Below are 48,952 nucleotides of genomic sequence, written 5' to 3' on the forward strand. Positions count from 1 at the left end.
GCCCAGGCCCCGGCTGATCAGCCGCGGCTCGGGGCCGCGCTCAGCCCGCGACCCGCTCCGCGGTCGTGCTCGGCTGCCTGCTGAGCGCGGCCGCCGCCGCGCCGACGAGACCGGCGTCCGTGCCCATCAGCGCGGGCGCCACGGTCAGCCGCTGTACGAAGGACAGGGTGGCGTAGTCGGCCAGCGCCTTGCGGAGCGGCTCGAAGAGCACGTCCCCGGCCTTGCCCACTCCCCCGCCGATGACGGCGATGTCGATCTCGACGAGGGTCGCGGTCGCCGCGATGCCCGCCGCCAGCGCCTTCGCAGCGCGTTCGAACGAGGCCACCGCCACCGGGTCGCCCTCGCGCGCGGCGGAGGCCACCGCGGCGGCCGAGGTGTCACCGTCGGGCCCCGGCCGCCAGCCGCCCTCCAGCGCCCGCCGCGCGATGTTCGGACCGCTCGCGATGCGCTCCACGCAGCCGCGCGAACCGCACGGGCAGGGGTCACCGTCGAGGTCCACGCTGATGTGCCCGATGTGGCCCGCGTTGCCCGTGGGACCGGGGTGGAGCTGACCGTTCAGGACCAGCCCACCCCCGACCCCCGTCGAGACCACCATGCACAGGGCGTTGTCATGGCCGCGCGCCGCACCCTGCCAGTGCTCGGCGGCCGTGATGGCCACCCCGTCGCCGATCAGCTCGACCGGCAGGCCCCCGGTCGCCGCACGGACCCGCTCGACGAGCGGGTAGTCGCGCCAGCCCGCCACGTTCACCGGACTCACCGTGCCCGCGGAAGCGTCCACCGGCCCCGCGCTGCCGATGCCGACGGTCCCCGCCCGGCTCCACAGCGGTGACCCGGTCAGCTCGCCGAGCACCTCCTCGACGGCCCCCATCACGGTGTCGCCGTCCTCCTGCGCGGGCGTCGCGCGCTGCGCGCGCAGAAGAATGCGGCCGCGGCCGTCCACCAGCGCTCCGGCGATCTTGGTGCCGCCGATGTCGAGCGCGGCCACGAGGTCGGTGTGCATCAGTGTCAGTTCTCCCGGTGAACCTGGTGAAAGGGGCAGACCGGTCTCGCGATGGGGGCGCAGGCCGGAGAATGCGGTGGACAGTGTCTCCCGCATCTGACAACGTTGTCCAGGCTCTATGCTCGACGCCACATCCTCATACAACCCCATGGACCGACGCACCCCCGTGGACAACAGGACCCGTGGCCGACAGGGACCGCCGCGTGGACGACGGGAACCATGGACGACAGGACAGGACAGCGCATCGTGGCAGAGACCGCCCGCCGATCCGAGAACCGCTACGGCAACCGTCCGACCATGAAGGACGTGGCGGCACGAGCCGGGGTGGGCCTCAAGACGGTCTCGCGGGTCGTCAACGGTGAGCCCGGAGTCACTCCGGACACCGAGCGCCGCGTCCAGGAGGCCATCGACGCGCTCGGCTTCCGCCGCAACGACAGTGCCCGGGTGCTGCGCAAGGGCCGCACCGCGAGCATCGGCCTCGTCCTGGAGGACCTCGCCGACCCCTTCTACGGCCCCCTCAGCCGCGCGGTCGAGGAGGTGGCCCGCGCCCACGGGGCGCTGCTCATCAACGGCTCCAGCGCCGAGGACCCGGACCGCGAACAGGAGCTGGTTCTCGCCCTGTGCGCACGCCGGGTGGACGGGCTGGTGATCATCCCGGCCGGTGACGACCACCGCTATCTGGAGCCCGAGATCAAGGCGGGCGTCGCCACGGTGTTCGTGGACCGCCCGGCGGGACAGATCGACGCCGACGTGGTGCTGTCCGACAGCTTCGGCGGGGCCCGCGACGGCGTCGCCCACCTGATCGCCCACGGCCACCGCCGGATCGGCTTCATCGGCGACATGCCGCGTATCCACACCGCCGCCGAACGGCTGCGCGGCTACCGGGCGGCCATGGAGGATGCGGGCATACCCGTCGAGGACGACTGGATGTCCCTGGGCGTCACCGACCCGCAGCGAGTGCGGAAGGCGGCCGAGGACATGCTGTCCGGCCCTTCCCCCGTCACCGCGGTCTTCGCCGGCAACAACCGCGTCACCGTCACGGTCGTCCGTGTCATCGCCGAGCGCGGCCGGCCGGTCGCCCTCGTCGGCTTCGACGACATCGAGCTCGCCGACCTCCTCGAACCCGGCGTCACCGTCGTCGCCCAGGACGCCGCCGCCCTCGGCCGCACCGCCGCCGAACGCCTCTTCCGCCAGCTGGAGGGCACCCTCATCACCCCGGAGCGCATCGAACTCCCGACCCGTCTGATCACCCGCGGCTCGGGCGAACTGCCGCCCGCGGACTGAGCCGTGGCCGAGCCGGACCCGCGCACTCTCGAAGCGCTCGGCCTCGCCGAGGCACCCCGCGAGCACCCGCTGAGCTACCCGGGCGCCCGGCCCGAGGAGTCCGTACTCCTCGACGGGGACCGGCTGTTGCCGCTCACGCGCAGGGTGTACGAGGACCGCGCCCCGGTCCTCGCGGTCGGCTCCAACGCCTGCCCGGCCCAACTCCGGCACAAGATGGCGCAGTCCGGGGTGTCGGGCACGATCCCGATGGTGAAGACGCGGGTCTGCGGCCTCGGGGTCGGCGTCTCGGCCCATGTGAGTCCGATGGGGTACGTGTCCGCGTCGCCGTTCCACGCGCCCGGCGCCGTCGGTGAGTCGTTCCTCACGTGGCTGGACGCGGCGCAGCTCGCGGTGGTGGACACGAGTGAGGGCGTTCCGGTGGCCGAGGGGGCGTACGGCAGGGCGTGGCTGTCCGCCTCCGACGTACGGATCGAGCTGGACTCCGGTGAACTCCTGCCGGGCGCCTACGTGTACGTCAACCGCCGCGGAGTGCTCCACAACGGCTCCGGAGCACCTCGCCCGCACCCCGGCGAGCGCCCGCTGCTCGCCTCGCTGCTCGCCAGGTCGGCGCGGCTGCGGGAGCTTTTCGGGGTGACGCCGGAGGAGTTCTGCGCGCGGGCTCGCGGGGATGCCGCGCTCTGCGCTCGGGGCACCCGGCTGTTCGCCACGGAGGGGCTCACCATGGCTTCGGGGCTTGAGAGATACGCGTAGAGGGTCCGTCATCACAGTGCGGGCCGTATGTGGCTGGTCGCGCCCACGCGGCTCAGCCGCACAGCGTCACAGCCCCGCGCCCCTGAAAGCAGGGAGCTTCACTTCCCCGAGATGGTCAGGTCGCCGCGCCTTGGCACCGCGAAACCCTCCAGGTCGGCCCTCGTCAAGCCCGTCACCCTCGCCACCTCCGCGATGTCCAGGGCACCGCAGTCCAGGCCGCGCAGGAGGTAGCCGCCGAGGGCCTTGGCGGTGGCGGGCTCGTCCATGACGTCGCCGTCGGTGTGGCTGGCGTAGCGGGCGAGGCGGGCGGCGGCCTGTTCGAAGCCCTCGCGGTAGAAGGCGAAGACGGCGGCGTAGCGGGTCGGGATGTGGGCGGGGTGCATGTCCCAGCCCTGGTAGTAGGCGCGGGCCAGGGCGCGGCGGGTGAGGCCGTAGTGGAGGCGCCAGGCGTCGTGGACCTTCTCGGTGGGGCCGATCGGCAGGACGTTGGTGGAGCCGTCCGAGACGCGTACGCCGGTACCCGCGGCCGCGACCTGCATGATCGCCTTGGCGTGGTCGGCGGCCGGGTGGTCGCTGGCCTGGTAGGCGGCGCTGACGCCGAGGCAGGCGCTGTAGTCGAAGGTGCCGTAGTGCAGTCCGGTGGCGCGGCCCTCGGCGGCCTGGATCATCCGGGCGACGGTCGCGGTGCCGTCGGTCGCGAGGATGGACTGGCTGGTCTCGATCTGGATCTCGAAGCCGATGCGGCCGGGCTCCAGACCGCGCGCCTTCTCGAACTCCTCCAGGAGCCGGACCATCGCGGTGACCTGCTCGGCGTACGTCACCTTGGGCAGCGTCAGCACGAGTCCCGCGGGCAGGCCTCCCGACTCCATCAGGCCCGTCAGGAAGATGTCGAGCGTGCGGATGCCCCGGTCTCGTACCGGCGCCTCCATGCACTTCATGCGGATGCCCATGTACGGGGCGGCCGTGCCGTTCTCGTACGCCTCGGCGATCAGGCGGGCCGCGCGGGCCGCCGCCTCGTCCTCCTCGGCGTCCGGGCGCGGGCCGTAGCCGTCCTCGAAGTCGACCCGCAGGTCCTCGACGGGCTCGCGCTCCAGCTTGGCGCGTACGCGGTCGTACACGGGCCCGGCGAGGTCGTCGGTGAGACCGAGGACGGCGGCGAAGGACGCGGCGTCGGGGGCGTGCTCGTCGAGGGCGGCGAGGGCCCGGTCGCCCCAGGAGCGGATGGTGTCGGCGGCGAACACGTCGCCGGGGACGTACACGGTGTGGACGGGCTGCCGGGTGCCGGGGTCTCCGGGGTAACGCCGCGCCAGTTCGGCGTCGACCGGGGCGAGGGAGGCGCTGATCTCCTCGCTGACGGCGCCCGCGAGGCTCGTCGCCACGTTCTCCTGCTGGCCCTGACCCATCCCACACCCTCCAGTTTTCCGCTCCACGGAATCAATAATCCGTAGAGCGAAGTTATCCATGGTGCTCACCGATGGTCAACACCTGTCCACGGCATGGTCCGTCATGTGCACTCCCGCCCCACGCCTTCTTTCGCGTCGCGGGGCACACCCCTCATGCTGGCCCCGAGGGGAGGGGATCACACATGTCGAACACCCGCAGAGTGACGCGACGCATGGGTCTGCGGACGGTGGTGGCCGCCGCGGTCGCCGTACCCCTGCTCACCACGGCGACCGCCTCCGCCAGCCGGCGCGGCGGCCACCGTCTGGAGATCATGACGTTCAACCTGCGCTTCGCGAGCGCCGCCGAGCCCAACAGCTGGGCCGTGCGCCGCCCGGTGATGCGCGAGCTGTTACGCCGGGAGTCGCCCCACGTCATCGGCACCCAGGAGGGCATCTACCAGCAACTGCGTGACATCGATTCCGACCTCGGACCGCACTACGACTGGATCGGCACGGGCCGCAAGGGCGGCAGCCATGACGAGGCGGTGGCGATCTTCTTCGACACCCGCCGGCTGGCCCCGGTCGAGCACGACAGCTTCTGGCTCTCCGACACCCCCGAGCTGATCGGCTCGAACACCTGGGGCGCCGCCTTCCCGCGCATCGTCACCTGGGTCCGCTTCCGCGACCTGCGGGACGCACGGGAGTTCTATGTACTCAACACCCATCTGGACCACGCGAGTCAGCACGCACGCATGCGTGCCGCGAGTCTGATCTCCGAACGCGTCGCGCGCTTCGACCGCGCTCTGCCGCTCGTCGTGACCGGCGACTTCAATGCCGTCGCCCACCAGAACCCGGTGTACGAAGCGATGCTGGGCGCCGGGCTCGCCGACACCTGGGACGCGGCGGCCGAGCGCGGCACGCTCTACGGGACCTTCCACGGCTACCAGCCGTTGACGCCGGACGGCGACCGTATCGACTGGATCCTGGTCGGACCCGGGGTGACCGTGCACCGGGCGGCCGTCAACACCTTCGCGCTGGACGGTCAGTTCCCCAGTGACCATCTGCCCGTGCAGACCTGGCTGAGCCTGGCATGAGCGAGGCCCCCGTGACCGCGCGGGCGGTCTCGGGGGCCTCGTACGGCCGGAGCCGGACTCGATCAGCCCTTGCGGGTCTTGATCTCCTCGGTGAGCTGCGGGACGACCTCGAAGAGGTCGCCGACCACGCCGTAGTCGACCAGGTCGAAGATCGGGGCCTCGGCGTCCTTGTTGATCGCCACGATCGTCTTCGACGTCTGCATACCGGCGCGGTGCTGGATCGCGCCGGAGATGCCGGAGGCGATGTACAGCTGCGGCGAGACGGACTTGCCGGTCTGGCCGACCTGGTTGGTGTGCGGGTACCAGCCGGCGTCCACCGCGGCACGCGAGGCACCCACGGCCGCGCCGAGGGAGTCGGCGAGCGCCTCGATGATCGAGAAGTTCTCGGCGCCGTTGACACCACGGCCGCCGGAGACCACGATCGCGGCCTCGGTCAGCTCGGGGCGGCCGGTCGACTCGCGCGGGGTACGCGCGGTGACCTTGGTGCCGGTGGCCTTCTCGGAGAAGGAGACCGCGAGGGCCTCGACGGCGCCCGCGGCCGGGGCGGCCTCCACGGCGGCCGAGTTCGGCTTGACCGTGATGACCGGGGTGCCCTTGGCGACACGGGACTTGGTGGTGAAGGAGGCGGCGAACGCGGACTGCGTGGCCACCGGGCCCTCGTCGCCGGCCTCGAGGTCGGTCGCGTCGGTGATGATGCCGGAGCCGATGCGGACCGCGAGGCGCGCCGCGATCTCCTTGCCCTCGGCGGAGGACGGGACGAGCACGGCGGCCGGGGAGACGGCTTCGTACGCGGCCTGGAGCGCGTCCACCTTCGGGACGACCAGGTAGTCGGCGTACTCGGCGGCGTCGTGCGTGAGGACCTTGACCGCGCCGTGCTCGGCGAGCGCGGCGGCGGTGGCCTCGGCGCCGGAGCCGAGGGCGACGGCGACGGGCTCACCGATGCGGCGGGCCAGCGTCAGCAGCTCCAGGGTGGGCTTGCGGACGGCGCCGTCCACGTGGTCGACGTAGACGAGAACTTCAGCCATGGGACTTCTTCTCTCCTGCTTACGAAAGATGAGGGGCGGTCAGCGAGTGGAGGTTCAGCGAGCCTCGAACGGGCCTTTAGATGAACTTCTGGCCCGCGAGGAACTCGGCGAGCTGCTTGCCGCCCTCGCCCTCGTCCTTGACGATCGTGCCGGCCGTGCGCGCCGGGCGCTCGGTCGCGGAGTCGACCTTGGTCCAGGCACCCTCGAGACCGACCTCGTCCGCCTCGATCTCCAGGTCCTCCAGGTCCCAGGACTCCACCGGCTTCTTCTTGGCGGCCATGATGCCCTTGAAGGAGGGGTAGCGCGCCTCGCCCGACTGGTCGGTCACCGACACGACCGCCGGGAGGGAGGCCTCCAGCTGCTCGGAGGCGCTGTCGCCGTCACGGCGGCCCTTGACGACGCCGTCCTCGACGGAGACCTCGGAGAGCAGCGTGACCTGCGGTACGCCCAGGCGCTCGGCCAGCAGGGCGGGGACGATACCGGCGGTGCCGTCCGTCGAGGCCATGCCGGAGATGACCAGGTCGTAGCCGGCCTTCTCGATCGCCTTGGCGAGCACCAGCGACGTACCGATCGCGTCGGTGCCGTGCAGGTCGTCGTCCTCGACGTGGATGGCCTTGTCCGCGCCCATGGAAAGCGCCTTGCGCAGCGCGTCCTTGGCGTCCTCGGGGCCGACGGTCAGCACGGTGATCTCGGCGTCGTCCGCTTCGTCGGCGATCTGCAGCGCCTGCTCCACCGCGTATTCGTCGAGCTCCGAGAGCAGACCGTCCACGTCGTCACGGTCCACGGTCAGGTCATCGGCGAAGTGCCGGTCGCCAGTGGCGTCGGGCACGTACTTCACAGTGACAACGATCCTCAAGCTCACGCCGGCTCTCCTACTGCATCGTCATTTCTGGGCTGCCTTCTTTCAGGCAGCATAGGCGCCTGAAGCGGCCGATCCCGGTCGGGGCGGCCCGCGCTCCGAACGAAATATTACTCGTCAGTACACCCAGTTCCTGCCCACTAAGCAAGCGCTTTGAACTGTGACCTTGGCAACGCTGCGTAACCGACGAGTAGGACTCACCGGTAGGACCGGCGGGTAGCTTCAGTCGCGCAGGCCGTTGAAGCGTCCCTGGTGGTACAGCAGCGGGCGGCCCGCGCCCGACGGATCTCCGAGGACGACCTCGGCCAGCACGATGCGATGGTCCCCGGCCGGCACCCGCGTCACGACCCGGCAGACGAGCCAGGCCAGTACGTCGTCGAGGACGGGAACATCTTCCGGACCCTTACGCCAACGGGTGGGCGCGCCGAAGCGGTCGGCGCCGCTGCGGGCGAAGGTGGCGGCGAGTTCCTGCTGGTGCTCGCCGAGTATGTGGATGCCGACGTGGTCGGACTCGGAGATCGCGGGCCAGCTGGAGGCGCCGACACCGATACCGAAGGAGACGATCGGGGGCTCGGCGGAGACCGAGCTGAGCGAGGTGGCGGTGAAGCCCACGGGACCCGAGCCGCCCTGCGCCGTGATCACGGCGACACCGGCCGCGTGCTGCCGGAAGACGGAGCGCAGGAGGTCGGGTGAGGCGGGTTGCGCATCGGGAGAGGCGAGCCGAAAAGTGTCCAGGTCGGGCGTGGCCGTCATGGAGTCGTCCTTCTGCGAGTGGTGATGAGCAGGTCCGTAGGTGCTCAACAGACCGGACAGCGCGCACTCGCGGTGCGGGCCAGGTCCACGTGGACACGCTCGAAGAGAAGGAGTTCCGGGGGCATACGGTCAGGTTGACGATAGGTGGTGCGTGCAGTCAAGTACGTCCGGTCATCTGCGAGATGCCTCACCATGATCGCCACGGGTCAGACGGCCTCTCCCAGCGCCGCGATCACATCCGCCTTGCGCGGCTGTCCGGTCGCGCGCCGCACGATCCGTCCGTCGGCGTCGAGGACGAGCACGGTGGGGGTCTTGAGGATCTCGAGTTCGCGGACGAGTTCGAGGCGGTCCTCGGCGTCGATCTCCACGTGGTGCACACCCGGGACCATTCCGGCCACCTCGGTGAGCACCCGCCGGGTGGCCCGGCAGGGAGCGCAGAAAGCGCTGGAGAACTGGACGAGCGTGGCCCGTTCACCGAGTTCCTCCCCCAACTCCGCCGCGCCGAGCCGCTTTCCACCGTCACGCCCGCGCACTCTCACCCTCCCGCTCCGCCGCCGTTGCAGCGCTCCGAACGCGCTCGCCGCCGCGAGCACCACCACGCACACCAGAAGTCCGGTCATCTTCAGCACAAGCATTCACGAGACCGCAAAGATTCCCGGGTCCATGAACCGCCCTTCATACGGAATGCTTGATTCATGGACATTGACGCAAGAGGGCCGCGGTTCGGTGCGGCCGTGACGACCGTCGTACTGGCGGCCGTTCTGATCACCGGCAGCACCTGGCTGTTGGCCTGGCAGGTACTGGCGTTCGCGCTGGGCGCCTCGGGCGGCGTGGCGCGCTCTCCTTACGGCTGGCTGTTCCGGAAGGTCGTACGCCCCCGACTCGGGCCGCCGACACGGTTCGAGTCGCCTCAGCCGCCGCAGTTCGCGCAGGCCGTCGGGCTCGTGTTCGCGGTGGTCGGGCTAATCGGTTTCACGGCGGGACCCGACTGGCTGGGGTTCGCCGCGACCGGCTGCGCGCTGGCGGCCGCGTTCCTCAACGCGGCGTTCGGGTACTGCCTGGGCTGCGAGATGTACTTGCTCGTACGTCGGGTGACGGTACGCACCCAGTGACGGTGAGTTAGAAGTCCGAGGTCGATCAGGGGACACGTGACGAGGATCTCGCCGCATCGCGGCACCAGGACTGGCCACTCGTCCGTTCTTCGGGCACGATCTGCGCAATGCCGTAAACCTACGGCTGCGTAACTTTCCCGCCGGGAGACCCCTTCCCGAGCAGAGAGAAAGGGTCCACCCCGTCCATGGCAGAGCTTGTCTACCGTCCTGTCGTCGGTCTCGCCCAAGTGTTGTTCAAGGCCTGGGACCTCAAGATCGACTGCAAGGGATCGGAGAACATTCCGCGCTCGGGCGGCGCCGTGCTGGTCAGTAACCACATCAGTTATCTGGACTTCATCTTCGACGGTCTGGCCACCCTGCCGCAGAAGCGCCTGGTGCGCTTCATGGCGAAGGAGTCGGTCTTCCGGCACAAGATCTCCGGTCCGCTGATGCGGGGCATGAAGCACATCCCGGTGGACCGCAAGCAGGGCGAGACGGCGTATCAGCACGCGCTGGATTCACTGCGGTCCGGCGAGATCGTCGGCGTCTTTCCCGAAGCGACCATCTCCCAGTCCTTCACCCTGAAGAGCTTCAAGTCGGGTGCCGCGCGCATGGCCCAAGAGGCCGGCGTGCCGCTGATCCCGATGGCCCTGTGGGGCACCCAGCGGCTGTGGACCAAGGGCCACCCGCGCAACTTCAAGCGCAGCCACACCCCGATCACCATCCGGGTCGGCGAACCGGTGGAGGCCCCGCAGGACCAGTACGCGGGCGCCATCACCCGGCGGCTGCGCGAGGGTGTCCAGGACCTCCTGGAGGCCGCGCAGCGCGCCTACCCGGTCCGCCCCAAGGGCCCGGACGACACCTGGTGGATGCCCGCACACCTCGGCGGCACGGCGCCGACCCCTGAAGAGGTCAAGGCGGCCGAGGCCCGCTGAATCGTCACGCCGGGGCGTGGACGGTGCTCCACGCCCCGGGGCTGAACCTCTCCAGGAGTTCGGCGAGTTCGACCCCGTCGCACCGCGCCGCCTCGTCCGCGTCCGGGTGATGGGTGGCCGGTCTCAGAGTGCGCTGGGGAGCGTCTGCCAGAGGTACGGCCGGTCGGGTGCGGCCTTGAGGGCGCTCAGCACGACCGGGTGAGGTTCGGCGTACAGAACCGGATAGTCCAACTCGTCGAATTCGGGATCGGGCGTGAAGGCCAGCCGCTCGCCGTCCAGGGAGAACTGGGCGTCCACGCCCGGCTTGTTGCCGCGGGGGTCCTGCCGGTGCCAGGCGCCGTTGAACCGTACGGCGACGAGACCGTGCACCTCGTCGAACTTCTGGTAGCAGAACGCCGTCGGGATGTCCTCGGCTCGCAACAGCGCGGCCAGGGCGTGGGCCTTGGCGTAGCAGATGCCGGTGCGCCGCTCCAGCACGTCGGAGGCACGCCAGGTGACCCGAAGATCGCCGGAGTCCTGCGAGTGCGGGATGGTGTCGCGCACGAATTCGAAAGCCGCCCGCGCATAGGCATACGAGTCGCCGGCCCCCTCGGCCAGCCGCGCGGCCGTCTCCCGTACGAGCGGATGGTGATGGTCGATGACCTCGTCGGCGGCCAAGTAGGCAGACAGGTCGGCAGTGTTCTGGATCAGCTCCATGCCCGGAGAGCATAGGAATGCGGCCACCCGAGAGTCAATGACTTTTCAGATGGCCGCATATCTATGCAGACGCTGGCGCTCGGGTTACGCGTGAGCCATCTCCTCCTTGAGCGCCGCCACGAACCCGTCGACGTCGTCCTCGGTCGTGTCGAAGGAACACATCCAGCGGACGTCGCCCGCCGCCTCGTCCCAGAAGTAGAAGCGGTAGCGCTTCTGGAGCCGCTCGCTCACGTCGTGCGGGAGACGCGCGAAGACGGCGTTGGCCTGGACCGGGTGGAGGATCTCCACGCCGTGCACCGCGCGCACGCCCTCGGCCAGCCGCTGGGCCATCTGGTTGGAGTGGCGGGCGTTGCGCAGCCACAGGTCCTTGGCGAGCAACGCCTCCAACTGCACGGAGACGAAGCGCATCTTGGAGGCGAGCTGCATGGACAGCTTGCGCAGGTGCTTCATGTGACTGACCGCGTCCTGGTTGAGGACGACGACGGCCTCGCCGTACAGCGCGCCGTTCTTCGTCCCGCCGAGACTCAGGAGGTCGACGCCGACCGCGTTGGTGAACGTGCGCATGGGCACGTCCAGGGAGGCGGCCGCGTTGGCTATCCGGGACCCGTCCAGGTGCACCTTCATGCCGTGCGCGTGGGCGTGGTCGCAGATCGCGCGGATCTCGTCGGGCGTGTAGAGGGTGCCCAGTTCGGTGCTCTGGGTGATCGAGACGACCTGCGGCATCGCACGGTGCTCGTCGTCCCAGCCGTAGGCCTGACGGTCGATCAGCTCGGGGGTGAGCTTGCCGTCGGGCGTGGGCACGCTGAGCAGCTTGAGGCCGCCCATACGCTCGGGGGCGCCGCCCTCGTCGACGTTGATGTGCGCGCTCTCCGCGCAGATCACCGCGCCCCAGCGGTCGGTGACCGCCTGGAGCGCGACCACGTTCGCGCCGGTCCCGTTGAAGACCGGGAAGGCCTCGGCGGTGGCGCCGAAGTGGCTGCGGATGATCTGCTGGAGGTTCGCCGTGTAGTCGTCCTCGCCGTAAGCGACCTGGTGCCCGCCGTTGGCCAGGGCCACGGCGGCGAGCACCTCGGGGTGGACCCCCGCGTAGTTGTCGCTGGCGAAGCCGCGGACGGACGGGTCGTGGTGACGCCGGGCGTCGGTCTTCGCAGGGTTCACGGCTTCTCGGTCAGCCACAGACGGTTTCCGTTCACTTCACCGGCGGGCTGCGACCAGACGCCGGCGATGGCCTCGGCCAGATCCTCGACGTCCGTGAAGCCCGCGAACTTCGCGTTCGGGCGCTCGGCGCGCATCGCGTCGTGCACCAGTGCCTTGACCACCAGGATGGCAGCCGCGGAAGTCGCACCCTGCTCGCCCCCGGCCTTGCGGAAGTAGTCCGCCATGGCCAGCGTCCACGCCTCGGCGGCGGCCTTGGCGGCGGAGTAGGCGGCGTTGCCCGCGGTGGGCTTGCTCGCGCCCGCGGCGCTGATCAGCAGGTAGCGGCCACGGTCGCTGCGCTGCAACGCCTCGTGGAACGCGAGGGAGGTGTTCTGCACCGTGCGGATGAGCAGCAGCTCCAGGAAGTCCCAGTCGTCGAGGCTCGTCCTGGTGAAGGTCTCGCTGCCCCGCCAGCCGCCGACCAAGTGGACCAGGCCGTCGACGTGGCCGAAGTCCTTCTCGACGCGGGTGGCCCAGTCGCGGGTCGACTGGAGGTCGAGCAGGTCGACCGTGTCGCCGATGACGGTGGCACCGCCGTGCCCGTAGCGGGCCGCGTCCACGGCCTCCGCGAGCCGCTCCGGATCGTTGTCCGATCCGATGACGGTCGCGCCCGCGTCGGCGAGCCGGGCCAGCGTCGCGCGCCCGGCGGGTCCACCCGCTCCGGCGACCGCGATCACCGCGCCGCTGAGAGGTCCGTTGCCGTTTCCGTGTGACATCGCCTTCGCCTCCTGAACATCCCCGGTACGAGCGCTCACGCGGCGGCCCGCTCGGCGCTCGTCGCGGTGATGCCCTTGGTGGAGGCGATCACGTTCTTCAGTTTCTTGGAGAGCGCCTCATAGAACATGCTCAGCGGAAACTCGTCCGGAAGCACGTCGTCGACGAGCTTACGGGGCGGCTGGGTCAGATCGAGGGCGTCCGGGCCCTTGGCCCAGCGGGAGCCGGGGTGCGGTGCGAGATAAGTGGAGACGAGCTCGTACGCCTTGAACCAGTGGACGAGCTTGGGGCGGTCGATGCCGGCCCGGTACAGGTCCTCGATCTCGGCGCACAGCTGGTTGGTGATCTGCGGGGCGCGCTGCCAGTCGATGTGCAGCTTGTTGTCGGTCCAGCGGACGACGTCGTGCTGGTGCAGGTAGGCGAAGAGGAGCTGGCCGCCGAGACCGTCGTAGTTGCGGACGCGGTCGCCGGTGACGGGGAAGCGGAACATCCGGTCGAAGAGCACCGCGTACTGCACGTCACGACCGTGCTGGTGGCCCTCGGCCTCCAGCTTCACGGCCTCCTTGAACGCGGTGAGGTCGCAGCGCAGCTCCTCGAGGCCGTACATCCAGAACGGCTGGCGCTGCTTGATCATGAACGGGTCGAACGGCAGGTCGCCGTGGCTGTGGGTGCGGTCGTGGACCATGTCCCACAGCACGAAGGCCTGCTCGCAGCGCTCCTGGTCGTGGACCATCGCGGCGATGTCCTCGGGCAGCTGAAGGCCCAGGACGTCCACGGCGGCGTCGGTGACGGCGCGGAAGCGGGCGGCCTCGCGGTCGCAGAAGATGCCGCCCCAGGAGAATCGTTCCGGCGCCTCGCGCACGGCGATCGTCTCCGGGAAGAGAACGGCCGAGTTGGTGTCGTAGCCCGCCGTGAAGTCCTCGAAGGTGATGCCGCAGAACAGCGGGTTGTCGTAGCGGGTGCGCTCCAGCTCGGCCAGCCAGTCCGGCCAGACCATGCGCAGCACGACCGCCTCGAAGTTGCGGTCCAGGTTGCCGTTCTGCGTGTACATCGGGAAGACGACCAGGTGCTGGAGGCCGTCCTCGCGGTGCGCGGCGGGCTGGAAGGCCAGCAGTGAGTCCAGGAAGTCGGGCACCTGGAAGCCACCGTCGGCCCAGCGCCGCAGGTCCTTCACGAGCGCCTCGTGGTACTCGGCGTCGTGCGGCAGCAGCGGGGCGAGCTGCTCGATGGCGTCTACGGCACGGCGTACGGTCAGATCGGCATCGGCCGTGTCCGGGGCACCCTCGGCCTCGAAGTCGATCGACCCGTCCTTGGACTGCCAGGGCCGGATCTCCTCCACGGCATCCTTGAGCACGGGCCAAGCCGGGTGCTCCACCACCCTGCCCACGGGAGGAACCCGCTCCTCCACACCCACTGGCACAAGAATTTCCGTCATCTCTCACCCTCCACGGGAGAACCTCGCGTATGCACACCGTATGTATATGAGGTTCCTTCCCGCAAGGGGAGACTCGATAGATTATCCTGCACCACCCCAACTTCACCGCTCTTTTTCCTGCCGGATACCGTGAAGGCGACTACTTCCGCTATGCGGCGCCGGACACACGGGCATCCGCGGGAAGCGCCGGGACGTGGCAGGAGCAACGACCCTGGGGCGCTCGGGGGTCAACCGCCAGAAGACTCGCCCACACCCGGGTGACGCGCCCCGGCGGCAACGGCCCGCTCTCCCCTTGCGGCAGACACGCCCTGCCTGGCGTACGAGCGGGTACATCGCGCGGCGGGACGATTAGGCTGCGGCCTTGCCGCGTGGGTGCCGCCGAGACCACGCGCGAGCCGAGCCGCCGTCGACGGAAGCGAGTCGAATCTTGAACTTCCTCACCATCGGTCATCGCGGAGTGATGGGTGTCGAACCCGAGAACACCCTCCGTTCCTTCATCGCCGCCCAAAACGCGGGCCTCGACCTGATCGAACTCGATCTGCATCTGAGCAAGGACGGCGCGCTGGTCGTCATGCACGACGCGGACGTGGACCGTACGACCGACGGTTCGGGGCCGATCGCCGAGATGACCCTCGCCGAGCTGCGCACCCTGGACGCCGGGCACGGTGAGCGCGTGCCCGTCTTCGAAGAGGTCCTGGACGCCGTCAGGGCGCCACTGCAGGCCGAGATCAAGGACACGGCGGCGGCGCGGGCGCTCGCCGAGGTGATGCACCGGCGCGATCTGGTGGGGCGGGTCGAGGTGTCCTCGTTCCACGACGAGGCGATCGCCGAGATCACCCGGCTCGTGCCGGGCGTCCGCACGGCGCTCATCGCGAGCCGCTACGACGTCGATGTCGTGGACCGCGCCGTGGAGGCCGGCGCCGCCACCGTCTGTCTCAACATCCGCCGGCTGACCCTGGAGGTCGTCGAGCACGCCCGCAAGGCCGATCTGCGGATCATCGGCTGGGTGGTGAACACCCAGGACCACCTGCGGCTGGTGCGCGCGCTGGAGCTGGACGGCGCGACCACCGACTACCCCCAGATCAAACGCACCGGCCGCTTCACGGCCTGAGGATCACTCCGCCGGCTGCGCCAGGGGCTTGACCAGCAGCTCGAACTGCAGGTCGTCGCGCTGCGGAATGCCGAAGCGCTCGTCGCCGTACGGGAAGGGGGTCATCCTTCCCGTACGGCGGTAGCCGCGCCGCTCGTACCAGGCGATGAGGTCCTCGCGTGCGGAGATCACGGTCATGTGCATCTCCGCGACGCCCCAGGTCTCGTGGGCGTGCCGCTCCGCCTCGGCGATGATCACCTTGCCCAGGCCGCCGCCCTGGAGTGCGGGACTCACCGCGAACATGCCGAAGTAGGCGTGGTCGCCACGGTGTTCGAGCTGGCAGCAGGCGACGACGGCGCCGTCCCGCTCCACGGTCAGAAGGCGGCTGTCCGGCGACTTGATGACGGCGAGCACGCCCTCGGGGTCGGTCCGCTGTCCTTCGAGGATGTCCGCCTCCGTGGTCCAACCGGTCCGGCTGGAGTCCCCCCTGTAGGCCGACTCGATCAGCACGACGAGGGCGTCCACATCGGCGTCGGTGGCATCGCGGAAGGTCAGTCCGGTGGCGGCGGCGGTGTCCATGGAACGGTTCTCCGAAATCTCTGGCGCGGGTCGGGCACCGCTGAGCGTAACGCCCCTGTTGTCGGCGTCCTAGGCTCCGGGGCATGGTGCATGTACTGAGCAGTCGGATCCTTCTGCGGCCCACCGACCCGGAGCGCTCCCGCGCCTTCTACGGCGAGCGGCTGGGCCTCGCCGTCCACCGGGAGTTCGGGACGGGCCCCGAGCGCGGCACGGTCTACTTCCTCGGCGGCGGCTTCCTGGAGGTCTCGGGCCGCTCCGAGACCCCTCCCTCGCCCGCGCTCAGGCTGTGGCTGCAGGTGGCCGACGCCGACGCGGCGTTCGAGGAGCTCTCGGCGGCCGGGGTCGACATCCTGCGCCCGCCGGTGAAGGAGCCGTGGGGGCTGATCGAGATGTGGATCGCGGATCCGGACGGTGTCGAGATCGTGCTCGTGGAGATCCCGGCGGATCATCCGCTGCGCTATCGCCCCGGAATCTGAGCGCACGGCGCCCTACGCCGGATGGCCACGGCCCGGGCACGGGCATAGCGTGCTGGAGGGGCCTTCTGGCGGAAGGGCGGAGGAACGTCATGAAGCTCGACAAGCCGGTGACCGGCGGTCCGTGCTGGACCGAGCTCGGGACCAGTGATCTGGAGGCTGCCAAGCGCTTCTACGCCGATCTGTTCGGCTGGCGTCCGGAGACCGACCCGCGCCAGGAGGCGGGCGGCTACACGGTCGCGCACCTCGGCGACGCGCCGGTCGCGGCGCTCTCCCCGCTGTACCAGGAGTCGCAGCCCGTCGCCTGGAACGTGTCGTTCGCGGTGGCCGACGCCGACACCGCCGTGGACGCGGTGCAGGCCGCGGGCGGCACGGTCGTCCTCGGCCCGATGGACGTGTTCGACGTCGGGCGTTTCGCGGTGGCGTTCGACCCGGCCGGCGCGGCCTTCCAGCTGTGGCAGGCGCGGGCCTTCCCGGGCGCGGGACTGTTCAACGCGCCGGGCGCGCTCGGCTGGGTGGAGTTGCTGACGCGCGCCCCGGACCGGGCCGTCGAGTTCTACACCACGGTGTTCGGCTGGACCGTGAACGCCTCCGAGCACTACACGCAGTGGGGCATCGACGGAGCCGACTTCGGCGGCATGGTGGCGATGGACGACAACTTCCCGCACGCGCTGCCGCCGCACTGGCTGCCGTACTTCGCGGTCGAGGACGTGGACGCCACCGCGAACGCCGCCGTCGGGGCGGGTGGCAGCATTCTCATGGAGCCCACGTCCGTGCCGGACGGGCCCCGGATCGCCGTCCTGCGGGACCCGCAGGGGGCGTTCTTCGGGGTTCATGTGGCGGGCGAGGAGGGCTAGGTCCTGTCCGGACGCTCGGCCGGAACTCATGCCAGGGGAGTCACCGCCACCTGGTCGATGACCGGCGCGTACGCGGAGCGCTGTCGGTGGGCGTTGGTGGTGTCGCCGTCGAAGTCGGGCCGTTCGTCGGCGGTGAAGGTGAGGGTGTTGGTGCCCGCGTTCAGGGTGACGGGGACGGTGAGGTCCCAGAAGTTGTTGAAGTGGAAGGTGGTGGGGAAGAGGATCCGGTGCGCCGGCGCCCCGTTCACGGACAGGTCCGCGTGGCGGCAGACCGGGTCCGGGTTGTAGTGGGTGGCCGGGGGCTGCTCGCCGTTGGAGTAGCGGACGGTCACGGCATGACGTCCGGTGCGCGTCGCCGTGACGGTCAGAGCAAGGGCGCTGTCCGGCCCCCGGCCGACTCCCTCGACCGACTTCCCGCCGGTGGCGAAGGTGTGGGCGCCCGTCACCCTGGCCTCGCCCGTCACCGTGCCCTGCTCGGCGGGGTACACGGTGGTCCTGAGGCGTCCGGTTCCCGGTCCCACGCACAGCCGGTCGAGGACGAGGCGCTCCGAAGTGCCGGTCACCGTCAGCTTGTTGATGCCGCCGGCCAGGAACAGCGGGGTCCCGTCCCGGTCGAGACCCCCCACCTCCACCCCGTTGACCGTCAATAGGCCTGCTCCCGAATCGAGTTGATCAACCGTCACCAGTGCCTCGCCGTCAGCGGCCGCGTGCACCCAGAACGTGGCGGTGCCTGCGCGCGGCAGCAGCACGGCACCCGGCCCGCAGGCGCCGCGGTGCTCGTACGTCACGCGGGCACCGGCGCCGAGGCCCGCGTACTCGGCCTCGTACAGCGCGGGCGCCCTCACGTGCGCGTCCCGCAGGACGAGGTCGATCCGGTCGATGATCGCGTCGCCCTTGGTGACGCCGAGGTCGGGGTCCCGCGCGGACAGGGTGAGCGTGTGCGCGCCCGCCGTCAGCTCCACCCGGGTGTCGGTGTGCCCCCAGACGACCGGCTTGTAGCCGAGGGGGAGGCGCAGCTCCTGGGGGTCCGCGCCGTCGACACGCAGGAAGACGTTGGTGGGGCCCTGCTCCCGCACGAGTTCGTGGAGGTTGTGGGAGTTGGCGAAGACGCTCAGGTCGTACGTCCCGTCCTGTGGGACCTCGACGGAGAAGGCGACGACGAGGTCGGAGCCGGTGCGTAGTCCGCCGACGTGGTAGGTGCCCGAGGTGGCGAACCTGTCGACGTCGGAGGGGGATCCCTCGGGCCCGTTCCTCGAGTGACCCTCGCCCGTGCAGGTCGCGTTCTGCGCGTGGTACGACCGGCGCCAGCCGATCGAGGGCGGTGCGAGGACCCCGCCGCCGGGCGAGAGGATGACCTCGTAGGCGGACATCGCGTCGAGGCCGGCGAGGGGAAGGACCACCCTGCCTTCGCCTACCGGCAGTTCGAGGTCCTTGATGCGCAACGGCTGTGCCGAGGCGCCGACCTGGCCGGTCCACGGGATCTCGTGGAGCCTGGCGTGGACCGTGCCGCCGAAGATCTCGGCGGAGACGTTCTCGAAGACGAGATCCGCGGTGCCGCCGCTGCCGCCGAACAGGGCGCGGGCCTGGCGTTTGTCCCGGTCGAGCGTGGCGACGCCCTGGAGGGTGTACTGGACGTTGGGGTGCGGCGCCCGCACCTGGACCGTGCGGCCGTTCATCCGGCCGTAGGTGTGGAACAGCCACCACTGACCGTTGCCCTTGTTCGCCTCGACCGCCGAGTCGTTGAGGTTGCCGTCGATGTTCCAGTACGCCATGTCGGCGTCGATCTTCGACTCCTCGATGGCGGAGATCCACTGGATCATCTGCCCGGGCACGGACAGGTGGTAGTTGTGCGCGTACTCGTTGATGTTGACGGGGAGGGGTCCGATCCCCAAGTCCCGTTCCATGTCGCGGTACTTGGCGACGTTCGTACGGATCGCGGCGGGCGTCGACAGCTCGTGCCAGGTCACCACGTCCGGGAGGACGTCGTGGGCCTTGGCGAACTCCAGGAAGCCCCGCACCTCCTCGTACAGGACGCAGGTGTTGGGGCCCGCGATGCGCGCGTGCGGGTCGAGGCCCTTGATGAGGCGGTGGAGGTCCTTCCAGGCGGCGAAGTAGTGCCGCGGGTCGGTGTGCCAGGAGGTCTTGTCGTAGCTCCACTCTCCCGTGCCGAACATGTTGCCTTCGGGTTCGTTGAACGGTACGTAGACGATGTGGGACCTGCGGGCACCCGTCGTCAGGACCTGCCTGACCTGCTTCTCCACCCTGGCCCGGTAGTCGGCGAGGCGTTCCTCGCCGGTGGCCCCGGGCCACTGGTAGGGGAAACCGCGGTAGATGTCGGTCATGTAGAGGTAGACGTCCCTGCCGCCGCAGTCCACGAAGGAGGGCAGGATTTCGAGGGCGTCCGCGCCGGGGTGCTGGAGGCCGTCCTGGGCCTTGGTCGACACCGTGCGGACGTACATGCCCTCGACCACGTTGCGGCTGGGCACTCCGTCGCCGTACAGGCCGTAGAGCGTGCCGCTCGCCCCGCCGTGGAAGGCGCCGGTGTCGGTGCCGAGGTCGACGGTGAGCGTCTCGGTGTCTGCTGCCACTGCGCCTCCGCGGTCACGCTGCTTGTTCGACATCCCGTACGTCAGCCGGAACCCCGAACCGGGCGAGCCTGAACGTAGGAGCGCCGCGCGGCTCGTGTCAACGGCGAGTGACCACGAAGCATGTGGGCCCCGGCCCGGCTCAGACCCGTGGCACCCCGAGACGGCCTTCGAGCTGACCGAGCAACTCGCCGAGCAGGTCCGCGAGTTCACGTTGGCGGGCGGGGTCGATGCCGGACAGGGCCGTCGTCTCGTAGGCGAGCTGCTGGGGCAGGATGCCGTCGACGAGGTCGCGCCCCGCGTCGGTGAGCCGCACGTGCGCGACCCGGCGGTCACGGGTGTCTCCGCGGCGCTCGACCAGGCCGCGCTCGGTCAGTTGCTTCAGGCGTTTGGTGACGGCGGCACCGGAGGAGAACGTCTCGCGGGCGATCTCACTGGGGGTCAGTTCGTGACCGGTGCGGCGCAGGGTCCCGAGGACGTCGAACTCCGGACGGGTGAGCCCGGCCCGGCGCAACGGGGCGTCCTCGGCCTGCTGGAGCAGCGCGGCCGAGCGGTTGATCCGGCCGATGATCTCCATCGGCCCGGTGTCGATCCCGGGATGCACGGCCTGCCATTGCCGCACCACGGCGGCCATGGTGTCGACCGGGGGCGGGGTGCCGGGGGGTGCGGTGGTGGGGGTACCCGAGGGGGCCTGGGGACCTGAGGCGACTGGGCTGCCTGAGGGGGCCGGAGCACCCGCGTCGGCCGTTTCTCCAGTCCCGTTGCCCGTGGACGCCACTCCTCCGATCGGATCGCTCGCCGAGAGCCCCCGTCCGGCCGAGCCGCCCGACGGTTCGCGCCCACCGGCGCGCGCATCCGCCGACGCCGAGCGCCGGGCCGCCGGACCGTCCGCACCACCGACCACGGCACCCACCGAACCCGCTCGCCCAGCCGGAGGCTCGCTCATCCGACTCGGCTGCCCGTGTGTCGCGTCGTGCCGAGGTGCCGCCGGGGTCGGAGTGCCGCTCCGGCCGAGTGCCGCGTCCGTCGCGCGCCCATCCGCTGCCGTCATGCCTGTGCGCCCTCCAAGGAGTGCAGTCCCTGCCGTCGTACCGTCGCCGCGAGCGTACGGTGTCCGGACTGCTCGGCCCGCATCACCCGCTCCTCCGGCAGGGCGCGTTGCCACCATTCGCCGGCGGCGGCGTCGGCGGTGGCGCGCAGCTCGACGACGGCGCCGGACAGAGCACGGCGGGCGGCCTCCAGGGCGCCGGGTTCGGGACTCTCGGCGTCGAGCAGGCCCGCGGCGCGTGCGCGGGCCCGCTCGACGGCGTCGAGGGCGTCCTCGATACGGTCGCCGGCCCGCCGGTTGGTGACCGCGACCGCCGCGGCGAAGCCGACCAGCGCACCCACCAGGGTGTCCGCGACCCGGTCGGTCATCAGCTCACCGGGCTGCTGGACGCGGGCGAACTCGGTGATGAGCAGCGCCATGGGGGTCACGCAGATGCTGCCGAGCCAGTAGTTGCGGCCGATCAGGGCCTCGGCGCCGAAGTTGAGGGCGAGGCAGAGCAGGACGAGGACCGCCCGGCTGAGATGGGCCGACGGGGCGAGCACGGCGAAGAAGAGGACGCCGATCAGGTTGCCGACGACGCGCTGCACTCCCCGGCTCCAGGTCAGGGTGACGTTGGCCTGATAGAGCGAGGCGGCGGTGACCAGCGCCCAGTAGGGGCGGCCGACGCCGAGCGCGAGCGAGGCGTATCCGGCGAGGGCGCAACCGAGCGCGGTGCGCAGGGCGATCGGGGCGAGTGGCCCCAGGCGACGGAACAAGGGGGTCGGGGGGACGGCGAGTTCTACTTCCACGCCCAGAAGTTCTTCGGCGGCTTCCCCGAGGTCGTCCGGACGAGGTACGGGCCCGGCGCCCCGTACCTCGCGCGCCCACGCCCGCAGCCGCTCGGGCTCCGTGTGGGCGGGCGCGGTGATCGCCACCTCGGCGCGCACGACGAGCCGTTCCAGGGCGCGCCGGGGCGCGTTGCGGGCGCCGGTGGAGAGCAGCGACTGCCAGGCCCCGTGCACGGCAGCGGCCGCGGCGGCGCGGGCCCGTGCGGCCCCGTCACCGCTGCCCGCCGTCTCGGCGTAGGTGGCCGCGGCGTTCAGCGCGTGCGCCGTCGCGCGGCGCTCGGGCCCGTGCGGGCGGACGAGCCCGGGTGCCATGCCGACGATCCACGCCCAGCCACCCGCGGCGGCGCCCAGCGTGAGGTGACCGGGAACCTGGCCGAGCGTCTGCGGCACGAACAGGGACGCGGAGCTGATGAAGGCCAGGACAACATGACCGGGCGGCCCGATGCGCGTGGCGTCGCACAGCGCCTTCTGCACGGCGGCCAGCAGCGCGCCGACGGTGACCAGCACGACGGCGTTCGTCGTGAGCGAGGCCGCGGTCAGCGCGACGGCGAGGCCGCCGAGCATGCCGAGGACGACCCAGGCGAGCGCACGGGCGCGGGCGGCGTACGGACGGTTGTGGGCGTAGAGCGCGCAGAGCGACCCGGCCATGGTGTACATCGCCAGGTCCAGCCGGCCGAGCGCGAGAAGCGTCAGATTCGCCGGGGCGACCGAGGCGACCACGCTCAGCGCGGGCTTGAACCAGATGTCGGCGGGGCGGCCGAGCCGCAGCACACCGGCCAGCGGGAGACGAGGTCCATGGGGACGCCGGCGTACACGGGGGATCCGGGGGGTCGCACTACTCATACCTTTAAGATTAGCAGGTGTTTTACTCGTGAAATATATCCTCCCGCCACCACCCGCCCGAGCCCACGCCCACGCCCACCCATGCCCACCTGCGACGCACTCCCGCACGCTCCCCTGTGTGCACCTTTGCGCTCGCTTGCGCACCGCCCCGCCCGGGCATGCCCTGACCGACTGTCCGACATCAACGACTGTCCGACTCCGTCGAGCGGGGAGGTACGCGGTGCACGGACCGGCGTCACCCGGCTGGCTGCTCGTAGCGCTGTGCGCGGCGAGCGGGGCCTATTGCCTGTTGCGGATGCGCAGCCGCGTCGAGGAGCAGCGCCGCACCGCGGGCGGCGAGGCGCTCATGGGATTCGGCATGGCCGCGATGGCCGTGCCCGCGGCGGCGGCCACTCCGCCGCACTGGACCTGGTTCGCCTACGCCGCGGTGTTCGGTGCCGCCGCCCTGCGCACGCTGTGGTCGGTCCGCAGCAGCCCGCACCATCTGCACCATCTGGTCGGGGCCTGCGCCATGGTCTACATGGCCGCCGCGATGGCCGCCTCCCCCGGGCATCACGAGCACGGCGGCGGTTCCGGGATCCCTCTGGTCACGGGGGCGCTCCTGGTCTACTTCGTCGGGTACGTGCTGCGCTCCGGGGCCCGGCTGTTGCCGGTCGCGGCGGTGGCCGGCGACTCGGGGATGCTCGGCGGCACCCCCCGGACCCTCGGCTGGGGAGACCGCCCAGAGCTGTCACAGGCGTGCCGTCTGTCCATGGGGATCGCGATGCTGGCCATGCTGGTCACGCTCTGAGAACCGCTCCCGCCCCGGACATGTGAAACCGTGGCGTACGTCACTTTGTCGTCGCGGGCCGTATCCCCCGGCGACGCTCCGCTCATAGGCTTCACCCCATGATGGTCCCCGCGGCACTGTTGCTGCTCGGCGCCCTGGCCGCCGTGGTCGCTCCACGACTGCTCGCCCGGGCGGACTGGCCGGACCATGAACCCGTGGTCGCCCTGTGGGCGTGGCAGTGCGTGGTGGCGGCCGTTCTGCTGTGCTGCGTCCTGTCGATGACGCTCAGCGCGGCCGCCGCGTGGGTGGCGGTGCGCGGCCATGTCTTCGCCCCCGCTCCGCACTCCGTCGTGGACGCCTACGCGTTGAGCAAGGGGAGCCCGTGGGCCGCGACGACCGCCGTGGCGCTCGCATGCGGCGGTGCCTGGACCGCGGCGATGCTGGTCCGCGAGGTGCTGCGGGCCCGGGCCCACCGTCGCCAGAGCCGTGACGAACTCCTCCTGCGCGCACCGCTGTTGCCCGGTGAGGAGCCGGGCAGTGACCGGCTGGTGGTGCTGGAGGGCGAGCGTCCGGACGCCTGGTGGCTGCCCGGGACCGCTCCCCAACTGGTCGTCACCACAGCCGCGTTGCGCCGTCTCAAAGGGCGTCAGCTGGATGCCGTGCTCGCCCATGAGCAGGGACACGCGCGGGCCCGGCACGACTGGCTGCTGCACTGCTCGGCCGCGCTCGCCGTCGGTTTTCCGCAGGTGCCCGTGTTCGCCGCGTTCCGCGACGAGATGCACCGCCTGGTCGAACTCGCCGCCGACGACATGGCGTCCCGCCGCTTCGGCCGCCTCACGATCGCCCTCGCGCTGGTGGAACTGAACGAGGACCGGGGCGTGTTCGGCCCCTGTCCGACTCCGCAGGCCCATGTCCCGCAGCGGGTGCACCGCCTGCTCACTCCCCCGGACCGGCTGACGCCGTCGCGGCGGCTGCGACTGACGGCGGCGGCCACGCTGGTGCCGGTGATCCCCCTGCTGGTGGCGTTCGTACCGGGCCTGCGGGCGCTCGGCTAGCCGCAACAGCGGCGGTTCGGCGATACGGGGTTGGCCTCCGGCCCAGTACGTCGGCGAGGATCACCGTATGCGCTCCCCGCCCGTCGACTCACCGCTCCGCACCCCCACCCCACGGACCGCGGCACTCACCGCGGCGGTGCTCGCCGTGCCGTCCGCGCTGCTCCTCCTGCTGGTCGCGTTCTCCTGGCGACCGCTGCTGGCCCTCGACGGCGACATCGCGCGCACCACGCACCGCTGGGCGGTCGACGAACCCGGTGTCACCCATGTGTTCCGCGTTCTGACGGACTGGGTGTGGGACCCGTGGACGATGCGCGCGCTGGGTGCGCTGGTCGTGGTCCGGCTGGTGTGGCGGCGCTCGACGTGGTGGCCGGCGCTGTGGGTGGCGGCCGCCTGTGTGCTGGGCACGGTGGTGCAGCAGTCGCTGAAGGCGGCGGTCGGCCGGGCGCGCCCCGTCTGGCCCGACCCCGTGGACTCCGCGCACTACGCGGCCTTCCCCTCGGGCCACGCCATGACCGCGACGGTGGTGTGCGGGCTGCTGCTGTGGCTGCTCCAGCTGTACGGCGCCGGGCGCGCGCTGCGGCGCACGGCACTGGCGCTGGCCGTGATCTCCGTCGTGGGTGTCGGGCTGACCCGAGTCTGGCTGGGCGTCCACTGGGCCTCGGACGTCCTGGGCGGCTGGCTGCTCGGCGCGCTGGTGGTCGCCCTGGCGGTGGTGGCCCATGAGCGCCGGTTCGGCGCGGAACGTGCTTGACCGGCGCGGAGCGTGGTTGACCGGCCCAGAGCGTGGTTGACCGGCACGGAACGCGCCCCGAAGGATGCACTCATGACGATCAAAGGCGTGCTCTTCGACTTCTCCGGAACACTGTTCCGTGCCGAACCGACCGAGTCCTGGCTGCGCGCGGCGCTCAGGGACGCCGATCTCGCCCTGCCGGAGCGGGAGTTGACCGAGGTGGCGGACGCCCTGGAGGCGGTGGGCGCGCTGCCCGGCGGTGACGTCGCGCCCCGGCTGCCGGAGGGCTCGGAGGACTTGTGGCGCAGGCGGGACGAGAGCGCCGAGCGGCACCGGGCCATGTACACCGCGATCTCCCGCCAGGTGCGGCTGCCCGATGCCCGGCTGCACGACGCGCTGTACGACCGTCACATGCTCCCGGCGGCGTGGGGACCCTACCCGGACACGGCCGAGGTGCTCGACGCCTTGTGCGGGCGCGGGGTCGCGGTCGGGGTGGTCAGCAACATCGGCTGGGATCTGCGGCCCGTCTTCCGTGAGCACGGCCTCGACCGGCACGTGGGCGCGTACGTGCTGTCGTACGAGCACGGCGTCCAGAAGCCGGACACCCGGCTGTTCGCGACCGCCTGCGACGCGCTGGGCATCGCCCCCGAGGACACGCTGATGGTCGGGGACGACCGCCGCGCGGACGGGGGTGCGGCGGCGCTGGGCTGTGCGGTGCACTTCGTGGACCACCTGCCCGCGGCGCGGCGCCCGGAGGGACTGCGGCCGGTGCTGGACCTGGTCGGCTGACCCCCGCCGCTTCCAGAAAGCGCCCTTGGGCCCGACAGCCGTCGATGTCGGGCCCGAGGGCCCTCGCTCTCAGCTCTGATAGCCCTCGACCTGCGAGGACGGTCGTACACGCGCCTCGTCCGGGTTCTCCCCGAACTCGGACTTCGCGCGCCGCTGGCGCAGCAGGTCCCAGCACTGGTCGAGCTCGCGCTCCAGTTGTCCGAGCCGCTCGTGTTCCGTGGCGCTGTCGATCTGCCCTGATGTGACGGCGTCGCGCAGCCGTCGCTCGTCGTCCACCATCGCCGTGATCTTGGCCAGGATCTGCTCTTGATCCATCTCCACCCGCCTCCTCGGCACTCCCGCCCACTCTAAGGAGGCCACGGCGGCCGTGCGACTCGCTCGGGAATCCTGTCCGGCCGGGAATTCCGCTCGCCCTGTGCCCGTCCGCCTGAGACGATCCCCCGCGTCGCCCCAGGCGGACGGCAGCCCGAAGCCTCCCCCGCGGTGAGTCGTGGCCCGGACGCTCCGAGTATAGTTGGCTGGCAGCCAGTCAACACAGGAGTTCCAGCATGTCCCCGCGCAGCCCGTCGGTCAATGAAGAGTTGCGGCGGCGTTCCCGTGAGCGTCTGCTGCAGGCCGCGGTGGAGCTGGTGAACGAGCGCGGCTACGAGGCGACGACGCTCGGGGACATCGCGGATCGCGCGGGATCGGCGCGCGGACTGGTGTCGTACTACTTCCCCGGCAAACGCCAGCTCCTGCAGTCCGCCGTGCACCGGATGATGCACCGCACTCTGGAGGAAGGGCTGGAGCGCGAGCCGCGTACCGAGGACGGCCGGGAGCGGCTGGCCCGGGCCATCGACGCGATTCTGGGCCTGGCGAGGGACCGGCCCGTGCTGATGCGTCAGCACATGGCGGGGATATTGCAGGGCGAGGGGTTCGTGCAGTGTCCGGAGCAGCAGCGCCTCGCGCAGCTGCTGCGGGAGACCGTCGCCGGGTACGGCTCCCAGAACGCCGACGCCGACTACCCGATGTTGCGGGCGGTACTCATGGGTGCCGTGTACGCGGCCCTGGTGCCGGGTGTGCCGATGCCGGTCCCGAGGCTGCGGACCGAGCTGTTCGAGCGCTACCACCTCGACTGGGAGATGGGTGTCCCGCCGGACACCGAAGTGCCCGGCGGGACGTGCGACAGCGATCTGTCACGGTTCTTCACGACCGGCGGGCGACCGGACGAACAGCCGCCTGACGATCAGTCGCCCGACGATCAGTCGAAGTAGTCCGGCTGCGTCTGGACGTTGAGCTCGCGCAGGTGGACCCGCTTGGCCGGGTCGGTGCGCCGGTCGCTGAGCTTGAGGACGTCGAAGCCCTTGGTGATGTCGTTCGAGTAGATGTAGCCGTTGTAGTAGTACGCCGACCAGGAGCCGCCGACCGTGAGCTTGTCGGTGGTCAGCGGTCCGCGCTCGAAGTAGGCGATCTCCTTCGGGTTCGCGGAGTCGGTGAAGTCCCAGACGGAGACGCCGCCCTGATACCAGGCCTGGACCATGAGGTCCTTGCCCTTGACGGGGATCAGCGAGCCGTTGTGGGCCACGCAGTTCTCGGTGTCGGCCTGATGGCGGGGGATCTTGAAGTAGTTCCTGAAGACGAGCTTGCGCTTGTCGCCCTTGCCGACGATGTCGTAGATGCCGTCGGCGCCGCGGTTCGGACCGATGGCCGCGTTGCAGGTGGCCGCCCCACCGCCGCCCAACTCGTCGGTGAACACGACCTTGTTCGCCTTCTGGTTGAAGGTCGCCGAGTGCCAGAAAGCGAAGTTGACGTTGTCCTCGACCTGGTCGATGACCTTCGGGTGCTCCGGGTCCTTGATGGAGAACAGGATGCCGTCGCCCATGCAAGCACCGGCGGCCAGGTCCTTGGAGGGCAGGACCGTGATGTCGTGGCAGCCGGTGGTCTTGGAGACGCCCGGGTTGGTGGGCGCGCCCGGGTTGCCGCCGCCGTCCGGTCCCTCGCCCGGGAACAGCACCGGGAAGTTCACCACGGCCGCCTTCTCAGGAGCGTTGCGAGGCACCTTGATGACCGAGATGCCGTCGTGCGGGGGCTGGCAGTCGGGGAACGTGGCGCTCGGCGAGTACGAGGCGACGTAGATGTAGACGTTCTTGCGCTCGGGCACCAGCGTGTGGGTGTGCGAGCCGCAGGCGGTCTCGACGGCGGCGACGTACTTCGGGTTCGCCTTGTCGGTGATGTCGAAGACCTTCATGCCCTCCCACGAGGACTTCTCGGTCGCGGGCTGCGTGGTGCTGTTGCAGGAGTTGTCGCTGCGCGAGGAGTCGGTGGACAGGAAGAGCAGGTTGCCGGAGACGGACACGTCGTTCTGCGAGCCCGGGCAGAGCACCTGCGACACCGTCCTGGGCGCCTTCGGGTTGCTGATGTCGAGGATGCGGAAGCCGTCGTAGTTGCCGGCGAAGGCGTACTTGCCCTGGAAGGCGAGGTCGGAATTGGTGCCGGGCAGCGCGTCCTTGGGGATGTTGGTGAGGTGCTCGATGTTGTCGGAGTGGACGATCTCGTCCTGCCCGGGTATCTCGCCGTTCGCGATCGCCGTCCTGGTCTCGGCGGCGTCGCCGCGGGACACCTTCTCCGGCGCGGCGGGGCCGTCCCCGGGGTCGGGGGTCGCGGCCGCCGGGCCGGCCGTGAGCAGCGCGGCCAGGAGTCCGGCCGCGGCCGCGGCAACTCCCAGGCGTCTGCGCCGCGTTCGGGGATCGATCAACAGGGTCACTGCGTCCTCCCTTGTAGCCGTTCGCAGTTGAACGGTTCACGGACCCCAGAAGTATCGTCCGCCCCATGCACTGATCAACAGATGGCAACGCACTCGTAATGAAAGTTTTTGATCAGTAACGTTCACCGGCGTGCTAGGACGGTCATGAAACACCCGTGAGGTGTCCGGCGATTCATGTGCCCCTGGAGGTCGATGTGTTGCTCCGTCGTACGTCCCCCGCGTCCCGTGCGCTCCTGGGCGCGGCGTCGCTGACGGTCGCCGTGCTCGCGCTCGGGGGCTGCGACTCCGGCTCGGCTTCCACGCCCAAGTCCGCCGGGACGAGCGGGCCTTCGGTGATCGCCCCCGGCAAGCCGGGCGAGGCGGCCGAGACGCTCTCCGCCGCGGACGCCGCGAAACAGCGCAGCGAGGACGACTCCCCCAACGCGGCGGACTTCGCCTACGCGCGGATGATGATCGAACATCACACCCAGGCCCTGGAGATGACCGGACTCGCCCCGAAGCAGGCCGCGTCGGGCCAGGTGAAGCGGCTCGCCGCGCGGATCGCGGCCGCGCAGGGGCCGGAGATCACCACGATGAAGGGCTGGCTCACGGCCCACGACGGCGACAAGCGGCCCACAGAACACCTGCACGAGGAGATGCCCGGCATGGCGACCGAGGCACAGCTGAAGCAGTTGCGCGCGACGCGGGGCAAGGCCTTCGACGCGCTCTTCCTCAAGCTGATGATCACACATCACGACGGGGCGATCTCCATGGCCACGGAGGTGAAGGCCCAGGGCAACAACATCCAGGTCGAGGAGATGGCCGACGACGTGATCGCCCAGCAATCGAGCGAGATCAGCAGGATGCGCGAGATGCGGTGACGCTCGACAGCACTCGGTGACACCGTCGACGACCGCCTGAGCGCTCACGGCACGTACTCATGCCATGACTTCCCGTACGGATGAACACGCACACGTGTGCCGCGCGCCGCCCCCTGTCAGCGGAGCGTCGGTGGTGCGATGCTGGAGCCATCAGCGATCTCCTCGGGCTTGTTCGGGTTTCGGATTGGGAGTTCCGCCGTGTTGTATGTCGCCGTCGTCGGCTCGGGGCCCAGCGGGGTCTACACCGCCCAGAGCCTCGTCCAGAGCGAGCTGTCCGAGGTCCGGGTGGATGTCCTGGACCGGCTGCCGTGCCCGTACGGCCTGGTGCGCTACGGCGTGGCACCGGACCACGAGAAGATCAAGTCCCTGCAGAACAATCTGCGGACGGTCCTGGAGGACGAGCGGGTGCGGTTCCTGGGCGGCGTCCAGGTCGGCCCGGGCGGGGTGCCCGTGGCCCGGCTGCGGGAGCTGTACCACGCGGTGGTCTACTGCGTGGGCGCCGCCACCGACCGCCATCTCGGGGTGCCGGGCGAGGAGCTGTCGGGCAGCTGGTCGGCGACCGAGTTCGTATCCTGGTACAGCGCGCACCCCGATTCCGTCACCGACCGCTTCGTGCTCGGCGCGCGCTCGGCGGTGGTCGTCGGAGTCGGCAACGTCGCCGTCGACGTGACCCGGATGCTGGCCCGCGGCGCGTCCGAGCTGAGCCCCACGGACGTGCCGCAGGCGGCGCTGAGCGCACTGGCCGCGAGCAAGGTGACCGAGATCAGCATGATCGGGCGGCGCGGTCCCTCGCAGGCCCGGTTCACCACCAAGGAGCTGCGCGAGCTCGGCTCGCTGCCGGACACCGAAGTCGTGGTGGACCCCGAGGAGTTGGCGCTCGATCCGCAGTACGCCGACCCTTCGGACCTGCCCGCCGCGCAGCGCCGCAATGTGGAGGTGCTGCGGGGGTGGGCCGCCGCGCCGCCGCAGGGCCGGGCCCGCCGGATCCGGCTGCGCTTCTTCCTGCGCCCGGTCGAGCTGCTTCCCGACGAGGGCGACGGCACGCAGGTGGGCGCGGTGCGCTTCGAACGTACGGCGCCCGACGGGCACGGCGGGGTGACGGGCACGGGACGGTACGAGGACATCGAGGCGCAGTTGGTGCTGCGCTCGGTCGGCTATCGGGGCGTGCCGCTCGAAGGGCTGCCCTTCGACACGGACCACGGCACGGTGCCGCACCGCGCCGGCCGGGTGCTGCGGGACGGCGCGATCGCGCCGGGCGAGTATGTGGCGGGCTGGATCAAGCGGGGCCCGACCGGTGTCATCGGCACCAACCGGCCGTGCGCCAAGGAGACGGTGACCTCGCTCGTCGAGGACGCCCCCGAACTCGTACGGCGGGATCTGGCCGAGGATCCGCTCGCGGCGCTGCGGGCGGCCGGGGCGGCACCGGTTCCGTGGGCCGGATGGGAGGCGATCGAGCGGGCGGAGGCGGAGCTCGGGGCCTCGCTCGGACGGGGTGTGGTCAAGCTGCCCGACTGGACGTCACTGCTGGCGGCGGCGCGGACGGCGACTTCGTACTAGAGCCTCTCCGGCGGGGTCGGGCGCGACTCGGTGGGCATGACACATAGCGGCAACGGGCCGGAAATCAACAAACTGTTCAAGCCCCTTACGGTCTCGTGCTGTTCGGACGTTCCTCGCGCCGTCCGGCCGTCCCCGTCCCCACCCGCCGCTCCTGGAGTGCCCATGGCGACCACCGCTCCCGCGCATCCCGTGCATCCCGTCGACGAGGTCCCACCCGTACGCCACCTGGCCGCCTTCGGACTCCAGCACGTGCTCGCGATGTACGCGGGCGCGGTGGCCGTACCGCTGATCGTGGGCGGGGCGATGAAGCTCTCGCCCGCCGATCTCGCGTATCTGATCACCGCGGACCTGCTGGTGTGCGGTATCGCGACCCTCATCCAGTGCGTGGGCTTCTGGCGGTTCGGTGTACGACTGCCGATCATGCAGGGCTGCACCTTCGCGGCGGTCTCACCGATGGTCCTGATCGGGACGACGGGCGGCGGACTGCCCGCGATCTACGGATCGGTGATCGTCGCGGGGCTCGCGATCGTGTTGCTGGCGCCGGTCTTCGGCAAGCTGCTGCGTTTCTTCCCGCCGTTGGTCACGGGCACCGTCATCCTGATCATCGGGGTCTCACTGCTGCCGGTGGCGGGCAACTGGGCGGCCGGCGGCGTGGGAGCGAAGGACTTCGGGGAACCGAAGAACCTTGCGCTCGCGGGCTTCGTCCTGGCCGTGGTGCTGGGTGTGCAGCGGTTCGCGCCGGCCTTCCTGAGCCGGATCGCGGTGCTGGTCGGCATCGCGGTGGGCCTCGCCGTGGCGGTGCCCTTCGGGTTCACGGACTTCGGCGGGGTCGGGGACGCCGACTGGGTCGGGATCAGCACGCCGTTCCACTTCGGCACGCCGACGTTCCACGCCTCCGCGATCGTGTCGATGCTGGTCGTGGCGCTGGTGACGATGACGGAGACGACCGGTGACCTCATCGCGGTCGGCGAGATGACCGACCGGAAGGTCGAGCCGCGCACGCTGGCCGACGGTCTGCGCGCCGACGGTCTCTCCACGGTGCTCGGCGGTGTGTTCAACACCTTCCCCTACACGGCGTTCGCGCAGAACGTGGGTCTGGTCGGCATGACCCGGGTGCGCAGCCGCTGGGTGGTGGCGACCGCGGGCGGCATCCTCGTCCTGCTCGGTCTGCTGCCCAAGCTGGGCGCGGTGGTCGCGGCGGTGCCGGCGCCGGTGCTCGGCGGCGCGGGTCTGGTGATGTTCGGGACGGTCGCCGCGAGCGGCCTGCGGACGCTGGCCGAGGTGGACTTCAAGGGCAACAACAACCTGACGGTGGTGGCCGTCTCGCTCGCCGTGGGCATGCTGCCGGTCGGCGTGCCGACGGTCTACGCGAAGTTCCCCGACTGGTTCCAGACGGTGATGAACAGCGGGATCAGCGCCGGGTGCCTGACGGCGATCGTCCTGAACCTGCTCTTCAACCACCTGCCGGGGAAGGCGGGTTCGGCCGGGGTCGCCGCCGAGCGCGAAGCCGCCTCGGCCTGAGCCCCGCCGGGCGCTCAGCCGGTCAGCCGTTCGCTCAGCGGGTCAGCCTTTCGCTCAGCGGGTCAGGCGTTCGCCCAGCCGCTCGCCCTGCCGCTCGATCGCGGCGAGGACGCTGTCGAGAAGTCCGGGGAACAGGGCGTTCAGGTCGGCTGTGCGCAAAGCGCTCATCTTGGCCGTTCCCCGATAGACCTGCCGGATCATCCCGCTCTCGCGGAGCACCCGGAAGTGGTGCGTGGTGGTGGATTTGGTGACCGGCAGGTCGAAATGCGAACAGGAGAGCTCGTCGCCGACGGCGGCGAGCTCTCGCACGATCCGCAGCCGCATGGGGTCGGAGAGCGCGTGCAGCACCGACTCCAGGCGAATCTCCTCACGCAGGGGGTGCGGCAGGTCACGGCTGCTGCCGGCGGGGTCGGCGGTCGTCACGGTGGCTCCACTTCGTCCAGGAACCTCATTCTCGTCCAGGAACCTCAGTGTACGAGGATTGTTCGACACCTCTCGTAGTTTGACACATCCCGTACTACGGCGCTTATCGTACGAGGTGCAGTTCGGCCCCTCGACGAACGGAGTCCGCCGTGAGCACGCTCTTCGAGCCCTTCACCCTGCGCGAGGTGACCGTACCGAACCGGGTGTGGATGCCCCCGATGTGCCAGTACTCGGCCGCGCCGGAGGGACCCTCGGCCGGCGCGCCGAACGACTGGCACTTCGCCCACTACGCCGCCCGCGCCACCGGCGGCACGGGGCTGATCGTCGTCGAGGCCACCGCCGTCTCCCCCGAGGGCCGGATCAGCCCCTACGACCTGGGCATCTGGAACGACACCCAGGTCGAGGCCTTCCGCAGGATCACCCGCTTCCTCAGGAGCCAGGGCACCGTGCCCGCGATCCAGCTCGCGCACAGCGGCCGCAAGGCCTCCACCGACCGTCCCTGGAAGGGCGGCGCGCCGGTCGGCGAGGACGCGTACGGCTGGCAGCCATACGCCCCGAGCGCGCTGGCCTTCGACGAGCGGCACCCGGTGCCGACCGAGCTGACCGTGGCCGGGATCCGGGAGATCGTGGGCCAGTTCACGGACGCGGCGCGGCGCGCCCTGGACGCCGGTTTCGAGATCGCCGAGATCCACGGCGCCCACGGCTACCTCGTCAACGAGTTCCTCTCCCCGCACTCCAACCGCCGCACCGACGAGTACGGCGGCTCGTATGAGAACCGTGTCCGCTTCGCCCTCGAGGTCGTGGACGCCGTGCGGGAGGTCTGGCCCGACGACAAGCCGCTGTTCTTCCGGATCTCCGCCACCGACTGGCTGGAAGAGGGCGGCTGGAGCGCCGACGACACCGTCCGCTTCGCGGGCGAGCTGCGCGCGCACGGCATCGACCTGCTCGACGTCTCCACCGGCGGCAACGTCTCGGGGGTACGCATCCCGGTCGGGCCGGGATACCAGGTCCCCTTCGCCGCCCGGGTCAAGGCGGAGACCTCGCTGCCCGTCGCCGCCGTCGGTCTCATCACCGACGCCGAGCAGGCCGCGAAGATCCTCGCCAACGACGAGGCCGACGCCGTGCTGCTGGGGCGCGAGCTGCTGCGCAACCCCTCGTTCGCGCGCCTGGCGGCCCGTGAACTGGGCGCGGAGGTCCACGTCCCCGACCAGTACCACCGCTCCGTGTAGCACCACCGCTCCGTGACACTCACCACCACCGCTGCGCGTGGACCGTCCCTGGAGCGCGCGCTAGCGTGCCGCGTTCCGGTGCAACCGTCTCAGGACCAGCGCCAATTGGAGGCGGAGCCGGCCATGCGGGTCGTGGACCGGCCAGTCGAGCCAGTGCTCGGCCTGGGCAAGTCGGTCCTGGAGTGTGGAGTGGTGCACGTTCAGCTCCGCCGCGGCGGCGCGCAGACTCGTGCTGAAGGCGATCGCGTTCAGCGTGCTCGCCGCCCAGGGGGCCGTCGCGACGGCGTGTTCCAGGGCGCGGACGTCGGGGGCGGGTTCGGTGGTCGGGCCGACCGTGTCCGCGAGCAGTGCGAGGCCGCCCAGCTCGTCCGCGTACACCGTGCGGGGGCCGGGGTCCTGGTCGGTGCCCTCCGCGGTGAACCGCAGGGCGGTGCGGGCGGCGGCCCACGACGCCGGAAGGTCCCGTACAGGCACCGCGGGGCCGATGCCCGCGCGACGGCCGCCGGTGGTGGGCGTGCTGTCGCCGGTGGCGGGCACCGCTTCGACGAGCGGCCCGCCCTCGGCGGTCGCCACCACACGGGCGGCGGCCACGTCCCGCAGGCCGAGCCGGACGGCCGCCTGACGCCGGGCATGCTCGGTGGCGGAGGAGTCCAGGAGCACCTCGACCGAGGCGGGGTCGGCCTCGCGGGCCTCCGCCGGAGCCCGCCCGCGCGTCCGGTCGAGCACCACCCGGGCGGCGGCCGCGGCACGCTCGAGGACCATCGCGTGGACCCCGTCGGAGACTCCCGTGCGCTCCAGCCAGACGGCAGGCGGTCCTTCCGGCGTCAATGGGGCCGAGGGCCATGCGGGGTCGATGGGGCCGCCGACGTCCCGGCGCATCCCGTCGGCCTCGACCCGGACGCGGACCCCACGCTCCTCGTCGACGAGCCGGGCCGGACAGCCGGACAGCACGGCCGCGCCGCGCACCAGGGCTTCCAGACCCGCCCGGCCCTCGATCAGCCGGTCGAAGTAGGAGATCACCTGGAGTGCGGCACCCGCGTCGGGGTCGAGTGCCGCGAGCCTGCCCGCCAGCTCCTTCACCGAACTCACTCACCTCGCACGGACCCACCGGAAAGCGTCGTCCCTCATGCTCCGTCTTCCGGCGCCCGGTGCCAAGCCGTCACCGGCAAGAACGCCCGGTGGACGGGGTCAGTTCTCCAGGAGCCGGCGCAGCCAGCGCAGACGTGCGGCCTTGGTGTCCTGGGACAGGGCGGCCTGCGGCGCCATCAGGTCGTATCCGTGGAAGCCACCGGGCCACACGTGGAGTTCGGCCCGGCCGCCCGCCTGCCACAGCCGGCTCGCGTAGGCGACGGCCTCGTCCCGGAAGGTCTCGGCCGAGCCGACGTCGATGAAGGCCGGGGGCAGCCCGGAGAGGTCGTCGGCGCGGGCCGGGGCGGCGTAGGGAGAGACGTCCGGGCCGCCGCGGGCGTCACCGAGCAGGGCCGTCCACCCCATGTGGTTCGCCGCGCGGTCCCACACGCCGAGACCGGCCATCTGATGGCTGGAGGGGGTCTCGTTGCGGTCGTCGAGCATCGGGCACAGCAGCACCTGTCCCAGGAGCGCCGGTGCGCCCCGGTCCCGGGCGAGCAGGGCGACCGCCGCGGTCAGACCGCCCCCGGCGCTCGCGCCCGCGACGATGATCCGCTCGGGGTCGAATCCCAGTTCCCCGGCATGCTCGGCCGTCCACTTCAGTCCGGCGTAGCAGTCCTCGACGAGGGCCGGATGCGGGTGTTCGGGCGCGAGGCGGTACTCCACCGACACCACGGCCGTGCCCAGCTCCTCGGCCCAGTCGAGCATCTCCCCGACGCCGGTGCGGTTGTCGCCGATCACCATGCCGCCGCCGTGCACGTTGTAGACGACGGGCACGGCCGCGGCGGCCCGGGTCGGCCGGCAGATGAGCAGGGAGATGTCCGGTGCGCCCTGCGGCCCGGGCACCGTGCGTTCCTCCACCTCGAAGGCGCCGTCCCGGGTCAGGTCCAGGTCCGCCCCTTCGGACAGTGCCATGCCCTCGCGCAGCGCCGGGATCATCTCGATGCTGAACGAGGACGGCAGCTGTTCGCGGATGATTTCGAGGGCGGCGGCGAGCTCCGGGTCGAACGGCGGGGGCGGCCCGACCCGGGAGCCCTGCGCATCGGCGGAAGCATTGGTGGTCATCGGCTCTCCCTGCGTCCGGGCCACGTCCCTGTGACCACTGGCTGTCATCGTGCCTCGCGCCCGCGGTCCCGCGGCAGCGCCGGACGGCGGAGAAGTCCCGCCGAACGGCGGGATGCACGTCGCCGCCCGATCCCCCTCGCCGCTCGATTCCCGTAGCCGTTCAGTTCCCGTCTCCGTTCAGTCCCCGACCTGTACCAGCCCGCTCTCGTAGGCGAAGATCACCGCGTGGATACGGTCCCGGAGGCCGAGCTTGGTCAGGATGCGGCCGAGGTGGGTCTTGACGGTCGTCTCCCCGACGAAGAGGCGGCCCGCGATCTCGCCGTTGGGCAGCCCCCGGGCGACCAGGGCGAGGACTTCCCGTTCCCGCTCGGTGAGGGCGGCGAGTCGGCCGCGCTGGGCGGGCGTGGACGCGGACGCGGGCGCGTGCAGGACGAAGCGTTCGACCAGGCGCCGGGTGAGCGAGGGCGCCACCATGACCTCGCCCCGCAGCACCGCCCGCACGGTCACCAGGATCTCCTCGGCCGGGGCGTCCTTGACGAGGAAGCCGTTCGCGCCGGCCCGCAGGGCCGCGTAGGCGTACTCGTCTAGGTCGAAGGTGGTGACGACGAGGATCCGGGGCCCGTGGGGCTGCGCGCAGAGGTGCTCGGTCGCGGCGAGTCCGTCCAGACCGGGCATGCGTACGTCCATCAGGACGAGGTCCGGCTCCAGGGCGGCCACGCCCGCGATCGCCGCGTCGCCGTCGGCGGCCTCGCCGACCACGGTGAGGTCCGGCTGGCTGTCGACGACCATGCGCAGCCCCATCCGTATCAGCTCCTGGTCGTCGCAGATCAGCACACGGGACGGGGACGGGGTTGGGGACGGACCGGTCATGGGGCCGCCCCGGTGGGCTCGGGCCCGGCGACGCGCAGGGTGGCGGCGACCCGGTAGCCGCCGTCGGGTGTGGGCCCGGCGTCGACACTCCCGCCGTACAGGGCGGTGCGTTCGCGCATGCCGGTGAGACCGCGACCGGACGAGGGCAGCGGGGCGGGGAGCTCGGCGGCGGTCACGGCTCCGGCTCCGGCTGAGTTCTCCACCCGGACGCGGACCAGCCGCCCGGGCCCTGGAGTGCCCGTGTCGACCCGTACGTGGATCGAGGCGTCCGGCGGCGCGTGCTTGACGATGTTGGTGAGCGCCTCCTGCACGATGCGGTACGTCTGCGCGGTGAGGTCCGCCGGGAGGCCGCCCCGCTCACCGCGCAGGTCCAGCCGGGCTCGCGTGCCGCTCGTGTTGAGGCGTCCGATCAGCCGGCGCAGATCGGCCGAGAGGGGCTCGGGAGCCGCGTCGGGGCCGGAGCCGGGGTCGGGGTCGGGGTCGGCCGAGGCGTCCGCGTCGGGCGTACGCAGCACCTCCAGCAGCCGGCGCAGTTCGCCCAGGGCCTCGCGGCCGGTCGCGCTGATGACCCCGAGGGTGCGGTCGACGACGGCGGGGTCGACATGCCGCATCAGCCTGCCGCCCTCGGCGTTCACCACCATCACGCTCACGCTGTGCGCGAGGACGTCGTGGATCTCGCGGGCGATGCGCGCCCGTTCCTCGGCGACGGCGACCCGGGCCAGGGCGAGGCGCTCCGACTCGACGAGTGCGGCCCGCCGCTCGAACTCGGCGAGGTAGGCACGCCGGGCACGGACGTACTCGCCGAACACCCAGGCCCCGGCCAGCAGCAGCCCCACGGCGAGCGGGGTGAGCCAGGCTCCGCGGGCGCCCGGACCCACGTACTCCCGCTGCCACGCGGGAATCCACAGCAGTACGCAGACGGCTGCGCAGACCACCGTCAGCGCGGCGGCGCGGCGCAGCCCGCGCACGGTGAGGGTGGCCACGACCGCGGCCAGGGCGACGGCGCCGCGCCCCGGTTCCTGTCCCCACACCTGTCCGAGGTACTGCGCCCAGAACGCCGCCGTCACCAGGGCCGCGACGAGCACCGGCCGCCGGCGGCGCCACAGCAGGGGCAGCACCAGGGCGACGTACACGCCCGCCTGTACCCAGACCGGCCGCCAGCCCGGCTCCGGGCGGATGACCGGGGGCACGGCCACCAGCACGACCAGCAGGACGTCCGTCAGCCACGGGTGGCCGCGCCGCCGCCTGGCCAGGGTCTCGATCAGCCGATGCACCGCCTCACGCTATGGCCGGGGCCCGCTCCGCCGCATCGTCCTGCGGGGCGTCACGGGGTCCTCCCGCGGTCGTACGCGCACCGGCCGGGGATACGACGTGCGGCCACCCGGCGCGCTTCCAGCATGGCCGCCATGTCGATCACCAGCGAGTTCCTCAGACGGCCCCTCATGACCGGTGCCGTGACGGCCAGTTCGCGTCGGCTGGCCCACGCGATGACCGAGGGCATCGGTCTGGAGCGGGCCCGGCTCGTTGCCGAACTGGGTCCGGGGACCGGGGTGTTCACCGACGCGATCCTCGCCCGGCTCGCGCCCGACGCGCGGCTCGTCGCGGTCGAGCTCAATCCGGTGCTCGCGGCACGGCTGTCGGCCGCACGGCGCGACGAACGGCTGACCGTGGTGCGGGGTTCGGCCGCCGAGCTGGCCACCGTGGTGAGCGGACCGGTCGACGCGGTGGTCTCCGGGCTGCCGTGGACGGTCATGTCGCGGGAGCGGCGCGGGCACATCCTGGACACCGTGAGCGAAGTCCTCGCGCCCGGCGGCCGGTTCACCACCTTCGCGTATCTGCACGCGGCCTGGACTCCGCCCGCCCGTCACTTCACCTCCGAACTGGCGTGCCGTTTCGACCGGTTGGAGCGCTCGCCGGTGGTGTGGCCGAACCTCCCGCCCGCCTTCGTGCACCGGGCCACCAGGAGGCCGTGACGCTCGGCGCAGGATGACGTATCCCGTGCCGAAGCGCCTGCGAAGATCCCGCGACGCGATGGAGACCCGACACCGAAGCGGTTGGCGAGCGGAAACCCTACATACTGTAGGGTTTGCCTCATCGTGAGCCTCTTACATCTCGGGGGACCCCCAAATGAAGGAACGTGACGACGGTCCGGCGGCGCCGAGTGACGGCACCTTCGAGCGGATCCTGGACCGGGCGCTCCACTCCCCCGAGATCATGGCAGCCGTGGAACGCGTCGGCGTGGCGGACACGCGCGAGCGCCTGCGCGCCGAAGCCCTTCAGGCGTGTCCCGCGCTCTCCCGGACCGCCGCGGTCGAGTACGACCGGTACCTCCGGCTGCGGGCGTCCCGACGGCATGACGGCCCCTCAAAGGCCTCCGTACGGGTGGGAGATGGCTCCGTGTCGGTCTCGGCGCTGCTCGTGCCGAGTCTTGGTGTCGTCGCCGCGGGTGTGTACGTCCTGAGCGGGTTCGACCTGCACGCTCTCGACGTACGCCCGCATCTGAACGACGGGCTGATCATGGTGGTGGTGATCCTGGCCGCGGTGACGGCGGGTGCGGCGCTGGGCGACCTTCTCTGGTCGCTGGCGACGCGCGACCGCCCCACCCCGGAGGACCGCGATCCCGAGGTGAGGCGGGCCCATGAGGAGTGGCAACTGGCCCTGCTGGAGCGGGGAGTGATGCCATTTCTGCTCGGCACGCTGGACGGGACCGCCTCGGGTCAGGCCCCGGCCCAACCCCCTCTTCACCCTGCGCTTCAGCCCTCGACGAGGGAGCGGCCCAGCCAGTCGGACCTGTCCTTCACCCCGGGCAGCGCGAAGAAGTAGCCACCCCCGGTGGGGCTGATGTAGTCGACGAGCGGCTCGTCGATCAGACGCGTCTGGGTCGCCTCGAACTGACGGACCACGTCCTGCTGGTAGGAGCAGAAGGCCAGGCCCATGTCGAGGTTGCCCGCCTTGTCGACGCCCCGGTCGTAGTTGTAGCCGCGGCGCAGGATCCGGGTGGTGTCGCTCTGCGCCGTACGGGGGTTGGCCAGCCGGATGTGTGCGTCCAGCGGGATCGCCTCGCCCTTGGGGTCCTTGGCGTAGCGCGGGAGGTCGGTCTCCTGGGCGCCGTCGAGCGGTGCGCCGGTGTCACGGCGGCGGCCGATCATCTTCTCCTGCTCGGTGAGCGAGACCCGGTCCCAGAACTCGACCAGCATGCGGATGATCCGGATGACCTGGTAGCTGCCGCCGACCGCCCAGGACGGTTCGCCGTCGGCCCCGGTGATCCAGACCAGCTTGTCCATCTCGCGGGACGAGGTCGCGTCGGGATTGGCGATGCCGTCCTTGAACCCGAGGAAGTTGCGCTGCGCGCCGGTCGGGCGGGACGGGTTCTGGAAGCCGTCGATGCGCCACTTGATCTGCAGCGCGCCGCGCGTGTGCCGGGTGATGTCGCGCAGGGCGTGCAGCACCGTGTCGGAGTTGGCCGCGCACAGCTGCAACGACAGGTCGCCGTGGCACTCGGCGGCGTCGAGGTTGTCGTTGGGGAAGGTGCGCATCGGCTTGAGATGGCGCGGCATGCGGTCGGCGAGGCCGTAGCGGTCGTCGAAGAGCGAGGCGCCGACGCCCACGGTGACGGTGAGGTCGTCCGCCGGCAGGTCCGGTCCCAGCAGACCGCTGTCGGAGGGCGGTGCGCCCACGCCGAGGTCGACCGGGGTGCCACCGGTGGTCAGGAAGCGGGCTCGTTCGGTGATCGTGCGCAGCAGGGCGGCCAGTTCGGTCCGGTCCTCGGCTATGACGTCGAAGGAGACGAAGACGGCGGCCGTGGGCGCGGGGGTGGTGATGCCGGCCTGGTGGGCGCCGTGGAAGGCCACCTTGCCGCTGCCCGAGTCCGCCGCCGCGGCGGGAGTGCCGCCCGCGGCCACCTGGGCCCCGACGAGCCCGGCGCCCGCCAGGGCGGCTCCGGCCGCGCCGACGCCGAGGGCGGTCTTGGTGAACGTACGGCGGCCGAAGGGGCAGCCGCCCGGCGCGGCCTGGTCGTCCTGGCTCGGGGTCGTCATCGGGGGAGGTCCTCTCCTGCGGGCACATGGTCCCGGTACTGCGGGGGCGGTGGTTCGGCGCGGGTGGGCCGACGGTCTCGGGTCGGCGCCGCTGGGCCGCTCACGCGGCCCTGGGGTTGCTCAAGCGGACTTTCGGACGCTCACGCGGCCTTGCGGATCTCCAGGAGGTCCGGGATCGGGGCGAGCTCTTCCAGCAACTGGCCGACCGCGCCGTCGAGGCGCTGCCGGTCGGTGTCGGACAGCTTGTCCAGCGGCGTCCAGGTGCCGTCCTCGGTCCGCTGGGCGAGCACCAGTTGATCGGTGCGCCGCATCCATGTGTCGACGGCCGGGATCACCTTCGCGTTGCGCTTGTCGATCAGCGGGCGGAGCAGGGTGAGCAGTTCGCGGGTGCCGTCGAGGTTGGCCTCGGTGGTGGCGAGCTCGGTGCCGCTGCCGTAGTCGGCGTTGCCGCTCAGTTCGCGGTGCAGGGTGTTCTCGAGGATCTCGTGGGTGCGCAGCGGAAGGTCGGCCGGGTCGAAGTCCTGCTTCGGGAAGTCCTTGCGCAGGGCGTCCACATCGGCGGCGAGTTGCTTGGCGTACGGCGCGAGGGTGGCGGCGGACTGGCCGTGCCACAGGCCGTACTCGATGCGGTGGAAGCCGGTGAAGGCCGGGTCCTCGACCCCGCCCGCGAGTCCGGCCGTACGGCCGTTGATCTTGGCGTCGAAGTCGGCGAACGTTCCGTAGGCGGCGCCGAGCGAGGCGTACTGCGTGTGCGCGGGCAGCCAGTCCTTGCGGGCCTGGTCGAGCTTGTCGGCGTCGAGGTCGCTCTGGAGGGTGCGCGTCTTGGTCTGCAGGTCGGCCAGACCCTGATCGACGTACGTACGGTAGGCGACCAGCGGTGCGACGAGGTCCTTCTCGGAGACCGGCAGTACGGCCTGGACCGAGCCGCCGCCCGCGCTGACGCGTACGGCCGCCGAGGTGACGGCCTTGCCGCCGCCTGGCACACAACGCCAGGCGTACGAGCCCGTCCCGACGGTGGCTATCAGGGCGCGGGTGGTGCCGGGGGCGATGCCCTCGACCTCGCCGTAGACGGCGTTGCTGACCGGGTCGATCAGATAGACCTCGGAGGTACGGGAGCCGGTGTTGCGCACCTGGAAGGTCTGCCGACCCGGCTTGGGCGCGGTGAAGCCCTTGCCGCAGTCGGCCGCGGACACCTCGACGACGGGCGTCCCGGACGCGGGCTTTCCGCTGCTGGCGGCGATGGTGATCCCCGCGATGAGCGCGGGCGCGGCGACGAGAGCGGCGGGGACCGTCCAGCGGGGGAAGCGACGGGGGGTGGACGGCGTGACCGCGGCGCCCTCGGCGGGAGCGGACAGCTGGTCGGGGCCGGAGGCCGCAGGCTCGGCGGACTTCTCGGCTGCGGCGACGGGCTCGTCTTCGGAGGCGGCCTCACCCGCGGAGGGGACCTCATCTGTGGAGACGGGCTCGCCTGCGGAGGCGGGCGCTGTGGACCGCTCGGCCTCGACGGCGGTCGACGCGACGGCACTCCCGGCGCCGGAGTCGGCGGGCGTCCCGGCTGCTTGCGCGACGGCAGGCGCGGACGCCGAGGTCGTCGACCCGGCGGGCTCGTCGGCCGTCGCGACAGCGACCCCCGCGGGCGCGGCGCCGTCCGGCGTCCCGGCCTGCGCGACGGCGGACGCCACCGGCGCCGGCTTCGCCTCGGTCGCCCCGCGGACGCCGCGCACGAACAGCGTCATCACGATCGCCAGGTACGCGCCGTAGACACCGACCTGAAGCCAGGTCATCTGCGGGGTGAGGTTGAGCGTGCCCTGGACGACGGTGACGTACCAGGAGGCCGGGTCGAGATGCGCCGACAGATCGAAGGCGTACGACGTGCCGCCCGGGATCACCGTGGCTTCCTGGAGGTCTCGCATGCCGTAGCCGAGAACGCCCGCGGCGATGACGATGAGCACGGCGCCGGTGATGCTGAAGAACCGCGTGAGGTTGATGTGCAGGACACGCCGGTACAGGCCCCAGCACAGCGCCGCGGCGATCAGCAGCCCGACCGCCGCTCCGGCCAGCGGACCCGAGGAACTACCCGCGGCCTGCGCGGTGGTCCACAGGAACAGCGCGGTCTCCAGGCCCTCGCGGCCGACGGCGAGGAACGACGTGGCGATCAGTACGCCCGCGCCCATGCCCAGCGCGGCGGCGACCTTCTGCTTGATCTCGCCGGAGAACGTACGGGCCGAGCGCCGCATCCAGAACACCATGGCGGTGACGAACACGACCGCGACCAGACTGAGCGTGCCGCCGAACGCCTCCTGCGACTTCCCGGGCAGGTTCGCCGCCGTGAACGTCAGCACCGCACCGAAGCTCATCGACAACCCGATGGCGGCGGCAACTCCCGTCCACACATGGGGCAGTCGGGCACGCTGGTCGGACCGTACGAGCGTGGCGACCAGAACCGAGACGATCAGTCCCGCTTCCAGCCCCTCACGCAGACCGATCAGAAAGCTGGGAAACGCGTCGTCCCACACCTCGGGCCTCTCTCCGATGCAGCAAATACCAGGCCGGACGGCCAAGGGCGGGGCTTAGTGTAGGCATGCCTAACTAACGGTCAAGAGAGCGTGCAAATCGCGACACAGCGGACGCGGACCGCGCCCCGGGCCCGGGGCGGCCGCGTCGGGGGCGGTTCGGCCGATCAGTCGGCGCGGGGGCCACGCGAGGCGGGCATCACACCCCTGAGCTGCGGTAACGCGAGAGCGGAAGGCGAGAACCCAGGCGTCCGCGTCGGTTCGCGGGGCGCACGGCGACGACCCGTCGGCGCGGCCGCGCCTCCGCCACGGACATTCTGTCCGTGCTTCGATTCTTACCAGTCCCTTACCCCGCGACACCGCCGGGACCAGGCAGTCTTTCCCCGCAACACCGCCGACCGCCGCTCGTTAAGACCCTCGGCGGCAATCCTCACCGCGACCACAACTCACCTTTCCCTTACAGCATGTAGGGTTTCCCCGCTCTGCCCTTCTCAGGGAACGCACAGAGTTCCCCGCATCCGCTCCTACAGCTCTCCCCCACCGCCCTCTCCCCAAGGTGATGCTCCACGGTGTCTGCACAACAGCCAGTACTCGTCCCGGAACAGAGGAACTCGAAGTCGCGCCGGACGGACCCGAGCGGACGGTCGGCCATCGGCGCCCGGCTGCGACCACGGGCGGCCGCGGCCACGGTCTGGTACCTGCGGCTGCTCGCGCTGCTCAACGTGGTGGCGGTCACGTCGCTGCCGTTCCGGGAAGAGGTGCACGAGCACAACGGAGGTGAGTTCTTCACCCCGTACCTGGCCACCGCCGGGCTGGTCTCGGCCGCGCTGGCACTGTTCCTGGCCCTGGTGATGCGGCGCCGCAAACGGGCCGCGTGGATCTTCAACATGCTGCTGGCGGGACCGCTCTTCGGGCTGTACGTCCTGGCCCTCACGCAGGAGCAGTACCGACGGCACGGCTTCAACTGGTTCTCGACCCTGTTCACCGGGCTCTTCGTCGTCGCGCTGCTCGTGGGGCGAAGGGAGTTCCAGGCCGTCGGGGACCGCTCCAACCCCCGGCTGGCGCTGGCCGTCGGCGCCGGTGGCTTCCTGGTCAGTGGCACCCTCGGAACACTGCTCGTGAGCGCCACCAACAAGGTGTCCGGGGCGCCGCTGAGCGACCGGATCGCATACACGCTGCTGCGCGGGGTCAGCGTCGGCCCGCTCGCCGACCGCCTCGACTCGGTGGTCGCGCCCCGCTGGGTGGACGTGATCGTCAACATCCTGATCGCGGCGTCCTTCCTGCTCGTGCTCTACGCCTGCTTCCGTGCGCCGCGCGGGCGGGAACTCCTCGGCGAGGACGACGAGCGACGTCTGCGCGACCTTCTCGCCAAACACGGTGAACGGGACTCGCTGGGCTACTTCGCGCTGCGCCGCGACAAGGCCGTCATGTGGTCCCCGAGCGGCAAGGCGGCGATCACCTACCGGGTGGTCGGCGGAGTGACCCTGGCCTCCGGCGACCCGATCGGCGACCCCGAGGCCTGGCCCGGTGCGATCGAGGCATGGCTGCACGAGGCGCGACGGCACGCCTGGACGCCCGCTGTGACGGGCGCCGGCGAGGAGGCCGGCACCATCTACGCCCGGCACGGCCTCGACGCCCTCGAACTCGGCGACGAAGCCATCGTGGATCTCGCCGACTTCACCCTCGAAGGGCGCGCGATGCGCGGAGTGCGCCAGGCGCACAACCGCATCCGCCGGGCCGGGTACACCGTCGACATCCGCCGCCACGGCGACATCCCCGAGGCCGACATGGCCACCCTCATCGACAAGGCGGACCACTGGCGGGACGGCGAGACCGAGCGTGGGTTCTCCATGGCGCTCGGCCGGCTCGGCGACCCGGGCGACGGCCGGTGCGTGATGCTGGAATGCCGCGACAGCCAGGACGAACCACGGGCCGTACTGAGCTTCGTACCGTGGGGCGACAAGGGGCTGTCGCTCGACCTGATGCGCCGGGACCGCGACTCCGAGAACGGCCTCATGGAGTTCATGGTCATCGAACTCCTGCTGCGCGCCGAGGAGATCGGGGTGCAGCGGGTCTCACTGAACTTCGCCATGTTCCGTTCCGTCTTCGAGCGCGGCTCCCGGCTGGGGGCCGGACCCGTGCTGCGTCTGTGGTGCGCGGTGCTGACGTTCCTCTCCCGCTGGTGGCAACTCGAGTCCCTCTACCGGGCCAACGCCAAGTACCGGCCCGTCTGGGAACCCCGTTACCTCCTGTTCGAGAAGAGCAGCGACCTCCCCCGCATCGGGATCGCCGCCGCCCGCGCGGAGGGCTTCCTCACCCCGCCCGCCCTGCCCGCGCTCGGCCGCCGCCCACTCCTGCGCAGGCCGGGAGGACGCTCACAACCCCCGCACGGGAGCGGGCAGGTCCCCGGACAGCAGAGGGGTTCTTCGACCAGCACCTCGTCAACCAGGTAACCCTTCGGGCCAGTTCGAGGTACGGGCGCCGGGACACGCGCACCCGGCGCCCGCCATGTCACAGTCACCCGACGTTCACGTCGTCCGGAAACGATGCGGCCGATCACCGAGCCCGCCCCCGGACGAATCGACGCCCTCATGAAACGCATCGCGGCCGCCCCCGCCCTGGCTCTCACCCTCTCCGCGCTCTCCGTCCTCCTCGTGTCCCCGCTCCCGGCGCAGGCGGCGGGCGGGGCGTCGGGCAGTTACGGGACGAAGGCGCCGTACGCGCCGCAGCAGGACGCCCGTACGTACCAGCGGGCACCGAAGGGGTTCGTCCCGGTGTTCACCGAGAAAGTGTCCCGGCACGGTTCACGCGCGGCGACCAGCGGCGAGGACGGCGCACTGATCGTCCAGCTGTGGGACAAGGCCGAGAGCGAAGGTGAACTCACCCGCGCCGGTGCGGAGTTCGGCCCGCAGGTGCGCTCACTGCTGGCGGCGATGGAGAAGGTCGGATACGGCAACCTCAGCGGCCGGGGCAAACGGGAGATCCAGGGCACGGCGGCCCGCATGGCGCAGCGGCTGCCCGGACTGTTCACGCGGATCGCCACGGACTCCGAGCCGATCGACGTGGTCAGCTCGGGCCAGGGCCGCGCCGTCGACAGCGGCGCCCTCTTCGCCTCGGCCCTCGCCGACGCCGACCCGGCCCTCGGTCCCCTCATCGGCCCGGCGCGCACCGACCCCGACCTGCTCTACTTCCACAAGTCCGCGGGCGGCGCCGCCTACCGCGACTACATCGCCCACGACCAGCGGCTGGCCACCACCCTCAAGAGCATCACCGAGCAGCCTGCCACCCACCGCGCGGCCCGCGACATCCTGAAGAGGATCTTCACCCCGGCCTTCGTCCGGCGGATCTCGGCCGGGGAGTTCGCCTCCATCGGCAGCGAGGTGGACGCGGCCCGGGCGGTCTACAACCTGTACAGCATCGCCCCGGCCATGGCCGACGAGGGCAGCTGGCACCTGGAGCGCTACCTCGCTCCGCGCGACGCCGCCTGGTTCGCCTGTCTCAGCGACGCCGAGGACTTCTACGAGAAGGGACCGGGCTTCGCGGACAGCGACATCACGTACAAGATGGCGGACGTCCTGCTCGACGACTTCTTCAAGAAGGCCGAGGCCAAGCGCGACAAGACCAGCGACCTCGGCGCGGAGTTGCGTTTCACCCACGCCGAGGAGATCATCCCGCTCGCCGCTCTCATGCGGCTGCCGGGCAGCACGAAGCCGGTGACGACGACTCAGCCGTACACCTATGCGGACAACCCCTGGCGGGGCGGCTCGGTGGCTCCGATGGCCGCGAACATCCAGTGGGACGTGTTCCGCAAGGGCGACACCTACCTGGTGCGGATGCTCTACAACGAGAAGGAGACCGCGTTCAAGGCGGGCTGCGCGCCCGTGGCGAAGGGCAGCGCGTTCTACGACCTGGCCGAGCTGGAGCGCTGCTTCGGGCGCACGAAGTCGTGAAAGATGCCTCCGTCCAGGTGGCTTGGGAACTTCTTTACCGATGCCGTCAGTTCTGATCACACCGGTTCCGGGCTCGCTCCGAGCCGGTTGGGAACAATGAGTGCGATCAGTGAAGGAGCCACACCGACATGGTGTTCAAACGGCTGCTCGGGGCGATGGGTGCAGGCGGCCCCTCGGTGGACACGGTTCTCGACGGCGGCGCGGTGGCGCCCGGCGGGATCCTGTCCGGGCAGGTCCATCTCCAGGGTGGCAGCGCGGACGTGGAGATCGAGCACATCGGGCTCGATCTGATCGCCCGGGTGGAGGCCGAGCACGAGGACGGGGAGAGCGAGGGCGCCGTCGTCTTCGAGCGGTTCACGGTCGGCGGCGGTTTCCGCCTCGCCGAGGAGGAGCGGTACAGCGTTCCGTTCCGGGTGTCCCTGCCGTGGGAGACACCGGTCAGCGAGCTGTACGGGCAGCCGCTGGGCATCGTCCTCGGCGTGCGCACCGAGCTCGCGGTGGCCGGTGCGAGGGACAAGGGTGACCTGGACCCGCTCGCGGTGCGTCCGCTGCCGGTCCAGGAAGCGGTCCTGGAGGCGCTGGGGCAGCTGGGCTTCGGCTTCAAGTCCGCCGATCTCGAATACGGCCACATCGGGGGCACGGGGCAGCGGTTGCCCTTCTACCAGGAGATCGAGCTGACGCCCGCACCGCAGTACGCGCATGTGGTGAACGAGATCGAGCTGACCTTCCTCGCCACCCCGGCCGGCATGGAGATCGTCCTGGAGGCCGACAAGCGCGGCGGGCTCTTCGAGTCCGGGCAGGACGCCCTCACCCGCTTCACGGTGGGCCATCACGATGTCGGGGCCCACGACTGGAACGGCGAAGTCGACGGCTGGATCAGGCAGTTGGTCGAACACCGGGGGTCGTACGGCTCCCACGCCACGTACGGCCACGCCGATCCGTATGCCGCCGCAAGCGCGTACGGGCACCACTCGGCCCATGGGTCCGGCCATGAGTCGGGCCATGAGGGCCACCGCTCCGGGCCCGGCGTCGGTACCGCGGTCGCGGCCGGCGCGGCGGGACTCGCCGTGGGGGTGGTCGGCGGGCTGGTCGCGGCCGAAGTCGTCGACGAGGTGGGCGACTTCTTCGAGGGCGACGACGACGAAGGCGGCGAAGAGGACTGAGTCCTCAGGCGCGTCCGTGTCCGGGGGCGGTGG

The 48,952-nt window shown here is 71.2% G+C and carries 45 protein-coding genes; 22 read left to right on the forward strand and 23 right to left on the reverse strand.

Going from position 1 to position 48,952, the window contains the following annotated elements:
• Nucleotides 1-40: 40 nt before the first annotated feature.
• Nucleotides 41-1,000 (reverse strand): ROK family protein, encoded by a 960-nt coding sequence (locus ACFVWD_RS42515; protein WP_389603286.1) that lies wholly within the window; start codon nucleotides 998-1,000, stop codon nucleotides 41-43.
• Between the two features lie 219 nt (nucleotides 1,001-1,219).
• Here ACFVWD_RS42515 and ACFVWD_RS42520 point away from each other — a divergent pair, with 219 nt between their 5' ends.
• Both ACFVWD_RS42520 and ACFVWD_RS42525 read left to right on the forward strand, forming a co-directional pair.
• Nucleotides 1,220-2,284: a LacI family DNA-binding transcriptional regulator gene (locus ACFVWD_RS42520; protein ID WP_389603287.1), complete on the forward strand. Its 1,065-nt coding sequence runs from the start codon at nucleotides 1,220-1,222 to the stop codon at nucleotides 2,282-2,284.
• A 3-nt stretch (nucleotides 2,285-2,287) separates the two neighbouring features.
• On the forward strand, nucleotides 2,288-3,034 hold the full coding sequence (locus ACFVWD_RS42525; RefSeq protein WP_389603288.1) for a hypothetical protein: 747 nt from the start codon (nucleotides 2,288-2,290) through the stop codon (nucleotides 3,032-3,034).
• A 98-nt stretch (nucleotides 3,035-3,132) separates the two neighbouring features.
• Here ACFVWD_RS42525 and ACFVWD_RS42530 read toward each other — a convergent pair whose 3' ends face one another.
• Nucleotides 3,133-4,437 (reverse strand): DUF6986 family protein, encoded by a 1,305-nt coding sequence (locus ACFVWD_RS42530; RefSeq protein WP_389603289.1) that lies wholly within the window; start codon nucleotides 4,435-4,437, stop codon nucleotides 3,133-3,135.
• A gap of 182 nt (nucleotides 4,438-4,619) precedes the next feature.
• Here ACFVWD_RS42530 and ACFVWD_RS42535 point away from each other — a divergent pair, with 182 nt between their 5' ends.
• Nucleotides 4,620-5,510 (forward strand): endonuclease/exonuclease/phosphatase family protein, encoded by an 891-nt coding sequence (locus ACFVWD_RS42535; RefSeq protein WP_389603290.1) that lies wholly within the window; start codon nucleotides 4,620-4,622, stop codon nucleotides 5,508-5,510.
• A 62-nt stretch (nucleotides 5,511-5,572) separates the two neighbouring features.
• Here ACFVWD_RS42535 and ACFVWD_RS42540 read toward each other — a convergent pair whose 3' ends face one another.
• The 4 genes from ACFVWD_RS42540 to ACFVWD_RS42555 form a co-directional block, all read right to left on the reverse strand.
• Nucleotides 5,573-6,535 (reverse strand): electron transfer flavoprotein subunit alpha/FixB family protein, encoded by a 963-nt coding sequence (locus ACFVWD_RS42540; protein WP_351299610.1) that lies wholly within the window; start codon nucleotides 6,533-6,535, stop codon nucleotides 5,573-5,575.
• 76 nt (nucleotides 6,536-6,611) lie between these two features.
• Nucleotides 6,612-7,397: an electron transfer flavoprotein subunit beta/FixA family protein gene (locus ACFVWD_RS42545; RefSeq protein WP_054228809.1), complete on the reverse strand. Its 786-nt coding sequence runs from the start codon at nucleotides 7,395-7,397 to the stop codon at nucleotides 6,612-6,614.
• Nucleotides 7,398-7,616: 219 nt separating this feature from the next.
• The gene (locus ACFVWD_RS42550; protein WP_384919491.1) at nucleotides 7,617-8,147 is read right to left on the reverse strand and encodes a flavin reductase family protein; all 531 of its coding nucleotides are present in this window, start codon (nucleotides 8,145-8,147) and stop codon (nucleotides 7,617-7,619) included.
• Nucleotides 8,148-8,353: 206 nt separating this feature from the next.
• Entirely contained in the window at nucleotides 8,354-8,767 is a 414-nt protein-coding gene (locus tag ACFVWD_RS42555; RefSeq protein WP_389603323.1) for a TlpA family protein disulfide reductase, read from the reverse strand.
• Nucleotides 8,768-8,842: 75 nt separating this feature from the next.
• Here ACFVWD_RS42555 and ACFVWD_RS42560 point away from each other — a divergent pair, with 75 nt between their 5' ends.
• Together ACFVWD_RS42560 and ACFVWD_RS42565 are read left to right on the forward strand one after the other, a co-directional pair.
• Nucleotides 8,843-9,259, forward strand: a complete 417-nt coding sequence (locus ACFVWD_RS42560) for a DUF4395 domain-containing protein (protein ID WP_389603291.1) — start codon at nucleotides 8,843-8,845, stop codon at nucleotides 9,257-9,259.
• A 185-nt stretch (nucleotides 9,260-9,444) separates the two neighbouring features.
• Complete coding sequence (locus ACFVWD_RS42565) at nucleotides 9,445-10,173, forward strand: lysophospholipid acyltransferase family protein (RefSeq protein WP_389603292.1); 729 nt, start codon at nucleotides 9,445-9,447, stop codon at nucleotides 10,171-10,173.
• 123 nt (nucleotides 10,174-10,296) lie between these two features.
• On the opposite strand, the gene ACFVWD_RS42570 is transcribed toward ACFVWD_RS42565, so the two are convergent.
• From ACFVWD_RS42570 to ACFVWD_RS42585, 4 genes are all read right to left on the reverse strand, one after another.
• Nucleotides 10,297-10,869 (reverse strand): transglutaminase domain-containing protein, encoded by a 573-nt coding sequence (locus tag ACFVWD_RS42570; RefSeq protein ID WP_389603293.1) that lies wholly within the window; start codon nucleotides 10,867-10,869, stop codon nucleotides 10,297-10,299.
• A gap of 84 nt (nucleotides 10,870-10,953) precedes the next feature.
• Nucleotides 10,954-12,027 carry a threonine aldolase family protein gene (locus ACFVWD_RS42575; protein WP_389603324.1) on the reverse strand — a complete coding sequence of 358 codons (1,074 nt, stop codon included), beginning with the start codon at nucleotides 12,025-12,027 and terminating at the stop codon, nucleotides 10,954-10,956.
• Nucleotides 12,024-12,782, reverse strand: coding sequence for an SDR family NAD(P)-dependent oxidoreductase (locus ACFVWD_RS42580; RefSeq protein WP_389603294.1), 759 nt, complete (start codon nucleotides 12,780-12,782; stop codon nucleotides 12,024-12,026). The genes ACFVWD_RS42575 and ACFVWD_RS42580 overlap by 4 nt, the downstream gene beginning before the upstream one ends.
• Nucleotides 12,783-12,817: 35 nt before the next feature.
• Nucleotides 12,818-14,215 carry a DUF6421 family protein gene (locus tag ACFVWD_RS42585; protein ID WP_389603295.1) on the reverse strand — a complete coding sequence of 466 codons (1,398 nt, stop codon included), beginning with the start codon at nucleotides 14,213-14,215 and terminating at the stop codon, nucleotides 12,818-12,820.
• A gap of 427 nt (nucleotides 14,216-14,642) precedes the next feature.
• Here ACFVWD_RS42585 and ACFVWD_RS42590 point away from each other — a divergent pair, with 427 nt between their 5' ends.
• On the forward strand, nucleotides 14,643-15,326 hold the full coding sequence (locus ACFVWD_RS42590; RefSeq protein WP_389603296.1) for a glycerophosphodiester phosphodiesterase: 684 nt from the start codon (nucleotides 14,643-14,645) through the stop codon (nucleotides 15,324-15,326).
• A gap of 3 nt (nucleotides 15,327-15,329) precedes the next feature.
• On the opposite strand, the gene ACFVWD_RS42595 is transcribed toward ACFVWD_RS42590, so the two are convergent.
• Complete coding sequence (locus ACFVWD_RS42595; RefSeq protein WP_389603297.1) at nucleotides 15,330-15,884, reverse strand: GNAT family N-acetyltransferase; 555 nt, start codon at nucleotides 15,882-15,884, stop codon at nucleotides 15,330-15,332.
• Nucleotides 15,885-15,967: 83 nt separating this feature from the next.
• Between ACFVWD_RS42595 and ACFVWD_RS42600 the strand changes: the two genes are divergently transcribed.
• Nucleotides 15,968-16,360 carry a VOC family protein gene (locus tag ACFVWD_RS42600; protein WP_389603298.1) on the forward strand — a complete coding sequence of 131 codons (393 nt, stop codon included), beginning with the start codon at nucleotides 15,968-15,970 and terminating at the stop codon, nucleotides 16,358-16,360.
• Between the two features lie 89 nt (nucleotides 16,361-16,449).
• Nucleotides 16,450-17,214 carry a VOC family protein gene (locus tag ACFVWD_RS42605; protein WP_389603299.1) on the forward strand — a complete coding sequence of 255 codons (765 nt, stop codon included), beginning with the start codon at nucleotides 16,450-16,452 and terminating at the stop codon, nucleotides 17,212-17,214.
• A gap of 26 nt (nucleotides 17,215-17,240) precedes the next feature.
• Here ACFVWD_RS42605 and ACFVWD_RS42610 read toward each other — a convergent pair whose 3' ends face one another.
• The 3 genes from ACFVWD_RS42610 to ACFVWD_RS42620 form a co-directional block, all read right to left on the reverse strand.
• Nucleotides 17,241-19,835: a cellulosome protein gene (locus ACFVWD_RS42610; protein WP_389603300.1), complete on the reverse strand. Its 2,595-nt coding sequence runs from the start codon at nucleotides 19,833-19,835 to the stop codon at nucleotides 17,241-17,243.
• 106 nt (nucleotides 19,836-19,941) lie between these two features.
• Nucleotides 19,942-20,433, reverse strand: a complete 492-nt coding sequence (locus ACFVWD_RS42615) for a MarR family winged helix-turn-helix transcriptional regulator (RefSeq protein ID WP_389603301.1) — start codon at nucleotides 20,431-20,433, stop codon at nucleotides 19,942-19,944.
• Nucleotides 20,434-20,846: 413 nt separating this feature from the next.
• Complete coding sequence (locus ACFVWD_RS42620) at nucleotides 20,847-22,517, reverse strand: FUSC family protein (protein ID WP_389603302.1); 1,671 nt, start codon at nucleotides 22,515-22,517, stop codon at nucleotides 20,847-20,849.
• A 220-nt stretch (nucleotides 22,518-22,737) separates the two neighbouring features.
• Here ACFVWD_RS42620 and ACFVWD_RS42625 point away from each other — a divergent pair, with 220 nt between their 5' ends.
• The 4 genes from ACFVWD_RS42625 to ACFVWD_RS42640 all read left to right on the forward strand — a co-directional run bounded on the left by ACFVWD_RS42625 (nucleotide 22,738) and on the right by ACFVWD_RS42640 (nucleotide 25,860).
• A complete protein-coding gene (locus tag ACFVWD_RS42625) occupies nucleotides 22,738-23,307 on the forward strand; it encodes a DUF5134 domain-containing protein (protein ID WP_389603303.1) in 570 nt (189 codons plus the stop codon).
• A 98-nt stretch (nucleotides 23,308-23,405) separates the two neighbouring features.
• Entirely contained in the window at nucleotides 23,406-24,341 is a 936-nt protein-coding gene (locus ACFVWD_RS42630; RefSeq protein WP_389603304.1) for a M56 family metallopeptidase, read from the forward strand.
• Nucleotides 24,342-24,408: 67 nt separating this feature from the next.
• Entirely contained in the window at nucleotides 24,409-25,092 is a 684-nt protein-coding gene (locus tag ACFVWD_RS42635; RefSeq protein WP_389603305.1) for a phosphatase PAP2 family protein, read from the forward strand.
• Between the two features lie 72 nt (nucleotides 25,093-25,164).
• Nucleotides 25,165-25,860: an HAD family hydrolase gene (locus tag ACFVWD_RS42640; protein ID WP_389603306.1), complete on the forward strand. Its 696-nt coding sequence runs from the start codon at nucleotides 25,165-25,167 to the stop codon at nucleotides 25,858-25,860.
• Between the two features lie 69 nt (nucleotides 25,861-25,929).
• On the opposite strand, the gene ACFVWD_RS42645 is transcribed toward ACFVWD_RS42640, so the two are convergent.
• On the reverse strand, nucleotides 25,930-26,175 hold the full coding sequence (locus ACFVWD_RS42645) for a DUF2630 family protein (RefSeq protein WP_168500867.1): 246 nt from the start codon (nucleotides 26,173-26,175) through the stop codon (nucleotides 25,930-25,932).
• Between the two features lie 233 nt (nucleotides 26,176-26,408).
• On the opposite strand from ACFVWD_RS42645, the gene ACFVWD_RS42650 reads away from it, so the two are divergent.
• Nucleotides 26,409-27,113, forward strand: a complete 705-nt coding sequence (locus ACFVWD_RS42650; protein WP_389603307.1) for a TetR/AcrR family transcriptional regulator — start codon at nucleotides 26,409-26,411, stop codon at nucleotides 27,111-27,113.
• On the opposite strand, the gene ACFVWD_RS42655 is transcribed toward ACFVWD_RS42650, so the two are convergent.
• On the reverse strand, nucleotides 27,101-28,603 hold the full coding sequence (locus ACFVWD_RS42655; protein ID WP_389603308.1) for an LVIVD repeat-containing protein: 1,503 nt from the start codon (nucleotides 28,601-28,603) through the stop codon (nucleotides 27,101-27,103). The genes ACFVWD_RS42650 and ACFVWD_RS42655 overlap by 13 nt on opposite strands.
• A 176-nt stretch (nucleotides 28,604-28,779) precedes the next feature.
• On the opposite strand from ACFVWD_RS42655, the gene ACFVWD_RS42660 reads away from it, so the two are divergent.
• From ACFVWD_RS42660 to ACFVWD_RS42670, 3 genes are all read left to right on the forward strand, one after another.
• Nucleotides 28,780-29,463, forward strand: a complete 684-nt coding sequence (locus ACFVWD_RS42660; RefSeq protein ID WP_389603309.1) for a DUF305 domain-containing protein — start codon at nucleotides 28,780-28,782, stop codon at nucleotides 29,461-29,463.
• Between the two features lie 198 nt (nucleotides 29,464-29,661).
• On the forward strand, nucleotides 29,662-31,020 hold the full coding sequence (locus ACFVWD_RS42665) for an FAD-dependent oxidoreductase (protein ID WP_389603310.1): 1,359 nt from the start codon (nucleotides 29,662-29,664) through the stop codon (nucleotides 31,018-31,020).
• 162 nt (nucleotides 31,021-31,182) lie between these two features.
• Nucleotides 31,183-32,541: a nucleobase:cation symporter-2 family protein gene (locus ACFVWD_RS42670; protein ID WP_360271010.1), complete on the forward strand. Its 1,359-nt coding sequence runs from the start codon at nucleotides 31,183-31,185 to the stop codon at nucleotides 32,539-32,541.
• A 54-nt stretch (nucleotides 32,542-32,595) separates the two neighbouring features.
• Here ACFVWD_RS42670 and ACFVWD_RS42675 read toward each other — a convergent pair whose 3' ends face one another.
• The gene (locus tag ACFVWD_RS42675; protein ID WP_384919542.1) at nucleotides 32,596-32,964 is read right to left on the reverse strand and encodes an ArsR/SmtB family transcription factor; all 369 of its coding nucleotides are present in this window, start codon (nucleotides 32,962-32,964) and stop codon (nucleotides 32,596-32,598) included.
• Nucleotides 32,965-33,113: 149 nt separating this feature from the next.
• Here ACFVWD_RS42675 and ACFVWD_RS42680 point away from each other — a divergent pair, with 149 nt between their 5' ends.
• Entirely contained in the window at nucleotides 33,114-34,193 is a 1,080-nt protein-coding gene (locus ACFVWD_RS42680; protein ID WP_389603311.1) for an NADH:flavin oxidoreductase/NADH oxidase, read from the forward strand.
• A 60-nt stretch (nucleotides 34,194-34,253) separates the two neighbouring features.
• Here the strand turns inward: ACFVWD_RS42680 and ACFVWD_RS42685 are convergent, their stop codons facing one another.
• The 4 genes from ACFVWD_RS42685 to ACFVWD_RS42700 all read right to left on the reverse strand — a co-directional run bounded on the left by ACFVWD_RS42685 (nucleotide 34,254) and on the right by ACFVWD_RS42700 (nucleotide 38,530).
• Nucleotides 34,254-35,273: a helix-turn-helix domain-containing protein gene (locus ACFVWD_RS42685; RefSeq protein WP_389603312.1), complete on the reverse strand. Its 1,020-nt coding sequence runs from the start codon at nucleotides 35,271-35,273 to the stop codon at nucleotides 34,254-34,256.
• Nucleotides 35,274-35,381: 108 nt separating this feature from the next.
• On the reverse strand, nucleotides 35,382-36,386 hold the full coding sequence (locus ACFVWD_RS42690) for an alpha/beta hydrolase (RefSeq protein ID WP_389603313.1): 1,005 nt from the start codon (nucleotides 36,384-36,386) through the stop codon (nucleotides 35,382-35,384).
• Nucleotides 36,387-36,563: 177 nt separating this feature from the next.
• Nucleotides 36,564-37,256: a response regulator gene (locus ACFVWD_RS42695; protein ID WP_389603314.1), complete on the reverse strand. Its 693-nt coding sequence runs from the start codon at nucleotides 37,254-37,256 to the stop codon at nucleotides 36,564-36,566.
• Entirely contained in the window at nucleotides 37,253-38,530 is a 1,278-nt protein-coding gene (locus ACFVWD_RS42700; protein ID WP_389603315.1) for a sensor histidine kinase, read from the reverse strand. The genes ACFVWD_RS42695 and ACFVWD_RS42700 overlap by 4 nt, the downstream gene beginning before the upstream one ends.
• A 132-nt stretch (nucleotides 38,531-38,662) precedes the next feature.
• On the opposite strand from ACFVWD_RS42700, the gene ACFVWD_RS42705 reads away from it, so the two are divergent.
• The gene (locus ACFVWD_RS42705) at nucleotides 38,663-39,229 is read left to right on the forward strand and encodes a class I SAM-dependent methyltransferase (protein ID WP_389603316.1); all 567 of its coding nucleotides are present in this window, start codon (nucleotides 38,663-38,665) and stop codon (nucleotides 39,227-39,229) included.
• A 154-nt stretch (nucleotides 39,230-39,383) separates the two neighbouring features.
• On the forward strand, nucleotides 39,384-40,079 hold the full coding sequence (locus tag ACFVWD_RS42710) for a hypothetical protein (RefSeq protein ID WP_389603317.1): 696 nt from the start codon (nucleotides 39,384-39,386) through the stop codon (nucleotides 40,077-40,079).
• Here ACFVWD_RS42710 and efeB read toward each other — a convergent pair.
• Complete coding sequence (efeB, locus tag ACFVWD_RS42715) at nucleotides 40,010-41,293, reverse strand: iron uptake transporter deferrochelatase/peroxidase subunit (protein ID WP_389603318.1); 1,284 nt, start codon at nucleotides 41,291-41,293, stop codon at nucleotides 40,010-40,012. The genes ACFVWD_RS42710 and efeB overlap by 70 nt on opposite strands.
• A 140-nt stretch (nucleotides 41,294-41,433) precedes the next feature.
• The gene (efeU, locus tag ACFVWD_RS42720) at nucleotides 41,434-43,809 is read right to left on the reverse strand and encodes an iron uptake transporter permease EfeU (RefSeq protein ID WP_389603319.1); all 2,376 of its coding nucleotides are present in this window, start codon (nucleotides 43,807-43,809) and stop codon (nucleotides 41,434-41,436) included.
• Between the two features lie 566 nt (nucleotides 43,810-44,375).
• Between efeU and ACFVWD_RS42725 the strand changes: the two genes are divergently transcribed.
• From ACFVWD_RS42725 to ACFVWD_RS42735, 3 genes are all read left to right on the forward strand, one after another.
• A complete protein-coding gene (locus ACFVWD_RS42725) occupies nucleotides 44,376-46,259 on the forward strand; it encodes a phosphatidylglycerol lysyltransferase domain-containing protein (protein WP_389603320.1) in 1,884 nt (627 codons plus the stop codon).
• A gap of 138 nt (nucleotides 46,260-46,397) precedes the next feature.
• Nucleotides 46,398-47,756, forward strand: coding sequence for a histidine-type phosphatase (locus ACFVWD_RS42730; protein WP_389603321.1), 1,359 nt, complete (start codon nucleotides 46,398-46,400; stop codon nucleotides 47,754-47,756).
• A gap of 128 nt (nucleotides 47,757-47,884) precedes the next feature.
• On the forward strand, nucleotides 47,885-48,919 hold the full coding sequence (locus ACFVWD_RS42735; protein ID WP_389603322.1) for a sporulation protein: 1,035 nt from the start codon (nucleotides 47,885-47,887) through the stop codon (nucleotides 48,917-48,919).
• The last annotated feature ends 33 nt before the right edge of the window (nucleotides 48,920-48,952 follow it).

The organism is Streptomyces sp. NPDC058086 (genome assembly GCF_042885015.1).
Taxonomy (GTDB): domain Bacteria; phylum Actinomycetota; class Actinomycetes; order Streptomycetales; family Streptomycetaceae; genus Streptomyces.

Coding starts and splice junctions, on each gene's coding strand:
- ACFVWD_RS42515 (WP_389603286.1), bottom strand. CDS start 1,000: ATGCACACCGACCTCGTGGCCGCGCTCGACATCGGCGGCACCAAGATC.
- ACFVWD_RS42520 (WP_389603287.1), top strand. CDS start 1,220: ATGGACGACAGGACAGGACAGCGCATCGTGGCAGAGACCGCCCGCCGA.
- ACFVWD_RS42530 (WP_389603289.1), bottom strand. CDS start 4,437: ATGGGTCAGGGCCAGCAGGAGAACGTGGCGACGAGCCTCGCGGGCGCC.
- ACFVWD_RS42535 (WP_389603290.1), top strand. CDS start 4,620: ATGTCGAACACCCGCAGAGTGACGCGACGCATGGGTCTGCGGACGGTG.
- ACFVWD_RS42540 (WP_351299610.1), bottom strand. CDS start 6,535: ATGGCTGAAGTTCTCGTCTACGTCGACCACGTGGACGGCGCCGTCCGC.
- ACFVWD_RS42550 (WP_384919491.1), bottom strand. CDS start 8,147: ATGACGGCCACGCCCGACCTGGACACTTTTCGGCTCGCCTCTCCCGAT.
- ACFVWD_RS42555 (WP_389603323.1), bottom strand. CDS start 8,767: ATGACCGGACTTCTGGTGTGCGTGGTGGTGCTCGCGGCGGCGAGCGCG.
- ACFVWD_RS42560 (WP_389603291.1), top strand. CDS start 8,843: ATGGACATTGACGCAAGAGGGCCGCGGTTCGGTGCGGCCGTGACGACC.
- ACFVWD_RS42565 (WP_389603292.1), top strand. CDS start 9,445: ATGGCAGAGCTTGTCTACCGTCCTGTCGTCGGTCTCGCCCAAGTGTTG.
- ACFVWD_RS42570 (WP_389603293.1), bottom strand. CDS start 10,869: ATGGAGCTGATCCAGAACACTGCCGACCTGTCTGCCTACTTGGCCGCC.
- ACFVWD_RS42580 (WP_389603294.1), bottom strand. CDS start 12,782: ATGTCACACGGAAACGGCAACGGACCTCTCAGCGGCGCGGTGATCGCG.
- ACFVWD_RS42585 (WP_389603295.1), bottom strand. CDS start 14,215: ATGACGGAAATTCTTGTGCCAGTGGGTGTGGAGGAGCGGGTTCCTCCC.
- ACFVWD_RS42595 (WP_389603297.1), bottom strand. CDS start 15,884: ATGGACACCGCCGCCGCCACCGGACTGACCTTCCGCGATGCCACCGAC.
- ACFVWD_RS42600 (WP_389603298.1), top strand. CDS start 15,968: ATGGTGCATGTACTGAGCAGTCGGATCCTTCTGCGGCCCACCGACCCG.
- ACFVWD_RS42605 (WP_389603299.1), top strand. CDS start 16,450: ATGAAGCTCGACAAGCCGGTGACCGGCGGTCCGTGCTGGACCGAGCTC.
- ACFVWD_RS42610 (WP_389603300.1), bottom strand. CDS start 19,835: ATGTCGAACAAGCAGCGTGACCGCGGAGGCGCAGTGGCAGCAGACACC.
- ACFVWD_RS42615 (WP_389603301.1), bottom strand. CDS start 20,433: ATGGCCGCCGTGGTGCGGCAATGGCAGGCCGTGCATCCCGGGATCGAC.
- ACFVWD_RS42620 (WP_389603302.1), bottom strand. CDS start 22,517: ATGAGTAGTGCGACCCCCCGGATCCCCCGTGTACGCCGGCGTCCCCAT.
- ACFVWD_RS42630 (WP_389603304.1), top strand. CDS start 23,406: ATGATGGTCCCCGCGGCACTGTTGCTGCTCGGCGCCCTGGCCGCCGTG.
- ACFVWD_RS42635 (WP_389603305.1), top strand. CDS start 24,409: ATGCGCTCCCCGCCCGTCGACTCACCGCTCCGCACCCCCACCCCACGG.
- ACFVWD_RS42640 (WP_389603306.1), top strand. CDS start 25,165: ATGACGATCAAAGGCGTGCTCTTCGACTTCTCCGGAACACTGTTCCGT.
- ACFVWD_RS42645 (WP_168500867.1), bottom strand. CDS start 26,175: ATGGATCAAGAGCAGATCCTGGCCAAGATCACGGCGATGGTGGACGAC.
- ACFVWD_RS42650 (WP_389603307.1), top strand. CDS start 26,409: ATGTCCCCGCGCAGCCCGTCGGTCAATGAAGAGTTGCGGCGGCGTTCC.
- ACFVWD_RS42670 (WP_360271010.1), top strand. CDS start 31,183: ATGGCGACCACCGCTCCCGCGCATCCCGTGCATCCCGTCGACGAGGTC.
- ACFVWD_RS42690 (WP_389603313.1), bottom strand. CDS start 36,386: ATGACCACCAATGCTTCCGCCGATGCGCAGGGCTCCCGGGTCGGGCCG.
- ACFVWD_RS42695 (WP_389603314.1), bottom strand. CDS start 37,256: ATGACCGGTCCGTCCCCAACCCCGTCCCCGTCCCGTGTGCTGATCTGC.
- ACFVWD_RS42705 (WP_389603316.1), top strand. CDS start 38,663: ATGTCGATCACCAGCGAGTTCCTCAGACGGCCCCTCATGACCGGTGCC.
- ACFVWD_RS42710 (WP_389603317.1), top strand. CDS start 39,384: ATGAAGGAACGTGACGACGGTCCGGCGGCGCCGAGTGACGGCACCTTC.
- efeB (WP_389603318.1), bottom strand. CDS start 41,293: ATGACGACCCCGAGCCAGGACGACCAGGCCGCGCCGGGCGGCTGCCCC.
- ACFVWD_RS42730 (WP_389603321.1), top strand. CDS start 46,398: ATGAAACGCATCGCGGCCGCCCCCGCCCTGGCTCTCACCCTCTCCGCG.
- ACFVWD_RS42735 (WP_389603322.1), top strand. CDS start 47,885: ATGGTGTTCAAACGGCTGCTCGGGGCGATGGGTGCAGGCGGCCCCTCG.